This window comes from uncultured Thiocystis sp. (assembly GCF_903866365.1).
Classification (GTDB): domain Bacteria; phylum Pseudomonadota; class Gammaproteobacteria; order Chromatiales; family Chromatiaceae; genus Chromatium.
The window spans coordinates 1-57,671 of record NZ_CAIPNF010000267.1 but is presented as its reverse complement, the minus strand read 5'-3'; the positions used below and the strand labels follow the sequence as shown (position 1 = coordinate 57,671).

Annotated in this window: 50 protein-coding genes and 2 pseudogenes (1 of these 52 running past the window's edge); 25 read left to right on the top strand and 27 right to left on the bottom strand. The window is 61.5% G+C overall.

The genetic code is table 11. The features are described 5' to 3' along the window. The 11 genes from QZY07_RS14950 to QZY07_RS14900 form a co-directional block, all read right to left on the bottom strand. Positions 1–111: the 5' portion of a prepilin-type N-terminal cleavage/methylation domain-containing protein gene (locus QZY07_RS14950; protein WP_295404316.1), read on the bottom strand. The gene continues 597 nt to the left of window position 1, outside the view; 111 of the gene's 708 nt are visible here — the first part of the coding sequence; it begins with the start codon at positions 109–111; the stop codon falls past the left edge of the window. Between the two features lie 12 nt (positions 112–123). Next, positions 124–540 (bottom strand): type II secretion system protein, encoded by a 417-nt coding sequence (locus QZY07_RS14945; RefSeq protein ID WP_295404313.1) that lies wholly within the window; start codon positions 538–540, stop codon positions 124–126. After that, a complete protein-coding gene (locus tag QZY07_RS14940) occupies positions 537–1,019 on the bottom strand; it encodes a GspH/FimT family pseudopilin (protein WP_295404310.1) in 483 nt (160 codons plus the stop codon). Before QZY07_RS14940 ends, QZY07_RS14945 begins: the two co-directional genes overlap by 4 nt. A 63-nt stretch (positions 1,020–1,082) precedes the next feature. Next, on the bottom strand, positions 1,083–1,502 hold the full coding sequence (gene gspG / locus QZY07_RS14935) for a type II secretion system major pseudopilin GspG (RefSeq protein ID WP_295404307.1): 420 nt from the start codon (positions 1,500–1,502) through the stop codon (positions 1,083–1,085). A 93-nt stretch (positions 1,503–1,595) separates the two neighbouring features. Next, positions 1,596–2,804, bottom strand: coding sequence for a type II secretion system F family protein (locus QZY07_RS14930; RefSeq protein ID WP_295404305.1), 1,209 nt, complete (start codon positions 2,802–2,804; stop codon positions 1,596–1,598). A gap of 81 nt (positions 2,805–2,885) precedes the next feature. Then, positions 2,886–4,664, bottom strand: coding sequence for a type II secretion system ATPase GspE (gene gspE, locus QZY07_RS14925; protein ID WP_295404302.1), 1,779 nt, complete (start codon positions 4,662–4,664; stop codon positions 2,886–2,888). A 45-nt stretch (positions 4,665–4,709) separates the two neighbouring features. Next, positions 4,710–6,668 (bottom strand): nucleoside-diphosphate sugar epimerase/dehydratase, encoded by a 1,959-nt coding sequence (locus QZY07_RS14920; RefSeq protein WP_295404299.1) that lies wholly within the window; start codon positions 6,666–6,668, stop codon positions 4,710–4,712. Next, positions 6,665–7,819 carry a glycosyltransferase family 4 protein gene (locus tag QZY07_RS14915; RefSeq protein WP_295404296.1) on the bottom strand — a complete coding sequence of 385 codons (1,155 nt, stop codon included), beginning with the start codon at positions 7,817–7,819 and terminating at the stop codon, positions 6,665–6,667. Before QZY07_RS14915 ends, QZY07_RS14920 begins: the two co-directional genes overlap by 4 nt. A gap of 93 nt (positions 7,820–7,912) precedes the next feature. Continuing rightward, a complete protein-coding gene (locus QZY07_RS14910) occupies positions 7,913–8,470 on the bottom strand; it encodes a DJ-1 family glyoxalase III (RefSeq protein ID WP_295404294.1) in 558 nt (185 codons plus the stop codon). A gap of 20 nt (positions 8,471–8,490) precedes the next feature. Then, complete coding sequence (locus QZY07_RS14905; protein ID WP_295404291.1) at positions 8,491–9,819, bottom strand: S41 family peptidase; 1,329 nt, start codon at positions 9,817–9,819, stop codon at positions 8,491–8,493. A gap of 228 nt (positions 9,820–10,047) precedes the next feature. After that, complete coding sequence (locus QZY07_RS14900) at positions 10,048–11,196, bottom strand: peptidoglycan DD-metalloendopeptidase family protein (RefSeq protein WP_295404288.1); 1,149 nt, start codon at positions 11,194–11,196, stop codon at positions 10,048–10,050. A gap of 258 nt (positions 11,197–11,454) precedes the next feature. On the opposite strand from QZY07_RS14900, the gene QZY07_RS14895 reads away from it, so the two are divergent. From QZY07_RS14895 to QZY07_RS14880, 4 genes are all read left to right on the top strand, one after another. Next, positions 11,455–11,823: a metalloregulator ArsR/SmtB family transcription factor gene (locus QZY07_RS14895; RefSeq protein WP_295404286.1), complete on the top strand. Its 369-nt coding sequence runs from the start codon at positions 11,455–11,457 to the stop codon at positions 11,821–11,823. 191 nt (positions 11,824–12,014) lie between these two features. After that, the gene (locus QZY07_RS14890; protein WP_295404283.1) at positions 12,015–12,446 is read left to right on the top strand and encodes a rhodanese-like domain-containing protein; all 432 of its coding nucleotides are present in this window, start codon (positions 12,015–12,017) and stop codon (positions 12,444–12,446) included. Between the two features lie 56 nt (positions 12,447–12,502). After that, positions 12,503–12,985: a protein-export chaperone SecB gene (gene secB / locus QZY07_RS14885; RefSeq protein ID WP_295404280.1), complete on the top strand. Its 483-nt coding sequence runs from the start codon at positions 12,503–12,505 to the stop codon at positions 12,983–12,985. After that, positions 12,982–13,992, top strand: a complete 1,011-nt coding sequence (locus tag QZY07_RS14880) for an NAD(P)H-dependent glycerol-3-phosphate dehydrogenase (protein WP_295404277.1) — start codon at positions 12,982–12,984, stop codon at positions 13,990–13,992. Before secB ends, QZY07_RS14880 begins: the two co-directional genes overlap by 4 nt. A gap of 38 nt (positions 13,993–14,030) precedes the next feature. Here QZY07_RS14880 and QZY07_RS14875 read toward each other — a convergent pair whose 3' ends face one another. Next, positions 14,031–14,495, bottom strand: a complete 465-nt coding sequence (locus tag QZY07_RS14875) for a tRNA (cytidine(34)-2'-O)-methyltransferase (RefSeq protein WP_295404275.1) — start codon at positions 14,493–14,495, stop codon at positions 14,031–14,033. Positions 14,496–14,629: 134 nt separating this feature from the next. Here QZY07_RS14875 and QZY07_RS14870 point away from each other — a divergent pair, with 134 nt between their 5' ends. Continuing rightward, complete coding sequence (locus tag QZY07_RS14870; RefSeq protein WP_201098459.1) at positions 14,630–14,851, top strand: hypothetical protein; 222 nt, start codon at positions 14,630–14,632, stop codon at positions 14,849–14,851. A gap of 160 nt (positions 14,852–15,011) precedes the next feature. Here the strand turns inward: QZY07_RS14870 and QZY07_RS14865 are convergent, their stop codons facing one another. The 5 genes and pseudogenes from QZY07_RS14865 to glnA form a co-directional block, all read right to left on the bottom strand. After that, a complete protein-coding gene (locus QZY07_RS14865; RefSeq protein ID WP_363184290.1) occupies positions 15,012–15,335 on the bottom strand; it encodes a hypothetical protein in 324 nt (107 codons plus the stop codon). 149 nt (positions 15,336–15,484) lie between these two features. Further along, complete coding sequence (ntrC, locus tag QZY07_RS14860) at positions 15,485–16,909, bottom strand: nitrogen regulation protein NR(I) (RefSeq protein ID WP_295404268.1); 1,425 nt, start codon at positions 16,907–16,909, stop codon at positions 15,485–15,487. Beyond that, positions 16,902–17,981: a nitrogen regulation protein NR(II) gene (gene glnL, locus QZY07_RS14855; RefSeq protein WP_295404265.1), complete on the bottom strand. Its 1,080-nt coding sequence runs from the start codon at positions 17,979–17,981 to the stop codon at positions 16,902–16,904. Before glnL ends, ntrC begins: the two co-directional genes overlap by 8 nt. A 246-nt stretch (positions 17,982–18,227) precedes the next feature. Further along, positions 18,228–18,746, bottom strand: a complete 519-nt coding sequence (locus tag QZY07_RS14850) for a DUF4124 domain-containing protein (RefSeq protein ID WP_295404263.1) — start codon at positions 18,744–18,746, stop codon at positions 18,228–18,230. 105 nt (positions 18,747–18,851) lie between these two features. Then, a pseudogene (gene glnA, locus QZY07_RS14845) lies at positions 18,852–20,260 on the bottom strand (glutamate--ammonia ligase). A gap of 935 nt (positions 20,261–21,195) precedes the next feature. Between glnA and glyQ the strand changes: the two are divergent. The 5 genes from glyQ (at position 21,196) to rsmA (ending at position 26,440) form a co-directional block, all read left to right on the top strand. Further along, positions 21,196–22,101 (top strand): glycine--tRNA ligase subunit alpha, encoded by a 906-nt coding sequence (gene glyQ, locus QZY07_RS14840; RefSeq protein WP_295404260.1) that lies wholly within the window; start codon positions 21,196–21,198, stop codon positions 22,099–22,101. Between the two features lie 6 nt (positions 22,102–22,107). Next, positions 22,108–24,198 (top strand): glycine--tRNA ligase subunit beta, encoded by a 2,091-nt coding sequence (gene glyS, locus QZY07_RS14835; RefSeq protein ID WP_295404257.1) that lies wholly within the window; start codon positions 22,108–22,110, stop codon positions 24,196–24,198. 8 nt (positions 24,199–24,206) lie between these two features. Then, complete coding sequence (gene gmhB, locus QZY07_RS14830; RefSeq protein ID WP_295404255.1) at positions 24,207–24,773, top strand: D-glycero-beta-D-manno-heptose 1,7-bisphosphate 7-phosphatase; 567 nt, start codon at positions 24,207–24,209, stop codon at positions 24,771–24,773. Positions 24,774–24,775: 2 nt separating this feature from the next. Further along, positions 24,776–25,522 (top strand): lysophospholipid acyltransferase family protein, encoded by a 747-nt coding sequence (locus tag QZY07_RS14825; protein ID WP_295404252.1) that lies wholly within the window; start codon positions 24,776–24,778, stop codon positions 25,520–25,522. An 84-nt stretch (positions 25,523–25,606) separates the two neighbouring features. Continuing rightward, a complete protein-coding gene (gene rsmA, locus QZY07_RS14820; protein ID WP_295404249.1) occupies positions 25,607–26,440 on the top strand; it encodes a 16S rRNA (adenine(1518)-N(6)/adenine(1519)-N(6))-dimethyltransferase RsmA in 834 nt (277 codons plus the stop codon). Positions 26,441–26,636: 196 nt separating this feature from the next. On the opposite strand, the gene QZY07_RS14815 is transcribed toward rsmA, so the two are convergent. The 4 genes from QZY07_RS14815 to QZY07_RS14800 are packed head-to-tail and all read right to left on the bottom strand — an operon-like array spanning position 26,637 to position 30,083. Further along, positions 26,637–26,876, bottom strand: a complete 240-nt coding sequence (locus QZY07_RS14815) for a hypothetical protein (RefSeq protein WP_295404246.1) — start codon at positions 26,874–26,876, stop codon at positions 26,637–26,639. A 39-nt stretch (positions 26,877–26,915) separates the two neighbouring features. Continuing rightward, positions 26,916–29,039: a DNA methyltransferase gene (locus tag QZY07_RS14810; RefSeq protein ID WP_295404243.1), complete on the bottom strand. Its 2,124-nt coding sequence runs from the start codon at positions 29,037–29,039 to the stop codon at positions 26,916–26,918. Next, positions 29,036–29,851: a hypothetical protein gene (locus QZY07_RS14805; RefSeq protein WP_295404240.1), complete on the bottom strand. Its 816-nt coding sequence runs from the start codon at positions 29,849–29,851 to the stop codon at positions 29,036–29,038. The genes QZY07_RS14810 and QZY07_RS14805 overlap by 4 nt, the downstream gene beginning before the upstream one ends. Then, positions 29,829–30,083: a hypothetical protein gene (locus QZY07_RS14800; RefSeq protein ID WP_295404237.1), complete on the bottom strand. Its 255-nt coding sequence runs from the start codon at positions 30,081–30,083 to the stop codon at positions 29,829–29,831. Before QZY07_RS14800 ends, QZY07_RS14805 begins: the two co-directional genes overlap by 23 nt. A 296-nt stretch (positions 30,084–30,379) precedes the next feature. Here QZY07_RS14800 and lon point away from each other — a divergent pair, with 296 nt between their 5' ends. Together lon and QZY07_RS14790 are read left to right on the top strand one after the other, a co-directional pair. Beyond that, complete coding sequence (gene lon, locus QZY07_RS14795; protein WP_295404234.1) at positions 30,380–32,785, top strand: endopeptidase La; 2,406 nt, start codon at positions 30,380–30,382, stop codon at positions 32,783–32,785. A gap of 164 nt (positions 32,786–32,949) precedes the next feature. After that, the gene (locus QZY07_RS14790) at positions 32,950–33,903 is read left to right on the top strand and encodes a DHH family phosphoesterase (RefSeq protein ID WP_295404231.1); all 954 of its coding nucleotides are present in this window, start codon (positions 32,950–32,952) and stop codon (positions 33,901–33,903) included. A gap of 126 nt (positions 33,904–34,029) precedes the next feature. Here the strand turns inward: QZY07_RS14790 and QZY07_RS14785 are convergent, their stop codons facing one another. The 5 genes from QZY07_RS14785 to QZY07_RS14765 all read right to left on the bottom strand — a co-directional run bounded on the left by QZY07_RS14785 (position 34,030) and on the right by QZY07_RS14765 (position 41,087). Further along, positions 34,030–34,686 (bottom strand): L,D-transpeptidase, encoded by a 657-nt coding sequence (locus QZY07_RS14785; RefSeq protein ID WP_295404229.1) that lies wholly within the window; start codon positions 34,684–34,686, stop codon positions 34,030–34,032. 65 nt (positions 34,687–34,751) lie between these two features. Further along, complete coding sequence (locus QZY07_RS14780; protein ID WP_295404227.1) at positions 34,752–36,062, bottom strand: alpha-amylase family glycosyl hydrolase; 1,311 nt, start codon at positions 36,060–36,062, stop codon at positions 34,752–34,754. A 130-nt stretch (positions 36,063–36,192) separates the two neighbouring features. Continuing rightward, positions 36,193–38,433, bottom strand: a complete 2,241-nt coding sequence (gene glgA, locus QZY07_RS14775) for a glycogen synthase GlgA (RefSeq protein WP_295404225.1) — start codon at positions 38,431–38,433, stop codon at positions 36,193–36,195. 258 nt (positions 38,434–38,691) lie between these two features. Then, complete coding sequence (locus tag QZY07_RS14770) at positions 38,692–40,539, bottom strand: Hsp70 family protein (protein WP_295404222.1); 1,848 nt, start codon at positions 40,537–40,539, stop codon at positions 38,692–38,694. Continuing rightward, positions 40,536–41,087 (bottom strand): DUF2760 domain-containing protein, encoded by a 552-nt coding sequence (locus tag QZY07_RS14765; protein ID WP_295404219.1) that lies wholly within the window; start codon positions 41,085–41,087, stop codon positions 40,536–40,538. Before QZY07_RS14765 ends, QZY07_RS14770 begins: the two co-directional genes overlap by 4 nt. A gap of 241 nt (positions 41,088–41,328) precedes the next feature. Between QZY07_RS14765 and QZY07_RS14760 the strand changes: the two genes are divergently transcribed. Both QZY07_RS14760 and lnt read left to right on the top strand, forming a co-directional pair. Next, a complete protein-coding gene (locus tag QZY07_RS14760; protein WP_295404217.1) occupies positions 41,329–41,559 on the top strand; it encodes a DUF2934 domain-containing protein in 231 nt (76 codons plus the stop codon). 252 nt (positions 41,560–41,811) lie between these two features. After that, complete coding sequence (lnt, locus tag QZY07_RS14755; protein ID WP_295404214.1) at positions 41,812–43,617, top strand: apolipoprotein N-acyltransferase; 1,806 nt, start codon at positions 41,812–41,814, stop codon at positions 43,615–43,617. On the opposite strand, the pseudogene QZY07_RS14750 reads toward lnt, so the two are convergent. Continuing rightward, a pseudogene (locus QZY07_RS14750) lies at positions 43,590–44,006 on the bottom strand (GGDEF domain-containing protein); the annotation flags it as partial. The gene lnt and the pseudogene QZY07_RS14750 sit on opposite strands and share 28 nt — an antisense overlap. A gap of 1,174 nt (positions 44,007–45,180) precedes the next feature. On the opposite strand from QZY07_RS14750, the gene QZY07_RS14745 reads away from it, so the two are divergent. The 11 genes from QZY07_RS14745 to QZY07_RS14695 all read left to right on the top strand — a co-directional run bounded on the left by QZY07_RS14745 (position 45,181) and on the right by QZY07_RS14695 (position 57,535). After that, positions 45,181–48,636, top strand: coding sequence for an EAL domain-containing protein (locus tag QZY07_RS14745; protein ID WP_295404211.1), 3,456 nt, complete (start codon positions 45,181–45,183; stop codon positions 48,634–48,636). Between the two features lie 347 nt (positions 48,637–48,983). Continuing rightward, positions 48,984–49,571 (top strand): DUF3365 domain-containing protein, encoded by a 588-nt coding sequence (locus QZY07_RS14740; RefSeq protein ID WP_295404209.1) that lies wholly within the window; start codon positions 48,984–48,986, stop codon positions 49,569–49,571. A gap of 46 nt (positions 49,572–49,617) precedes the next feature. Beyond that, the gene (locus QZY07_RS14735; protein WP_295404207.1) at positions 49,618–50,166 is read left to right on the top strand and encodes a hypothetical protein; all 549 of its coding nucleotides are present in this window, start codon (positions 49,618–49,620) and stop codon (positions 50,164–50,166) included. Positions 50,167–50,176: 10 nt separating this feature from the next. After that, positions 50,177–51,373 (top strand): FAD-dependent oxidoreductase, encoded by a 1,197-nt coding sequence (locus QZY07_RS14730; protein WP_295404204.1) that lies wholly within the window; start codon positions 50,177–50,179, stop codon positions 51,371–51,373. 27 nt (positions 51,374–51,400) lie between these two features. Further along, on the top strand, positions 51,401–51,886 hold the full coding sequence (locus tag QZY07_RS14725) for a CreA family protein (RefSeq protein WP_295404202.1): 486 nt from the start codon (positions 51,401–51,403) through the stop codon (positions 51,884–51,886). A 236-nt stretch (positions 51,887–52,122) separates the two neighbouring features. Beyond that, entirely contained in the window at positions 52,123–52,983 is an 861-nt protein-coding gene (gene menB / locus QZY07_RS14720; RefSeq protein ID WP_295404199.1) for a 1,4-dihydroxy-2-naphthoyl-CoA synthase, read from the top strand. Positions 52,984–53,054: 71 nt separating this feature from the next. Further along, positions 53,055–53,309, top strand: a complete 255-nt coding sequence (locus QZY07_RS14715) for a type II toxin-antitoxin system Phd/YefM family antitoxin (protein WP_295404196.1) — start codon at positions 53,055–53,057, stop codon at positions 53,307–53,309. Then, a complete protein-coding gene (locus QZY07_RS14710) occupies positions 53,309–53,725 on the top strand; it encodes a type II toxin-antitoxin system VapC family toxin (RefSeq protein WP_295404193.1) in 417 nt (138 codons plus the stop codon). The genes QZY07_RS14715 and QZY07_RS14710 overlap by 1 nt, the downstream gene beginning before the upstream one ends. 257 nt (positions 53,726–53,982) lie before the next feature. After that, entirely contained in the window at positions 53,983–54,912 is a 930-nt protein-coding gene (locus tag QZY07_RS14705; protein WP_295404190.1) for a 1,4-dihydroxy-2-naphthoate polyprenyltransferase, read from the top strand. Then, positions 54,909–55,955 carry an o-succinylbenzoate synthase gene (menC, locus tag QZY07_RS14700; RefSeq protein ID WP_295404187.1) on the top strand — a complete coding sequence of 349 codons (1,047 nt, stop codon included), beginning with the start codon at positions 54,909–54,911 and terminating at the stop codon, positions 55,953–55,955. Before QZY07_RS14705 ends, menC begins: the two co-directional genes overlap by 4 nt. Then, complete coding sequence (locus QZY07_RS14695) at positions 55,952–57,535, top strand: penicillin-binding transpeptidase domain-containing protein (RefSeq protein ID WP_295404184.1); 1,584 nt, start codon at positions 55,952–55,954, stop codon at positions 57,533–57,535. Before menC ends, QZY07_RS14695 begins: the two co-directional genes overlap by 4 nt. Positions 57,536–57,671: the final 136 nt, after the last annotated feature.

Genomic DNA, 57,671 nt, shown 5'->3' with positions numbered 1-57,671 from the left:
GAGTCCTGAAAACAGCAGTAGCGTAATCAGGCTGATCATGGCTAGGGCAATCAGGAGCTCGACCAGGGTAAAGCCGCGAATCTGTTCCGCTTGTCGCGCAGAATGAAGCATTTGACACTTCACCTAGCGACGTTCGCCGAGACGCAGGGTCGACACGGTCAAGCGGCGAACTTGACCGGTATCCTGCCAGAGGGCGGTCGCATTCACGCGGTATGGAGTGGACGGCAACTCCAGTTGTCCTGAGCGAAGTCCGGCGGACATGGTTTCATCCGCGATCTCGAAGGGCGCCATGGTCACCTCCCAAGCGAAGCCATCCTCGGTCTCGCCCGCGAAAGAGCCCTCCTCCAATGGCACCTCGACACCGGCAGCGGCGAGCTTTGACTCGACGAGCGATGCCGCTTGACTGTACCGGGACGAGACGATGGCGGCCAGACTCGCGCGGGAAAAGATTTCCATGAGCACGCCCAGCGTGATGGCCAGGATCGCGAAGGCCACCAAGACCTCCAGCAGCGAGAAGCCACGCTGACAGTGGATGTTCAAGGCGCCTCCCAGGGTGCCAGCTCGATGCGTCCAGTCAGCCAGATCACCCCGATCTGGTAGCCATGCCCCTGATTTTCCACGATGATGCGCCCGCCGGTCGAGCTTCCATCCGGGAAAAAGCGGATGACACCCCGCCGATCATCCAGCATCTCGCGACTGGCCGTCTCCAATTGGATCGTCAGCCGCGTCGGAAACCTGAAGCTGCGATAGCCCTGGAGATCGAGTCGGTGCGCATCCACGTCGATCAGCAACTCGGTATCGGTTCCCCGGCGAATGGCGGATTCCCTTGCCAGTCGCAGGGTCGCGGCGGTGCGGCGTGCCGCCGACTTCATTTCAAGCCCTGGAAACGAGGCGGAAAACAGCGAGGGAACCGCCGTCATCATGAGCGCGGCGATGGCGAGCACCACCAGCAGTTCGACGAGAGTGAAACCAGCATGCCGGGTGCGTGAAAACGCGATGGCAGGTCGTGTGATTAACATGGCATTGATGGGTTGCGCGGCACCCTTTGACTTCGCTCTGGATAGATCTAGCGATGCGACACACTATTCCCAGTTGCGGATATCGGCGTTCTCGCCTTCGCCGCCATCTCGATTGTCGGCGCCGAGCGACCAGATGTCGAAACTGCCGTTTTCTCCTGGATAGCGGTATTGGTATTCGAAGCCCCAGGGGTCTTTCGGGATATCGCCTTTTTTCAGATAAGGTCCATTCCAGTTCGGCACATCGCCGGGCTTTTCGACCAGCGCCTTGATGTCACTGGGATAATAGCCAAGCTCCAGCCGGTACAGATCGAGCGTGGCCGCAAGGTCTTCGATCTGGAGCTTGGCCGTCTTGGTCTTGGAACTGCCGAGAAACTTCATCACCTGTGGGCCAACCAGCCCGGCGAGCAGCCCGAGGATGGCAAGAACGACGAGCAGTTCGACCAGCGTGAAGCCGCGGCGATGTCTGGAGTTGATTGAATGCATCTGGATACCTCGATTCCCGTGCTTGGTCTGATTGATTGCGCGCGGGTATTTTAGGACGCAAGGGTGGAGTGGCCAAGTGTGGAAGCGGGCCGGTCAAAAGACCAGATCGTTGGCTCCCAATATGGCCATCAGAATGGACATGATGATGCCGGCCACGATCACGCCAAGTCCAATGATCAGCATCGGTTCCAACATGGTGAGCATACTCTGAACGCTGTTTCGAGTCTCCCGATCATAGATGTTTGCCACCTTGGCCAGCATGGCGTCCAGGCTACCCGACTCCTCGCCGACCCGGATCATCTGGAGCGCCAGATCCGGTAGGGCCTGAAGTCGAACCAGTGGCCCGGCGAGCCCCCGGCCATGTTTGAGGTCGTCGCCCGCTTCATTCAGCAGACCGGACAGTTTGCGATTGGACACCACCTCCCGGGCCAGCGTCAGGGCGTTCAGTAGCGGCAGGCCGTTTTTCAGCAGTGTCGACAATGTGTGGCAAAGTCGGGCGGTCTCCATTTTCCAGATCAGATCGCCGAACAGGGGTAGGTCGAGCACCTTGTGATCGAACCGCTCACGCACCACGGGATTTTGCATCCAGCGTTCGAGAGCCACCGCAATCAAGGCGATCGCACACAGCATGGCCCACCAATAGTTCCGGAACAGATCCCCCGCCGCGACCACAATTTGTGTTGGCAATGGCAGGGCCGCGCCCATATCTTCGAACAGAGCAGAGAACTGCGGAACCACGAACACCAGCAGCATGATGACCGAGAGCGCGGCGACGAAGAGCAGGATGGCGGGGTAAACCAGGGCGGAGGTGACGGTCTGGCGCAGTTCGGCGACCCGCTCCAGATAATCGGCCAGACGATCGAGCACCTGATCCAGAGCGCCGCTGGCCTCGCCGGCCTTGACCATGTTGACATAGAGCCGCGGAAACTGACCGTCCTGGACATCCAGCGCGCTGGAAAAGGTGGCCCCTCCACGCACCCGCTCCTGAAGGTCCGAAAGGACGTGGACCAGATGATCAGGTTCGGTGAGATCGACCAGAATCTGCAACGAGCGGTCCAGGGTCATGCCTGCTTCCAGGAGTGTTGCCAGCTCACGGGTCAGGATACCGATCTCTTTTTGGCTGAGTCGCCGCCGCCGCGCGCGTCTTAGTTGGGCGAACAGGCTTTTGGACGTGCGGGCCTGGATCAGAATCAGCCCATCCTTTTGCAGCTGACGCATCACGGCCGCTTCGTCCGCGGCCTCAAGCTCGCCCTCGACAGACTCGCCATCGAGTTTGACGGCCTTGTAGAAAAATTTTGGCATTGAAAACGTGTCCGGAGCGATCTGTGAGATGTCAAATGCGTCCCGCCCCATCGTGACCGACGGCGATCGGCGAGCCGAGGTTTAATTGTCCTCGGCCACGCGCAGGACTTCTTCGATGGTCGTGCGGCCATCGAGCGCTTTACGCAGTCCATCCTGGTACATGGTTTCCATCCCCTCGTCGACGGCAATCCGCCGGATCTCGGTTGCGGTGGCGTGGCCGAGCACCGCCTTGCGGATCTGATCCGTCATCATCAAGACCTCGGTGATGACCAGACGGCCACGATAACCGGTGCCGTTGCAGGCCTCGCAGCCAACCGCTCGATGCAGATCGATGTCATTGGAGACGCCGGCCATATGGGCGAAGCGCTCGGCCAGCTCGGGGAGTGCGCGATAGGACGCCCGACAGTGCGGACAGAGCCGGCGCACCAGACGCTGGGCGAGGATGCCATTGATGGTGGAGGTGAGCAGGTAATCCTCGACGCCCATGTCCAGTAGACGGGTCACGCCGCTGGCGGCATCGTTGGTGTGCAGGGTGGAGAGCACGACATGTCCGGTCAACGCCGACTGCACCGCGATCCGCGCGGTCTCCAGGTCGCGCATTTCGCCGACCATGATGATGTCGGGATCCTGCCGGACGATGGCGCGCAACGCGCCGGAAAAGGTCATGCCGATCGCCGCCTTGACCTGGATCTGGTTGATGCCGGGCAACTGGTACTCGACCGGATCCTCGACCGTGATGATCTTGCGTTCCTCGGTGTTGAGACGGCTGAGCGCGGTATAGAGGGTGGTGCTTTTGCCCGAGCCGGTCGGCCCGGTCACCAGCAGGATACCGTAAGGTTGCTCCAGAATCACCCGGAGACGTTCGCGCGGCGAGCCATCGAACCCGAGCGCGTCGAGATCGAAGCGCACGCTTTCCTTGTCGAGCAGACGCATCACCACGCTCTCGCCAAACATGGTCGGCACCGTCGAGACGCGCAGATCGAGCTCCTTGCCCTGGATGCGGATCGGGATGCGACCGTCCTGGGGCAGACGGCGTTCGGCGATATTGAGCTTGGCCATGATCTTGATCCGCGAGATGACGGCGGCGGTCGAGCGCACGGGCGGCGCGTCGACCTCTTTCAGGATGCCGTCAACTCGATAGCGTACCTTTAATTCGTCGGCGAAAGGTTCGATGTGGATGTCCGAGGCGCGCGATTCGACGGCCTTCTGGATGAGCTGATTGACCATGCGGATGACTGGCGCCTCGCTGGCCAGATCCTTGAGATGCTCGATGTCTTCTTCATCGAAATCGCCGAAGTCGGCATCGGGATCCGTGGGCGTCTCCTCGACTTTTTCATAGAGACGCTCGATGGCGGCCTCGATCTCGGTCGGCGGGGCGACCGATGCGTGCACCGCTTTGCCCGCCGCCATCTGGATTGCCGCAATGACAAAGCCGTCGATGGGGTTGGCTAGCGCGACCTCGATGTGTTGCTCATCGTCGGCCAGTGGCAGCACGCGGGAGTCCTTGAGGAAGCGTAATGAAAAGAGGTCTTCCCGCACTGGCTCGCTCGGAAAGGCCGTGGCGTCCGCGAGTGGCAGTCCCAAGACCTCGGACATTGACCGGGCCATGTCACGCTCCGAGATCAAACCCAGACGCACCAGCATCGGCAGCAATTGATCGCCGCCATCCTCGGCCAGGCGACGCGCGCGCGCGAGATCGCCAGGGGTCAGTTTACCCTGCGCTTGCAGCGAGGCGACCACGCCCGATTCAGGTGTGATGTCCGGGGTATCAAGTACAGTTTCGCCGAGTGGGGCATCGTTCGGATCGTCGCGTAATGCACGAATGACGGGTGCCTTGTCGAGAATCGTGTCGTCTTGCATCAGGGGCTTCCCTTGGCGCGCTCAGGATCGGGCGGCTTGAGTGGATCATTGCAAACGTGCCTCACCGATCGCCGCGGCTGGACACGTCGCTAGAGTGTCGGTCGAAACAACGCAATGCACTGGATGCGGTTTGGTCGGGTCGCACGTTGTTGAGTGGGCGCAGTCCGGTATCCCGCGCCATTCCGGCACCAGGTCTGCGAACGCCGCGATCATTCCGGACTGGTCGGCCGTCTCGGCGGACTGACGGAGTGCCTCCAGGCCCTGTGCGATCGCCATGCGGTTCAGTCCGGCGCCGCGCCGCGCCACCCGAATCTTGGGGTGTTGCGTTGCAACGAGTTCTTCAGAGGCATAAAACAACTCTTCGAACAGTTTTTCGCCCGGACGCAGGCCGATATAGTCGATGGCAATGCCTTCGCCAGCTTCATGTCCGGACAGGCGGATCATCTGTTCGGCAAGATAGCGGATCTTGATGGGCTCGCCCATGTCGAGGACAAAGATTTCTCCGCCAGCACCGATCGTGGCGGCCTGCATGATGAGCTGACAGGCCTCGGGAATGGTCATGAAAAACCGCTCGATCTCCGGGTGGGTGACGGTGACTGGGCCGCCGCGCGCGATCTGACGCTGAAACAGGGGCACCACGCTGCCCGCCGATCCCAGCACATTGCCGAAGCGCACGGTGATGAAGCGGCACGCGGACTGTCCGTCCAGAATCTGACAGATCGACTCGGCGATCCGCTTGGTCGCGCCCATCACGTTCGACGGGTTCACCGCTTTGTCGGTGGAGATCAGGACGAAGCGCTCGCAGCCGCTGGCCGCCGCCGCCTCGGCGACGATGCGGGTGCCCATGACATTGTTGCGGACCGCCGCGCGGAGCTGGTTTTCAAGTAGTGGAACATGCTTGTAGGCGGCGGCGTGAAAGACGATCCCGGGACGCTCGTCCCGAAACAACGCCGCGACCGCGCTGGCGTCGGCGACATCGAGCAGATGACGCGAAAAACAGAGTGTCGGATAGGTCTCCAGCAATTCCATCTCGATGCGGTAAAGATTGAATTCGCTGTGATCGAGCAGGATCAGGCGGGCCGGGCCGGCGCCGGCAATCTGGCGGACCAGTTCGGAGCCGATGGAACCGCCGGCGCCGGTGATCAGGATATCGCGACCCGCGAGCCCGTCGTGAATCGCGTTCCAATCGAGCTGAATCGGCTCGCGGCCAAGCAGGTCTTCGATCGACACCGGCCGCAACTGACTGAGATTGACCTGGCCCGACATCAGGCTGCGCAGCTCGGGGACGGTCCGGAATGCCACGCCGGTGTGTTCGCAGAGCTCGACCAGACGACGCATCTCCCGCGCCGTCGCGCTCGGTATGGCCAGCATCAGCAGGTCGATGCCCAGGCGCTCGACGAGTTCGGGGATGGACTCGGTCGGTCCCAGCACGGGGACACCATGGACCTCGGAGCCCTGGCGTCGCAGTTTGTCGTCGACGAAGCCCAGCGGAAAATAGGCGCGATGCGGATCGCGGAGCATGTCGCGGGCGAGCATCTCGCCAGCGCGACCGGCTCCGACGATCAGCACCCGCTGGCCGGACGACAGATTGAGCCGATGATCCTTGAGCCAGCGGTAAATCAAGCGTGGACCCGCCAGAAGCACGAGCTGCAGCCCGAGATAGAGGACTGGGACCGAGCGCGGGACTAAGGCCGAGCGGTTGACGATGAACAGCAGGACGACAATCGCTGCGGTTCCGGTGAGCACCGCCTTGGTGATCCGCACCAGGTCCGGAACGGAGGCAAAGCGCCAGACGCCGCGATACAGACCAAAGAGCCAATAGACCGCTCCCTGGATCAGGATGACCCAGGGCAGCGACTGCAGCGCGCCGGTGACGAAATCCGGCGGAATCCGATCGAGATTGAAGCGCAGCCAATAGGCCAGGAACCAGCTTGCCGGGATGGTCAGCAGATCATGGGCAAAGGCCGCGGTGCGCGACCGCAGCCGGTCGATCATCGGATTCATGGGCGATTCGATGTCGACCTTGGGTTGTGCCGAGTCGAGTCACAGGGACCGCGGGAAGTCACGGCGCTTGCGCTGAACGGAGTCGAGGCGCGCTCGATTAGCCCCACCTTGATGTGAATCAGGATATAGAGGGTCGTCCAGGCGCCGAGCAGTAACCATTGTTCGTGCGCCGGCAGTCGGGGCGATGCGACCGCGCAGACGGCCGCGGCCGCCATGAGCAGATAGCCACGCAGCAGGGTTTTGCGATGACCCCAGCCAGCGAGAACCAGGCGCTGGTAGTGATGGGAGCGGTGCGGCTCCCAGACACGTTCGTGCCGCAGCAGTCTGGTCAGGAGTGTCCAGGTCGCATCGACGATAAAAGGCGAGAAGGCAAGCCAAGCGGTCCAGAGCGGAAACAGGCCGAGCTGGACGCCCCAGAGCGATAGACCGGCGGCCAGCAAGCCGAGGCCTGAGGAGCCTGCGTCGCCAAGAAAAATGCGTGCTGGCGGATAGTTTCCGCGCAGAAATCCTGCCGCGGCCGCGACGATACAGGTGGCGATGAGACCGAACAGCGGCTCGCCGCCCGACCAGCCCAGAATCGCCAGTGCCGCGAAACCGAAGACCGCCATGCCGCTGGCGAAACCATCCATGCCGTCCATGAAATTATACAGATTGATCATCCAGACGATGTAGAGGAGGGTCAGGCCGCCGCCCACCAGCGCGGGCAGGGTCAGCATGATTCCTGGCAAGTCGAGAACCGACCAGTGCAAGCCGCCGGCGATCAAGAGCAGTGCCCCCGCCAGGTGGGCCAGGAGTCTTGTCCAGGGCGATACGTCGCCCAAATCGTCAAGAAACGAAATAGTGGCGACGAGTGCCAGTGCTGCGCACAGCCATGCGTATTCCAGCGCGAAAACGCCCAGTCCAGCCAGTATGAGCAGTGGCGCGAGCACACTCGTCAAGACCGCCAGGCCGCCGGTGCGGGGCACCGGGATACTGTGGAGCGAGCGATGATTCGGCAGATCCATGGGGCCGCGCCCAGCCCTCGCGTTCGACGAGAGCCAGCCTGTGACGAACGCACTCAAGAACAACGAGACAACGGGCGCGGCGGCCAGAATCGGTAGCGCCATGCCGTGGAGGTTGCCGGGGACAAGCATTGGCGGTTCAGGATTCATCGCGCCTGTCCTGAGCGAAGCCGAGGGATGAAGCGAAAAGCGCAACGGGTTCGCAGCAGGCGGTTCGGGTGACAAAAGCACCGCCGTATCGGTTCATACGGCGGCTCTGACCAGGGCGTTTTCCACTTGATCGCGACGGTCGCGGCCTTGCAGCAACTCGATCAGTTGTAGCGCAAAATCCATGGCGGTTCCCGGACCGCGACTCGTCACCACCAGCCCGTCCGCCACCACGGGTGTCGCGACGAACTTGACGCGCGGATAAGCGTTTGCGTTCACCGATCCCGGATAGCAGGTCGCCGTCTTGTCATCGAGCAGACCGGCGCGCGCCAGTACCTTGGGGGCGGCGCAGATCGCGGCCGCATAGCGCCCGGCGGACTGCTGACGACGCAGCAGGGCGATGACCCGCTCATCCGTTTCCAGATGGTCGGCGCCGGGCAGTCCGCCGGGCAGCACGATCATGTCGAAGTCCTCCTCCAGGACGGCGTCAAGCACGGTATCGGCCAGCAGCACCGTACCGCGACTGGCGGTCACGGGGCCCTCCTCCAGACTTGCCGTGACCACGTCGATGTCGGCGCGACGCAGCAGGTCAATGATGGTCACGGCCTCCAGTTCTTCACAACCTGGCGCGAGGGGAACGAGTACCCGGGGCATGTTTTGTCTCCGTCAAGAGTTTACTGATTGACAGGGTGCCCGAGGATATTCAATCCCTTGAGTACATTCAGCGCCTCAGCCAGTTGGAAATCCTCGGCGACAAGCGGCGAATTTGCGGTTTTTTCCTTGGATTGATCGGTGGGTGTTTCCTGACCGAGGTGACGAATCAGATCCGCTTCTTTCAGGGAGCTCATATCCTGCTCGGTGAGCGGTTTGAATTCGCCGCGTTCGAGCTTGATGTCCGGCGCGATGCCTTGGGCTTGAATCGAACGCCCCGATGGCGTGTAGTAGCGCGCTGTCGTCAGTTTGAGCGCGCTGGTGTCGTCGATCGGAACGATCGTCTGGACCGAGCCCTTACCGAAAGTTTGGGTGCCCATAATGACGGCGCGCTTGTGATCCTGCAAGGCGCCGGCGACGATCTCGGAGGCCGATGCGCTGCCGCCGTTGACGAGTACGATGATGGGCGCGCCAGCCAAGACATCGTCTGGCCCCGCCTTGAACTGCATTTTGCTGTCTTTCACGCGACCTTGGGTATAGACGATCAGACCGCCCGTCAAAAAGGCATCGCTGACCCCTACCGCGCCGTTCAGGACTCCGCCAGGATTGTTGCGTAGATCCAGCACCAGTCCATTGAGGACACCGTCGTTCGCGCGCTTCAATTCCTCGATGGCCTTCAGCATGTCCTCGGTCGTGGGGCCTTGGAAATTCGCGAGTCGCACGTAGCCAAAACCTGGTTCGAGCGTTCGGCTCTTGACGCTCGCGACCTGGATCACCGCGCGCTCGATGGTCAGATCGAAGGGTTTTTGATCGGTTCCGCGCAAAATCGTGAGCTGGATTTTGGTTCCGGGCTCGCCGCGCATCAATTTAACCGCATCGTTCAGACTCAAACCTTTCACTGGCTTGTCATCGATACGGATGATCGTGTCTCCGGCCTGAACGCCAGCCCGCTGAGCGGGCGTATCGTCAATGGGAGCGATCACCTTCACGAAGCCGTCTTCCAGGCCAACCTCAATGCCGAGGCCGCCGAATTCTCCGCGAGTTCCGACTTGCAAGTCGCGGTATTCTTGCTCGTTCAGATAGGCGGAGTGAGGATCGAGTCCAGAGAGCATTCCGCGGATGGCATTTTCGATCAAAGACTTGTCTTGTGCCTCTTCGACATAGTCCGCTTTGATCCGACCGAAGACATCGGCAAATGTCCGCAGCTCATCGAGGGGGAGCTTCCGCTCTTGCGATGGGGGGCTCGCCGGAGCGGGCAGCGCCTCCTCGGCGTGTGCCATCCCGCTGTAACGGGCGACCGCGCCGGCCAGGATTCCAACGCTAAACAGCAATGCAAACTGAGGGCGCATCATGGTGTCGATAAATTCTTAATCAGTGTTTAGAGTGTGTGCCATTCGGATCAGACACACTTCCTTGGGGGTGGTGCGGGGGACGTGGGCCGAGACTGTTGTTAGGATCGCATGTTTTCCGGCCGATCAAAAGATCGGCTCGGACCAAAATAGCGCGGGTTCAGGTGATTCGGAACGCGCCGGTCACAAATTCCAATGTTTGATCGATCGAGACGGCAGGGCGGCGAACGATCACGGTTGCGCCACGGCTTCCTGCCTGCCTGGACCGTCGCACCAAGCGGCCGGATCCTGTGGGTGTCCCTGATGTCGAATCGCAAAGTACAGCACTGGCGTGGCGCGTCCGCCACTGTTCCCGCTGAGGGCAATCTCCTCGCCGGTCGCGACCCACTCGCCAAGTTCCCGGAGCAAGGCTTGATTGTGGCCATACAGCGTCATGAAGCCATCGCCGTGATCGATCACCAGCAGCAACCCGAAGCCGCGCAGCCAGTCGGCATAGACGACTCGTCCGTCGTTCACCGCCCGTACCTCCTCGCCTTCGCGCGCCGCCAGCAATACGCCATCCCAACGCAGTTCCGAGTCTTCCTTCCGGTCGCCGAAACTCGTCACAATGCGGCCCTCCAGGAGGGGCCAGGTAAGTTTCCCCTTGCGCTCACGAAAGGGTTCGCGATCGATATTCAGTTCAGCGCGTATTTGCGCCCGCTGCCGCAAATGTTCAACCAACAGGCGGAGCGAGTCGGCATCTTTGCGCAGGGTTTGCAGATTTTCCGCCCGGCTTGCAATGGTTTCCTCCAGTTGCTTCAAGACCAGAGTGCGTTGTTGCTTGGCCTGTTCCAGCCGCAGACGGGTTGCCTCCTGACTCCGGGCCAGCTCGGCGAGACGCGTCGCCTCCAGTTCGGCATCGCGCGCCAGATCGGCAAGCCGTTCCGCGCGCTGTTGGACCGCTAGAATCCGCCGGACCCGCTCCCGATTGAAATACGCGAAATAGGACATGACCCGGCTGGCCTGGGTTGGATCCTCCTGATTGAGGAGCAGCCGCAACCGATCCGCGCGCCCCATGACATAGGCCGTGCGTACCAGTTCGGTCAAGAGCTCCCGTTCCTTGTGCAAGGCTTGACGTTCCTCCTCCCGGCGTGTCCTGAGCGCATTGGCCACGCGCGTTTGTTCTCGCACAAGACGTTCGAGTTCGCGATTGGCCAGGCTTAATTCGGCAACATTCCGCTCACGCGCTTCCAACTCGGCGACAAGCGCCCTCCGCTCGGCTTCGCGCCCGATCAGTTCCGCGCCGATCGTCTCGCGCTGCCGCTCCATATCGACCAACTCCTGCTCGCGTCGTTCGAGACTGGGAACGTCCGCGGCGCTTGAGGGAGAGGGCCCGGCCAACAAGGCGCATACCAACCACAGAGATCGATGGCGCTTGACGCGTCGGCGCAGCGGCATCGAGTATATGGTTGATGGCGTGGTTACGCATCCCGCGCGAAAAAAAGCGAGGCGGCGAGTAGAAAAATTGAGCATCGGAGAGACCAAGGTGATCGGAACCCGAACTTTCGTGAACCATGTGTTAATGGTGCGCGCTCTTCGCAGTCGGCAAGAAAGCGTTTATTATTGTATGGTGATAAATAAATCAGATACGCTTTCCTAATGGTGACGAACCTGAGCCATCTTTCCCGACCGATTCTGAACCGACCGGAGAACGACCGGGAGGACATCGATCTTTTCGCGGATGACGACGATATCGAACGCGCTTCCCGTTCCCTGAAAGCCATGTCTCATCCGCTGCGACTCAAGATTCTGTGCACGCTTGGAGATCGGGAGATCAGCGTGCAGGAAATTGTCGATCATGTCGGAACCTCCCAGAGCAACATTTCTCAGCATCTGGCCATTCTCCGCGACAAAGGGATTCTGGCCTCCCGCAAGGACGCTAATCGTGTCTATTATCGGGTCAGCGACGTACGAACCCTGCGCTTGATTGGGATGATGCGCGAGGTTTTTTGCCATCACGTCGGCTAGTGCCCTCCTCCGATCCAGGATGACGCGCTCGGGCGCGTTCTTTATACTTCAAAAATTCGCAGCAAGCTGATTTAGCGGTGTCCGCGAGCGCGTGATGCGTGCGCGGATATCGGGTCGATCACGCGACTTTCCCGTCGCTTTATCTCAAAGTGGCGCTTCAACCCTAAATGCTAAAATGAGACAGCAGACCGATGCCGCTATTAGACCAACTCGTCGAGTTTGTAGGGAATCACTGGTACCTGTTTTTGGCGTTGGCCGTGATTGTCGGGCTGCTGACCCATAATTTGATCGTTGGCGGCCAGGGCAGCGTCGATCCTCTGCAGGCAACCGAGATGATGAACCACCGCGATGCCGTGGTCATCGACGTTCGACCGGCGGCCGATTTCGCCAAGGGTCATATCATCAATGCCCTGAACATCCCAATGAATGGATTCAAAAATCAGCTGGCTACCCTAACGAAGTATAAAGGCAAACCGATGGTCGTCAGTTGTCGATCCGGTTCTCAGTCGTCCATGGCGTGCAGCCAGTTGCGCAAGGAAGGTTACGAGGAGATCTACAATCTGCGCGGCGGTCTCATGGCCTGGGAGTCCGCCAATCTGCCGCTTACCCGCAAAAAACGCTGATCCTGGGTTGGCATCGTTAACGCTTCATCTTTCACTTATCGAATCAGGAACCCAGTATGGCCGAGCACGAGCAACACCCCCCCGAGCGTCAATTCTCCGTTCAGCGCGTTTACACCAAGGATGTCTCCTTCGAATCGCCAAATGCGCCCGCGATCTTCCGTGGGGAATGGAAACCGAAACACGACCTCAACATCACGACCAAGATCAATCGTCTCGATGAGCATCTCTACGAAGTGGTTCTCTCGGTCACCGTGTCCGCCCTGATGGAAGAAAAGACGGCCTTCATCGTGGAAGTCCAGCAAGCCGGCATCTTCAGCATGAGTGGCTTTGCGGAGTCGGAGCTTGGTCCCATGCTCGGCGCCTACTGTCCGACATTGCTCTTCCCTTATGCGCGGGAAGTGGTGTCCGATCTCGTCGTCAAGGGCAGTTTTCCGCAGCTTGTACTCCAGCACGTCAATTTCGATGCGCTCTTTGCTCAGCATCAACAGCAGGCCATGGATCAGGCACCGGACAGCGGCGCCAAGCCGAGCCAGCATTGAGCGACTCCGCCGTCGCGACCATTGCGCTCCTCGGCTCGGGTTCCTGGGGGACCGCGCTGGGCATCCTGCTGTGTCGTCATGGTCATCGGGTGCGTCTCTGGGGACATGAGAGCGCTCAGATCGAGGCGCTTCGTCGGGATGGCGAGAACCGCCAGTTTCTTCCCGGCTTTCCCTTGCCGGCGGGTCTGACGCCGACCGCGTCGCTGGACGAAGCGCTCGCGGGAGCGACAGACTGTCTGATTGCGGTTCCAAGTCACGCCTTCGGACAGGTAATCAAAGACGTGGCCGCGCGGTTGTCGGATGACATCGGCATCGCCTGGGCCACCAAAGGTCTTGATCCAATCACTGGGCAACTCCTTCACATGGCGGCCCAAGCCGTGGTCGGAGCGCGACCGCTTGCCGTGATCTCCGGTCCCAGCTTTGCTCAAGAGGTGGCGCGGGATCTTCCGACCGCGGTCACGGTCGCATCCAACCAGGCTGACTTTGCCGAACGGATCGCCAGCCTCCTGCGCGGCGAACGTTTCCGTGCCTATACCAGCGAGGATATCGTGGGAGTCGAAGTCTGTGGCGCCGCGAAGAATGTGCTCGCGATCGCCACCGGCATTGCCGATGGTCTGGGCTTCGGCGCGAACACCCGTGCCGCCCTGATCACTCGTGGCCTGGCGGAGCTTATCCGCATCGGTACCGCGCTGGGCGGGCGCGCCGAAACGTTTACCGGACTTGCCGGGGTGGGCGATCTGGTGCTGACCTGCACGGACAATCAGTCGCGTAATCGTCGGATGGGTCTGGCCCTCGCGCGCGGACTGGGCGTTTCCGAGGCATTGGCTGAAATTGGCCAGGAGGTCGAAGGGGTGGTGACGGCGTTATCGATTCACGCCATGTCCGAGAAGCTCGGCGTTGAGATGCCCATCAGCGAGCAGGTTTACCGCGTTCTCTACGAGCAGGTTTCGCCGGAACAGGCCACGCGCGCATTGCTGGAGCGAGAGCCCAGGCCGGAGATCGGTTGACTGACACGCCGGTTCGATGATTTCCGGCGGCCTGGCCGCTAGCGTGCGCCAGCGAATCCTTGTTGTCGCCAGGCTTCGAACAGAACCACGGCAACCGCATTCGACAGATTCATGCTGCGGTTACCGGGATACATCGGGATATGGATGCGTCGTTCGCTTGGTAAAGCGGCCAGTATGGTGTCTGGAAGTCCACGTGTTTCGGGGCCGAAAAGCAGCGCATCGCCCGCCTGATACCAGGGTCGCGTATAAGAAACGTTGCCCTTGGTGCTAACGCCGAATACGCGCGGCCGGGAGAGGCTGGCAAGGCAGTCGTCCAGTGATGCGTGGACACGGACATCCGCCCATTCGCGGTAGTCGAGTCCTGCCCGTCGCAGCAAACGATCGTCCAGGGAGAATCCGAGCGGTTGAATCAAATTCAAACGGGCTCCCGCGTTGACGCTCAGGCGCATGACGTTGCCTGTATTGGGCGGAATCTCGGGTTCGTAGAGAATGACATCAAACACGTGACTGATCCGAGGGGTAAACCTAGACGTTTTGTCGGATTGACTTATGTTCAATCGCGCATGCTATATTACAGCTTCGGTATCTACTGAATTCTATTTCCATAACAGACCCACAACCGATGGGGGACACATCCATGAGCGACATCGCCGCGCTGAAATCAGAAAAACAGGAACTGATCGATAAGATGCTTGAAATGCAAAAGCAGTTTATCGATTATGAGCACCAACACGGTGTGTCCGGAAAGGATTACTGGGCTTCCACTGAAGGGTTGCTGGCGGACTATCGCCAAGAGTATCTCGACATGGCCAATCGTGTCGTGGATATTGCTCACGAAATCGTCGGCTCCGTACGTTAAGCCGCCTTCATCATGTCAGATGCGGTTGCGAGCGTCCGACCGGGTTTGGCATGAAGGTGCGAGTTTCGGAGTAGACGCGGTCTAAGTGACCGAGAGACGGCTCTCCATCGGTAAAGCGATCTTGACGTCACCATGAAACCCGCGCCATCGCGCGGGTTTTTTATGTCCGTAGATGCTCAAGGTATTTGGGAGTGCCCTGCATCTCAAGTTCCACCGTGGATGCGGTGACGACGAAAGGCGAGGCTTCGCCCTCGAAGTGCAATTCGCAGCGGATGTGACCTCGACTGGCGAGTGGGATGGGGATCATATCCCGATACGTGTAAATGTTTTCGTCAAGATCTCCGCCAGTGCAGACCAAGGGACCGAGCGGAAGTGGCGACGACAAGACCGCGTCATCCATGCGCAAGATTCCAGCCTGCCACCAGCGGGTTCTCTCGTTCGATCCCGTCAAGGTTTTGATCAGAGAGGCGCGTGCGATATGCATGCGGAGACATCCTTGCTTGAAGTCGATCGAGGAAATCTCGGCGCCTTTGAGTTCAATGCTGGTGCTGTCCAAATCGATCTCCTGGTCCGCACATGTAGAATGAATGAGTGTGGTTTGTCACAAACGACACAGGCGATGCCTGAAGCCGTTTATTTGTCTTCGTTGGCGAGCGGATCTCCGGCATCGACACATAACTCCTTGATTTTTCTTGTCAAGGTGTTTCTGCCCCAGCCGAGAAGACGGGCCGCTTCCTGACGCCGGCCACCAGTATGTTCCAGGGCCGATTGAATCATGATTTTCTCGAAGGCCGGTAATGCCGTATCAAGTAGCGATTCCTGGCCCTGATTCAATTTCTGGCGAGACCAGCGGCGCAGAACCAGTTCCCAGGAGTCATCGTTCGATGGCTCCACGAAGGTGGCATTCAACTCGGGCGGCAGGTCTTCGGCCTGAATGTGCTTGCTCGACGCCATGACGGTTAGCCAGCGCGCCGTGTTTTCCAGTTGTCGTACATTACCCGGCCAATCGAGTCGTTTCAGGTGGTCGATCGCGCCCTGAAGCAGACTCTTTGGTTCGCAGCTTAATTCCAAGGCGGCATGGGCCAGAAAGTGACGCATCAGTAATGGAATATCCTCGCGTCGATCGCGCAGGGCCGGCAGGTGGATGCGAATGACATTGAGTCGGTGGAAGAGATCTTCCCGAAAGCGGCCTTGGCGAACAAGGTCTTCGAGATTCTGATGGGTGGCGGCAATGATGCGGACATCGACCCGGATTGGCGCCATGCCGCCAACCCGATAGAACTCGCCGTCGGCCAGCACGCGCAACAGGCGGGTCTGCATTTCGGCGGGCATGTCGCCGATTTCATCCAGGAACAGCGTGCCGCCATTGGCTTGCTCGAAGCGCCCCTCGCGTCGTGCCTGCGCCCCGGTAAAGGAGCCGCGTTCATGACCGAACAGTTCCGATTCCAGGAGGTCGCGAGGAATCGCCGCCATGTTCAGCGCGATGAACGGCCGATCGCTTCTTGGGCTGTGCCGATGCAAGGCGTGCGCGACCAGTTCCTTGCCGGTTCCGGATTCGCCATTGATGAGGACGGTAATATTGGACCGGGCAAGACGACCAATGGCGCGAAACACCTCCTGCATGGCAGGAGCCTCGCCGATGATGTCCGGTGCCTTGACCTCCGCAACCTCTTCGATGCGTTCATCGCGCCCGCGGCGACAGGCACGACTGATCTGGGAGACGGCTTCGTCAAGGTCGAAGGGCTTGGGGAGATATTCGAACGCACCGCTGTGAAAGGCCGAGACCGCGCTGTCCAGATCCGAATGCGCGGTCATGATAATAACGGGCAGACCCGGATAGCGGGCCGTCACCTGACGGAGCAGGTCAAGGCCATCGATACCCGGCATGCGGATATCGGTGAGGATGACATCGGGCTGTTCCCGTTGCAGCGCCTCGATGATCCCCACTCCGTTCGAGAAACAGGTGACATGCATTTCCGCCTTGCGGAGTGCGCGATCCAGTACCCAGCGAATCGAGCGGTCATCATCGATGACCCATACCTTGGGTTCTCTAGTCATGGTCTGACTCCAGCGGCAGATAAACGATAAACGCCGTGTCGCCTGGACGACTATTGCACTCGATCAGTCCAGCGTGCTGACTGACCAGTTCCTGGGCGATGGGCAGTCCCAGTCCACTGCCTCCGGGATGACCGGAGACCATGGGAAAGAAAATCTGATCGCGAATTTCGTCAGGGATGCCAGGGCCGTCGTCACGTATCTGAGCCAATAGAATCAGTCGATGGCGGCGGTTTCCGATCGTGAATTGTCTTAATACCCGGGTTTTGAGTTCAACATGGCCATGCACGCCAGCGGCCGCGGCGGCATTGCGGGCAAGATTCAGAAACGCCTGGATCAGACGATCCTGGTCGGCCATAAAGTCTGGAATACTGGGATCGTAATCGCGTCGAATTTCAGGACCGAGCGGCGATTCCGCGAGGATTAGCCCACGGACATGTTCCAGCACGTCGTGAATGTTGACCATTGCGCGCCGCGGCATTCGATTCGGGCCGAGCATCCGGTTCATCAGGGCCTGCAAGCGATCGGCTTCGTCGATAATGATTCGCGTATATTCACGCAATCCGGGGTCGGGGAGTTCCCGCTCCAGTAGCTGCGCCGCGCCGCGTAGACCGCCAAGCGGATTTTTGATTTCATGCGCCAGGCCTCTGATCAGTGTCTGAGTGGCCTGATGCTGCGAGAGCAGATGCTCTTCGCGTGTAATGCGTAACTGACGGTCCACCTGGTTCAGTTCCACCAGCACTTCGTCTTCCGCGTCAAAATGGAATAGGGGCAGAACGGTGCAGTTCACTGTTTTGGTGCGGTCGGCGACAGTGATATTGATCTCGCGTTCAGTAAATGGATGACGCGAAGAGAGCGCGGCGGCTAAACGTTGCTCGACATTGCTGTCGGGGCAAGGAAGCAGATGTGCCGCATGCTGACCAACCAAATGTCTCGAACTCACTTCGAACAGGATTTCGGCTGCCGGATTGAGATACGTTAGGCACAACTGTTTGTCGAATAACATGACCGCGGTATTCAGATGGTCAAGAATCATCCGTTCGAGAGTCGTTTTGCCCAATTGTCGAATTGTCATTGGATGGATCCGTGTGGCTGTCTGCTTCGCCTCCGACCGGGACCAAGGAAAGCACCGATGGTCCGGATCTTCGGTCATGTTTAGGGTTTCGATAACGGAATCCAACGGAGTGGGCCATTCGGGCGCATTGATGGCGCTCCATTGTAAAAAGCATAATTCATGCCAATTTAAGGATCCAGAGGATCGATTTCCTGATGGAACCGGCGACTCGTCCGTGATCGCATGGCATCGACTGCGCGTCGATCCTTAGGGTAATTGCCCCGGTTGTTCGGGTTTGCGAAGATGGAAAATCTGGAGGGGCGTCTGGGCGACGGTGAAGCCTTCGGTATTGCGTATCCGTACTTGTAAACGATGGCTACCAAAGGCGGCGCCGGTAAGTTTAAATTGAGTCGCCGGTTTGATCAGCGGGATAATGGTTTCATCGAGTTCGACATCGATCTGGTGACCCTCGACGAGCGGTGGATCGAGGATGAACGCGATGGAGATCTCGCCGGTTTCTTGAATGAGAACCTCGTTCGCGCTCGGTAAGACAATCGCAAATGCCGAATAAGGGCCGGGATACTGTGCATCGTCCGGTTTTGGTGTCAGATCGATCTTCGGTTCGGTCGGGATGGCGTCACGATCCAAAACGTTGGCAGGCAAGGCCTCCCGCGGCTGACGGTCGGAGAAGTGCAGGTTTCCATTTGCGTCAATCCAGCGGTAAACCTCTGCGTTGAGGCGGGTGAAAATCAGTAGCGACGCGATGCCAAATGCGATTGTACTCATCCGCATGGGATAGCCTAGCATCAGGAAATGTACATCGGTCCAAGTGCATGTTTGCTGTTGAGTGCGTCCCTGCACTAAGAGATCGAATGTCTCCGCCGAAGTCCTTTACAGGCTGTAATACATGTCGAATTCGACCGGATGCGTGGTCATGCGCAACCGTGTCACTTCAGCCATTTTCAAGGTGATGTAACTGTCGATCAAATCGTCGCTGAAGACACCGCCGGCGGTCAGAAAATCGCGATCCTGATCCAGCGCGTCCAGCGCCATATCCAGCGAATAGCAGACGGTCGGAATCGACTTCGCCTCCTCGGGCGGCAGGTCGTAAAGATCCTTGTCCATGGCGTCGCCGGGATGGATCTTGTTTTGAATACCGTCCAGACCGGCCAGCATCATGGCCGAGAATGCCAGGTAGGGATTGCCGGTGGAGTCCGGGAAACGTACCTCGATACGGCGGCCCTTGGGGCTGGCGCTGAAGGGGATGCGGATGGAGGCGGAGCGGTTGCGTGCCGAGTAGGCCAGCATGACCGGGGCCTCGAATCCAGGGACCAGACGCTTATAGGAATTGGTCGAGGCATTGGTCAGTGCATTCAGCGCGCGAGCGTGCTTGATGATGCCGCCGATGTAATACAGCGCCGTGTCGGACAGCCCACCGTATTTGTCGCCGGCGAACAGGTTCTGGCCGTCCTTGCTCAGCGATTGATGGACGTGCATGCCGGTGCCGTTGTCGCCGACGATCGGCTTGGGCATGAAGGTTGCCGTCTTGCCATAGGCGTGCGCGACATTCTGGATCACGTACTTGGTGATTTGATTTTTGTCGGCGCGGCGGACAGCGTATCGAAGCGGGTGCCGATCTCGCACTGTCCCGCAGTGGCGACCTCGTGGTGATGGACCTCGACCGGAACGCCCATTTCCTCCAGGGTCAAGCACATGGCCGCGCGCAGATCGTTGAGTGAATCGACCGGCGGGACGGGGAAATAACCGCCCTTGGTTCCCGGTCGATGACCCATGTTGCCATCCGGGAAGACGCGCTCGGAGTTCCAGCCAGCCTCTTCCGAGTCGATCTTGTAGAAGCACCCGCTCATGTCGGAGCCCCAGCGGACGTCGTCCAGAATGAAAAACTCGGGTTCCGGTCCAAAATAGGCGGTATCGGCGATGCCGGTCGACTTCAGGTAGGCCTCGGCCCGCTTCGCCACCGAGCGAGGATCGCGCTCATAGCCGGTCATGGTCTCGGGTTCGAGAATATCGCAACGGATGATCAGCGTATTTTCGTCGGTGAAGGGATCCATCACAGCGGTATCGGGCTCTGGCATGAGAACCATGTCGGAGGCCTCGATGCCTTTCCATCCGGCGATCGACGAGCCATCGAACATCTTGCCGTCCCTGAACATGTCTTCGTCGATCACGCTGGCTGGCATGGAGACGTGCTGCTCCTTCCCGCGGGTATCCGTGAAGCGAAGATCGACGAACTTCACTTCGTTGTCTTTGATCATTTTAATGACGTCTGTCATTGGGATTGTCTCCGATGCTGTGTACTGAGAAAATATGACCGGCTGGTACGATGCGCGACGCTAGCGATGGAGTCAATCCATGAGGATCCTGCCTCTGTTGGCGCCGACGCATAACAGGTGATGGATGCGTTGCGCGATGCTCACGAACCTCGCGATTACAGCGAACCCTGGCGGCGCAAATCACAGGAAACCGGGACATAAATCCCCAGTATTCTCCCGCTTCGCAACCCGCATGCAATGATAGAGCCAAAACCGAAGGGATTCTGCTCCGGATGGATTGAATGTCGCTCTTTGCGTGGCATTTTCATGGTCGTAAGCTTCTCTAAAGCCTTGTCGTATAAGCAACGCATCCATCAATGTTTGGTTCGAAAGAGGTTCGGCGTCCTCTGAAAATCGGTTTTCATCATCTTGGCGCTGTTTGACGACGAACTCGGTTTTTCCCCTCGCGGCATCTCGGGGAGTGTCTCGACCCCCTGACACGCACTCAAATAGTAAGTCATCATGATTCGGGGCACCAGAATAGTGCGAGCATTGATCCAATGATCCGAGCCCGGACCTTGGACTGCCTGACGGCCGGCAACAAGCACCAGGTTATCGGTCAGGAGATCCGAGAGCGAATGCAGACCGTCGGCCACCAGCGCCTGGGAATGCCCTCGATTCCGGCAAGCACCTTGATGAGAGATCACACGAAATTGACGAGCGCCCCGATGATCGCGGCGCGAGACACGGCGTGGCTGCCTTCGGCGGAAAGCCGTTGTAAGGGGTCGCGGGGATTTCATCGCACAAGAGGCGGCGGATGCGTCTGTCTGTGAGTATACGTTAGGTGATGCACGGCAATCCAAAAACCTCCCGATTTGTAAATAGCGCTGCATTGGCGTTGACTTGGCTCTAACCGATATACTTCGGATCTTTCTTCGCCGCCTCGCTTCAAGGAGCCAGTTTTGAGTCTCGAATCCGAGGATCTATCGACCTTTCAAGGTCTTGTATTTGCCCTGCAACGCTATTGGGCGGATCTTGGTTGCGTCGTCGTTCAGCCCTACGACATGGAGGTTGGCGCTGGCACCTTCCATCCTTCGACCTTCCTTCGCTCAATCGGCCCCGAACCCTGGCGCAGTGCCTATGTTCAACCCTCGCGACGCCCGACCGATGGGCGTTACGGTGAAAATCCGAATCGTCTCCAGCATTATTATCAATTCCAGGTCGTTCTCAAACCGTCGCCACTCGACATTCAGGAACTCTATCTGAATTCTTTGCGACGTCTTGGCATCGATCCGCTGGTGCATGATATTCGATTTGTCGAAGACAACTGGGAGTCGCCGACCCTGGGTGCCTGGGGCCTTGGCTGGGAGATCTGGCTCAATGGGATGGAAGTGACCCAGTTTACCTATTTTCAGCAGGTCGGCGGCCTGGATTGTCGTCCCGTGACTGGCGAAATTACTTATGGACTCGAACGCATCGCCATGTATCTGCAAGAAGTCGAGAGCGTTTACGACCTGGTGTGGAGCCGTTCGCAGGCGGGGGTCGTGACCTATGGCGACGTCTTCCATCAGAATGAAGTCGAGCAGTCAGCCTACAATTTCGAAGTCGCGGATACCGCCTCGCTGTTGACCCAATTCGACACCTGCGAAAGGCTCAGTGCGGGACTGGTCGAAAAAGGGTTGCCCCTGCCTGCCTACGAGCAAGTCCTGCGGGCGTCCCATACCTTTAACCTCCTTGACGCCAGGGGTGCAATTTCGGTCACGGAGCGTCAGCGATTCATCCTGCGCGTGCGCGCATTGTCGCGCGCGGTGGCTCAAGCCTATTACGAAAGCCGGGAGGCGCTTGCCTTTCCGATGCTTTCACATTAGCGGGAGATGACGTTGGATACATTTGCTGATCTGCTGATCGAGATCGGAACCGAGGAACTCCCGCCGAAAGCCTTGCTGACGCTCTCGAAGGCATTTGCCGAGGGTTTTCTGCGCCAGCTCAGGGAGCATGGGATCGCGCACGCAACGATCGAACGATTCGCGACGCCGAGACGACTCGCGCTGCTGGTGCGCGAGACCCGCACGCACCAGCCCGACCAGACGACGATTCGGCGTGGACCTGCCGTGCAGGCGGCATTCAAGGCCGACGGTCTGCCAACGCCCGCCGCGCTTGGGTTTGCGCGTTCATGCGGTGTCGAGGTCGACGCACTGGGACGCGAAGAGACCGATAAAGGTGCCTGGCTCACCTTCCGCAATCTTCAGCCTGGTTTGGAGACCGCGCACTTGGTCCCTGCCATGACCGAGGCCGCGCTTGCGGAATTGCCCATTCCGAAACGGATGCGTTGGGGAGATCGGGAAGAAGAATTTGTCCGACCCGTGCAATGGGTGTGTCTGATGCTGGGCGCGAATCCCATTCCCGGCGTGGTGCTCGGCGTCGAGGCGGGCGGATTTACCCGCGGGCATCGCTTCCATCACCCGGATCGCATCTCCCTCGGCTCGGCTGCCGATTACCCCGAGTCGCTGCGTGCGACCGGATCTGTGGAGGCATCCTTCGAGCGCCGACGCGACCTGATTCTGGAGCAGGCCAATGCCTTGGCGGCCGCGCAGGGGTTAAAAGCGCGCATCGACCCTGGCTTACTCGATGAGGTGACCGCCCTGGTGGAGTGGCCCCAGGCGCTGCTGTGTCGCTTCGACAGCAGTTATCTGGAGATGCCGCCTGAAGTTCTGATCGAAACCATGCAAAATCACCAGAAATATTTTCCGGTGGAAGACGCGCACGGCGTCCTTCAAGCCTTGTTCATCGCCGTCGCCAATGTGGTCAGCCGCGATCCCGGGCAGGTGCGCGCGGGGAACGAACGGGTGATTCGGCCCCGTTTCTCGGATGCGGCATTCTTTTGGTCAAAGGATCTCAAACAGCCGCTCAGCGCCTTCGCCGAGCGTTTGGAAACGGTTGTCTTCCAGGACAAGCTGGGAACCCTGGCGGATAAAAGCCGTCGCGTTGGCCGTCTCGGTCGTGATCTGGCGCCGCTGCTCGGAAGCGATCCACGGCAGATCGAGCGATGTGCTCAGCTCGCCAAGTGCGATCTCGTGACCTCGATGGTCTTCGAATTCCCGGGGCTGCAGGGCATTATGGGGCGCTATTACGCTGAACGTTCCCATGAAGATCCCTGTATCAGCGCCGCCATGGAGGAGCAGTATCTCCCCCGGTTTGCGGGCGATGCCTTGCCGTCGAGCGCTTGCGGAATGGCGTTGGCCATCGCCGATCGTATCGATACGCTTGTCGGCATCTTCGGAATCGGCCTGCGTCCGACCGGAACCCGAGATCCCTATGGTCTGCGGCGCGCATCCATCGCGGTTTTGCGTCTTCTGATCGAAACGCCCCTGGATCTCGATCTGCGCGACCTGCTGAACAACGCCTTCCAGGGTTTCACGCCCGGCACCCTGAGCGATGACGTGGTTGAAGCGGTGCTCGCCTATATGCTGGAGCGCCTGCATGGGTATTACGGCGAGCGCGGGGTTGAGGGCGATACGATCGAGGCCGTGATCCAGAGTGGTGTCACAAACCCCTGGGATTTGGATCGACGGATCTCTGCGGTCGCTGCCTTCCGAATGCTGCCAGCCGCGGCTGCGCTCGCCGCGGCCAATAAACGCATCCGTAACATCCTGAGCAAAAACGAGGCCGCTGCCGACGGTATCGGAACGGTCGATGTGACGCTGCTGACGGATCCAGCGGAGATTCGGTTAGCGGCCAGGGTTGCCGAATTGAGCGATTTGGTCGTGCCCTATGCCGAACAACGGGACTACATCGGTATTCTGGAAGCATTGGCTGACCTCAGAGATGATGTCGACGCCTTCTTCGCGGATGTCATGGTGATGTCGGAAGATCGTCCGATACGCCAGAACCGACTGCGCCTGCTTGGTTCCGTCGCAGGACTGTTCATGCTCGTCGCCGATATTGCACGTCTGCAGTCACCGTGATCCGAGCAATGCCCGAACGTGTCTTGATACTGGATCGCGATGGGGTCATCAACGAAGACTCTGACGCCTACATCAAGTCACTGAACGAATGGATTCCGCTCCCGGGGAGCATCGAAGCCATTGCTCGCTTGTCTCATGCGGGCTTTCGTATTGCCGTCGCGACCAATCAATCCGGCCTCGGACGAGGGCTCTTCAGCCTCGGCGATTTGAACGCCATGCATCAACAGTTGAGGAATCTAGTCGCGGCGCAGGGTGGCCGCATCGAGATGATTGCCTTCTGTCCCCATGGCCCCGATGAAAACTGTCCGTGCCGTAAGCCAAAAGCTGGTTTGCTTGAAGAAATCGCACGTCGTATGAATGTCGATCTGACAGCGGTTCCCGTGGTTGGCGATTCGATCGGCGATCTGATCGCCGCGCGTCTTGTGGGAGCCGAGCCCTGGCTTGTCATGACGGGCAAGGGTCGGCGCACGCTCGCAAGCATCGAGAAAAGCGATCATGACGGTCTGTTGCGCGATGTTCCCGTTTGTCACGATCTCGTTGCTGTCGCCAATCGTTTGATTCGCAATCAAGGCTGACCATGATCTTGTTTCGTTCTTTGATTTATCAAGTTTTTTTCATTGGTACCAGCATTCTCTTTTCAAGTGCGATCCTTCTCATTGGCTGGATGAAACCGGCGTCAGCCGTGTCACGACTCAGCAGGGCATGGGCGCGGTCGAATCTTGTCGCCTTGCGAGTGATTTGCCGTCTCGACTATCGACTGCACGATGTCGACAGATTACCGCGCGACCCAGCGATCGTTCTGTGCAAACATCAGTCTGCGTGGGAGATAATCGCATTACGCGCACTTCTGCCTCTTGAGCAAACCTGGGTGTTGAAACAGGAGTTGATGCATCTTCCTTTTTTTGGATGGGCCTTGCGCTACCTTCAGCCCATCGCCATTGACCGCTCGGCGGGACGGCGCGCGGTGACGAAGGTGATTCGCGAAGGAGAAAGGCTGCTGGGGCAGGGGCGCTGGGTGATCGTGTTTCCTGAAGGGACGCGTGTTGCGCCTGGCACCCGTCGCCCTTATGCCATCGGTGGCGCCCTGCTTGCCGAGCGTACTCGCTGTCCTGTGCTTCCGGTCGCTCACAATGCGGGATATTTCTGGGGGCGTCGAAGTTTGATCAAGCGTCCCGGAACGATTGATCTTGTCATCGGCCCCCTGCTGTCGGTGCAAGGCATGAAGGCCACCGAGATCAACGCCATTGCGGAACGATGGATTGAGTCAACGGTTGAAAAGCTACCAAACCCGGATGACGTTCAGGAGTTTATGCAACCGGATTGAGCGAAGACCGACGTGCCTTGCGGGAGCCGAGGCATCATCCTTCAATCGTCAGCGCCCGCCCGTGCTTTCGAGTACCCTAGCCGGATGGAACACCATCCCCGCAAACGCTTCGGCCAGAATTTTCTCCACGACCCCGCGATCATCGCGCGGATCCACTCCGTCATTGACGCCAAACCCGGCGAGCGACTGCTGGAGATCGGCCCCGGACAGGGCGCCATCACCAAAGGCTTGCTGACCGCCGCCGGCGCGCTCGATGTGGTCGAACTCGACCGCGATCTCATTGAACCGCTGCGCCAGCGTCTGGGTCCGCTCGGGGATCTGCGCATCCACAATGTCGACGCGCTCAAGTTCGATCTGCGTGATCTGGCCGGCGCTGGCGACCGCCTGCGCATCGTTGGCAACCTGCCCTACAACATCTCCACCCCCATCCTGTTTCATTTCCTGGAACAATCCGACGGCATCCTCGATCTGCATCTGATGCTGCAAAAGGAAGTCGTGGATCGGATCGTCGCCGACCCAGGCGACAAGATCTATGGGCGTCTCTCGGTCATGGTGCAGAGCCTGTGCAGCGCAAGCTGTCTGTTTCGGATCGGACCCGGCGCCTTCACGCCCGCCCCCAAGGTCGAATCCGCCTTTGTGCGTCTGCGCCCGCTGCGCCCCCAGCCCCATCCGATCGACGATCCGGCGCTTCATGCCCGCATCGTCGCGGCCGCCTTCGGACAGCGGCGCAAGACCCTGCGCAACAGCCTTTCCAAACTGATCGATCAGAGCCTGTTCGAGGAAACCGGAATCGATCAGACGCTGCGGGCGGAAAACCTGGATGTCGCGAGTTACGCCCGGCTCGCGAATGCGGCTTGCAAATCGCTGACTTGCAGCACCGCGCTTGATGGAGCGAAAACCCCAGACAAATCAAACTGATCGGACGCGCCCTGCGCCAGTTGCAGCCAGGGACCGACCAGCGAAAGATTGATCTGCTCCGGCGGGATGGCAGTGAAGATCCAGCCCTTTGAAAGCGCGAAACCGGCAGCGGAGGTCAGCGCGAGCGAGACAGCCGGCGTAGCAGGCACAAAAAAGCCCGCGCAAAGCGGGCTGGGCGGAGACGAGCCGGTTGAGATCAATCGTCGCTCGCGAACGCCCCCGCGTAGAGATTGGCCGCGTCCTGCGCCTCGGCCACCGCCTGACGGACGTCGGCGTCCGTTAGATCCAGCAGGCGCAGCGTCCCCCCGACCTTGGCGACCGCCTCGATGCGCCGGTACGCCGCCGGGTGGGTCTCGCCGTAGCGCGCCAGGCCCTGGAGCTTCGGCTGCGCATCCGCGACCGGCTTGACATCGAAGAACGGCGGCAGGCAATCCATATGATCGGGATTTTTGTGAACTGAGTGCCTGCCTCTCCGTCAGAAGCGAGTGGCTAGCCGTAGGCGCAGGCATTCCAATCTATCCCTGAAGTCCTCAAATGCAAGCCGTTCATCCGATACGGCGATGAGCAGCTGCGAGGCCCCAATCACGAAGCGATCCGCCCCTGAAATGGTCAGACCGGCGTTCTCCAGCTTCCGCGCTTGTGCTTTGACATGGCGTGTGACGTCATCTTCGTCAAATGGGCGTTCCGCGATGCGTGGCCACTTCCGGCAGACCAGGATTGCATCCAGGCTGATGGGGTCGCTAGCCGCGCTCTTAGGGCTGGCCGTGCGTAGTTCGGCATGTACCGGGTGAGCTGCGACCACGCAGAAGCCCGCATTGGTTAACGCCTCATGGATCGCCGCCCAACCTTCGGAACGTGAATGATGAAAGCTGAATGCCAACACGCCATCATCTTTTAATACGCGATGGCTCTCAGCGAACACATGGGTAAGCTGACGTGCAAAAGTGCGGGGGTCTTTCTGCTGTACTTCGCCTCGGTTCGATGAGTCGGCCTTGTCGAACCATGGGTAACGGTCTTTCAGTGCTGGCGCTAGCCAAGCGAAGAAAAAGTCGCTCAGTTCGCTGTAGTGCACAAAATCAAAGTAAGGTGGATCAGTCACGACCGCATCCACCGACCCGCGAGGAAGCGGCAGCCGCGCGCTGTCGCCGTTCAGGATCAGCACACCATTGGCGCTGCTGGCAAGATCATGCCATGACGCGGCGCATGGCACATCAATCGGCGCACTGGCTACGATTTTTGCACTTCCAGTGCGTTTCCCGAACAAGTCGCTCTCAAACCCGACCTCGAACGGCTCGTCAAGGTAGCGTTTCGCCCGTAGCAGACGCGACTCAAACAAGGTGCTGAACGTGCCGCTACTCTTGTCCGTTCCCCACACCGAGTTCTCCAGCGGGGCACGTTCCGGCTTCAGGATGTGGTGCGAAAACATATGCCGCACCGCCCCCGTTCCCTCGCCCTTGTAGCTACAGAACAGATTGTTGAACTCCAGCGTGCTAGAGAACAGACAAAGCATCTGCTCCCGCACGGCATCGTCTTCGATTCTCATAATGGCTTGCAGCAGCAAGCCGAGGCACAGTAACTGCCGCGCGTTGAAGAAATCGCGCCAGTGCGAATAATTGTAGCCTCGCGCCTGATTGGTGTTGTGACCAGGCCTGACTGCCAAGGTGGGCAGCGGCAGGGCTTCTGTCCGCAACCTCGCTTCCGCTTCGGCAAACAGCGCGTGATCGACGGCTCGCGCGGGAAAATACGCTTTCTCTCCACTCGGACGTAGCGCGAGCATGGCGTAGAGCCGATGCCGTGGCGGAGTGCCGTCGGCGGGCATAAGCTCCTTGATGCGATAGCGGTTTCCTGCTTTCGTCGTCACATACTGACCGGCGGCCGGACCTTCCTGCGGATTAAAGTCATGGGCGCAGTGCGGACAGGTGAGCGCGATCGCGTCGTAGCGGTCTTCAATCAGCCCCCAGCATTCGGGGCAGACGATCTGTGCCCGTGGTTTTTTTTTCGGGTAGGCATCCTGGGCGAATACATAGCGCGACATGAGCGGTACGGTGTCCCCGTCCGGCGCTTCGAGTATCTTGACCCAAAAGAAATAGAGCACCGAAATTGCTTCGCCGGTCAGCGGGTCCCGGGTTCGATAGTAATGGCGAATCTTCGGCGCAACCTCGTTTTCCAGACGGGCGAACGCGGCGCGCAACGTTGCCTCGGGTACTCGCGTGAAGGCCTGCCGCACCAGGAAGCTACTGACCGGATTGATGTCGCAGCCGATGGCCTTCGCGCCCAGCTTTAGCGCTTCGCCAAGCGTGGTGCCACTCCCCATGAAGGGGTCGAGCACGACCTTGCCCGACAGCCGATGACGCTCATAAAAGGCCTGCCAGATATTGAAGCCAGGAGGGCTTAAGGCCGCTAGGACGATCGCGCGGAACACCGAGCCGAGGCGCGTCGCCCACCACTTATGGATGTGATAAATGGGGCGGTTAATTTCCTTGCGCCAGCTTTCTTGTTCGGCGACTTCGCTCACCTCCACGATCGGAAAATCGTCTTCGAGTGCTGTCGCCGCGCCGGTTTTGGCTGGCGTTGCAATAGATTCGACGACGATGTTCATTCTCCATCCGTCGTGTTCGTTTCACCTAGGACGGGTGATCGCTCGACCATGGCGACAAGCCTCGCCGTTTGGTCTTTGAGGCGGTAGGCGACAAAGCGATGCTCTGTCCCGCCACTCGGATTCGCAATCCGTTCCGCAGTCAGCTCGTTCGTGCGAAGGTCGAAGGTGTAGCCAACGACCAGCGTGTCCGCCTCGACGCGACTCAAACGTCCCACTTTTCGATAACGCCGGTCTGCCGGGAAGACCTCGGGCAGAATCAGCGTCATGAGACCGGTCGTGCCTTCGGTCAGCGCGAAGGGCGTCGGCGCGACATACATCTTTCGGTCACGAATCATGATGTCGCCGTAGGTGCCGAAGCCTTTCACGCTCTTGTTCTTGTGAACGTAGTGATGATCTGCGTTCAGAAAATCGCCGTGGCACAGCACCAGGTCGACCACGGGGTATTGCCGCTGTCCGTTGCCTTGGTCAGCGTAGAGCGTCAGATCAGCCGGATAGCGCCCGAACACATAAAAGATTTGCCGCCCGTTGTGGTTGCCGGTTGGTACTTGGCTGTTCGAGTCATAGTCACGTTCGCGGCCGGGCCACGCCAATCCTTTGATTTCGAAGCCTTCGGTGTACTCGACTAGGCAGAAATCGGGGTAGGTGTTGCGCCCCGACCCCTCGAAGTGCAATGCAAGGCTTTGCAGGCGCTTCTGAAACCAGTTCTGAAAGTGAAATTCCTTGTCTTTCGCACTGACGGATTCGATCAGATCCCCGTCTTGCACCGCCCGGACGCACTGCTCGAAGATGTCAAAGCACGTTGTTTTTGCCATCAAACGTTTCCTTCTCCAGTGGCTTCAGGATCTGAGTCAGTACCTTCAATGCGAGGTGATTCGCGGCTTTGATGACGCCGTGAAAAGGCGTGTCGTCGCCGCGCGCAACGCGCCCGGTGCTGCCCAGGCCGGGATAGAGGGTGTCGCGGAACTCGGCGACCACCGCCAAGTCGGCGCCGAGTTGCGGGTCTTTGGCCTTGGCCTGGGCGATCAGGTCCGTGAGACTGGACACAGCGGTTCCTTGTGGTGACGGACGGAAGGCGTCTAGCCTAAGTCACCCGCGCCGAAATGCCTACTGCCTGACGATGCGGAAGATTCCGAAGCAAGCGTCCACCGCCGCGTTCAAGGAGCAGGCGAGCAAGCGGGTCATGGACGGCAAGACCGTTGCGTCGTGGCCAAGGATGGTGTCGAGCAGACGTTGCGCAACTGGGTGAGCGAGTCTTCATTCACCCCGCTGGCTTGCAAATCCACGCCAAAGACCTGAAATTCACTACCCCGGATCAGGGTTTTTCAAGCGAGGTACATGGCATGTCGGATGAGGAACGCGGGGATCATGTGAACGAGGACAGCGTCAGCGAGAATCTGGAGCCGATCCAGCTCGCGCGCGCCAACGATGTGCTGCCCACCGAAATTCATATCCTGCCCGTTGCCTCCCGGCCCTTCTTCCCCGGGCAGGCGGTTCCGTTGATGATGGATGCCGATCATTGGGCCTCGACCATGAAGGCGGTGGCCGACACCGATCACAAAATGCTCGGTGTCCTCCTGGTGGACAGCGAAACCTCGGAGGAAGCCAACACCGGGAATTTCCACGCCATCGGCACCGCCTGCCGGGTGCATCGCATTCATCAACAGGACGGTCATCTGCAGGTGCTGGTGGAATGTCTACAGCGCTTCCGCATTGCCGATTGGGCAAACCCCGCGGTGCCCTTCCGCGCCCGCGTCACCTATCTGCCCGAACCCTCCGGCCCGCCGAGCAGCGAAATCAAGGCGTATGCCATGGCGGTCATCAACACCATCAAGGAGTTGCTGCCGCTCAATCCGCTGTACGTGGAAGAACTGCGGATGTTCCTGGACCGCTTCGGACCGGACGACCCCTCGCACCTCGCCGACTTCGCGGCCAGTCTGACGACCTCCACCAAGGAACAGTTGCAGGACGTGCTGGAGATTCTGCCGCTCCTCCAGCGCATGGAAAAGGTGCTGGTCCTGCTGAACAACGAACTTGAACTGGCCCGCGCCCAACAGAAGATCCGGCGCACGGTCGAGGAGAAGATGCAGAAGCAGCAGCGCGAATTTTTTCTGCGCGAGCAGCTCAAGGCCATCCAGAAAGAGCTGGGCATCGCCAAGGATGACCGCACCGCCGAGATCGACAAGTTCCGGTCGCGGATCAAGGAATTGACCCTGACCGAACAGGCGAAAAAACAGGTCGAGGAGGAGCTGGAGAAGATGGGCATCCTGGAGACCGGATCGCCCGAGTATTCGGTCACCCGCAACTATCTCGACTGGATTACCCTGCTGCCCTGGGGCAAGCACTCGGCGGACAAGCTGGATCTGAAGCGTGCCCGCCGTGTCCTCGACCGCGACCACTACGGGCTGGAGGATGTCAAAAAGCGCATCCTCGAATTCCTCGCGGTCGGTATCCATAAGGGCGAGATCGCCGGCTCCATCATCCTGCTGGTCGGCCCGCCCGGCGTGGGCAAAACCTCCATCGGCCACTCCATCGCCGATGCGCTCGGGCGACGGTTCTTCCGTTTCTCGGTCGGCGGCATCCGCGACGAGGCCGAGATCAAGGGCCACCGGCGCACCTATATCGGCGCCATGCCCGGCAAGTTTCTACAGGCCATGAAGGACGCCGGGACCGCCAACCCCGTGATCATGCTCGACGAGATCGACAAGATCGGCGCTTCCTATCACGGCGACCCAGCCTCGGCGCTGCTCGAAGTGCTCGACCCGGAACAGAACTCGGATTTTCTCGACCACTATCTGGATCTGCGCTTCGATCTGTCCAAGGTGCTGTTCGTCTGCACCGCCAACCAGTTGGACAGCATTCCCGGCCCGCTGCTCGACCGCATGGAGGTCATTCAGCTCTCCGGCTACATTGCGGAGGAAAAGCTCCAGATCGCCAAAAAATATCTCCTGCCGCGCCAGATCGACCGGGCGGGACTACCCAAGGGCGCGGTCAAGCTGGACACCAAAACCCTGCGCGCGCTGATCGAGGGCTACGCGCGCGATGCCGGCGTGCGTCGGCTGGAAAAACAACTCGGCAAGATCGTGCGCAAGGTCGCGGTACGGATGCTGGAGGGCGAGGAAACGCCGATCGACATCGCCGAAACGGACCTCAAGGGCTATCTTGGCAGCCCGGTCTTTCGCGACGAGCGTAAGTTGAGCGGCCCCGGCGTCGTCACCGGGCTGGCCTGGACCGCGATGGGCGGCGCGACCCTCTCGATCGAGGCCGCGCGCACCCACAGCTTCGCGCGCGGTTTCAAGCTGACCGGGCAGTTGGGCGATGTCATGAAGGAATCCGCCGAGATCGCCTACGGCTATCTGGTCAGCCATGCCAAGGAATTCGGAGCCGATCCTGGCTTTTTCGAGAAATCATTCATTCACGTCCACGTTCCCGCCGGCGCCACGCCCAAGGACGGCCCCTCCGCCGGCGTCACCCTGACCTCCGCCCTGCTCTCGTTGGCCCGCAACGAGCCGGTTCGGCGCATCGCCATGACCGGCGAGATCACTCTCACCGGCGAAGTCTTCCCGGTTGGCGGCATCCGCGAGAAGCTCATCGCCGCGCGTCGGGCAGGGATCAAGGAAATCATCCTGCCGGAGGATAATCGGGGGGACTTCGAGGAAGTACCGGAGCATGTCCGCAAGGGGCTGAAGGTGCACTTCGCCTCCCGTTACGAAGATCTGCTGCCGTTGTTGTTCAAGGTGGCGGGGTAATTTTTGGGTCGCCAGTGCCTCCAGCACTGGAGCGCGATGGAATCCAGCGGTTGTGATCGGTGTGTAAGCCCTGGTGTTGCTCAAGCCGATGAGATTTGTTTCGTTCCATGGCGCGGGCGATAATCCGCGCACTTATCGATTCGTCCGCCCATTGCAGGTACAGAATGAATCATTATGATGTTTTCAATGGTGACGCAGACGGTCTGTGCGCCTTGCAACAATTGCGGTTAGCCGAACCCATCGATAGCATTCTTGTAACCGGGCCGAAACGCGAGATCAATCTTTTGGATCGGGTTCCCAATGGGGTGGCCAAGAGCGTGACCGTGCTCGACATTTCGATGGATAAAAACCGGACCGCCTTGGATCGATTACTGGCCGAGGGCGTTTCCGTGCGCTATTTCGACCATCATTTTCCTGGCGAGATCCCCTCGCATCCCGCGCTCGATCTCCATGTGGAAACACTGCCGGACAAGGGAACGAGCCTTTTGGTGGACGAGTTCCTGGAGGGTCGGCAGCGCGCCTGGGCCGTGGTCGGAACCTTCGGCGACAACTTCGACGCATCGGCCCGACGGGCGGCGGCATCGCTGGGACTGTCTGAGTCCGACCTCGGCTTGCTGCGGGATCTCGGAATCTACTTGAATTACAACGGATACGGAGAGACGGTCGAGGATCTGCACTTTGCGCCCGAAGATCTGTTTCGGCGTTTGCAGCCCTATGCGGATCCGCTCGCCTTCATTGCGGAAGACGCGACGTTCGTCGCGCTGCGTGACGGTTATGAAAATGATATGGCGCGCGCGCGCGCCATCCTTCCGGAGTTTCAGGACGACGCCCATCGATTGTTCGTCCTGCCCGCCGAATCTTGGGCGCGTCGTGCCAGCGGCGTGTTCGCGAACGAATTGGCTCAACAAGCGCCCGAGCAGGCGCATGCCATCCTGACCCGGCTTTCCGGCGGACGCTACCTGGTGAGCGTGCGGGCGCCGCTGTCGCGACCGGATGGAGCGGACGCACTCTGCCGACGTTTTGCAACCGGGGGTGGACGCAAGGCGGCCGCTGGTATCAACGTGCTTCCCGATGAAGATTTCAGTCGGTTTCTCGACGCCTTTCGGGAGGCGTTTTAAACGACGTCGAACGGCAAGGCGTGCTGGCTTGGACGCGTCCGGAATGGATCCGTAAACCACTCAAGGCGTGCCGTCGAGGTCGCTGGACACTGTCCGAATAGAGAGAAAACGCGGCCTCCGGTTTGTCTAGTCGACAACGTCGACCGGGTCGCCGAGCTGCATCTGTTCGAACAGAAAGCGCGCATCTTTTTCGCCCAGACGCACGCAGCCATGGGAGTCTGGATAACCGGGCAACCAGCCCTCATGCAAGAAGTAATGGCCGTGGAATTGAATGGCATACGGCATCCATGCCTGCATTCCGAGCTGGTTGGTGTAGCGGGAGGAAACCTTGTCTTTCTCCTTTCCGAGGACCGCGAATTTCCCCGTTGGCGTCGGATAGCCCACGGCCCCGGATGAAATGGGGCCGGTCCTGGCGATCTCGCCATTGACCGAATAGATGAACTGCTGAGTACCGAGTTTGATTGTCAACGAACGGGGTTTGTTATCTCGACCCGACGCCTCAGGTTGCGCTGCCGGGCTTTCCGTGCGCGATGACTCCGATTGGGGCTCGAACTCCTGCTGGCCGACTGCGCCGAACGTCGTTTCAGCGCTTTCTGGCGCGGGCCGCGAAGGCGTTTGCGCGCAACCGATCAGGAAGATGACGGTCAGTAGAGGTGGCCATTTGCATAAGAGTGAAGGCATCGTTTTTTGTCTATCGAAGGTTCGACCGCGCTCGCCTTGTTCGTCGCGAAGAGCCTGGGCGACTCTGATGGTCGGTGATGAGGCGTTTCGGATAAACGACATTTCCCAAGGTTCCCGATGCCAGCCAACCGCAGCGGGTTGCCGGCACCAGGCAGCGGCGCTTTTCCTCAGCGATCATGCGCCACACGTGACTTCAGACCCGTTGCCTGCTTGTTTGGGGTCACCAGAATCCGTCCCATGCCAGGCGCCAGATCGAACTCGAAGGGCGTCGGCAGATACTCCATCGGCCATTCGGGCGAGACATCCAGCAGCGGAGCCGGCGCGCTCAAGTAGCGATACAGGTCCTCGACATGGAGAGACTGGCGATTCCAGGGATCTTTGTTGAGCACCAGCAGCGCCTCGCCATTGCCGTCTGGCGCACGCTTATGCAGCATCAGAATCGCGTCATTGGAGGTCTCCAGACGCTCGATCGGCCCCTCGCTCCGAAACACCGGATAGTCGTCTTTGATGCGATTGATGTGAGCGATGAAATGGGTCAGGTCGACGTTCGGCGACTCCCATTGTTCAGGTCGGGTGTTCACGACATCGAGACGACTGCGGAAACCGTATTCGAAGCCGATCGGGATCATGACGCCGGCGGAAAAGAGCGCGGAGAACAGATAGCGCTGTTTCATCGCGTGCGGATTGTCGCAGGATTCGCTGAACAGCCGTTCGGTGTCGTGGCTCTCGGGAAAGCTGATCGAGGGGACGACCTCTCGGGTCAGATTGTATTGATCGAGCAGCCAGGCGCCGTTGAAGTCCCACCATTTGGAACTGTTGAAGATGGCGTCGAAACCGGCGGAGGCCGTCGCCTTGGTCTGCTCCGGCGAACAGCCCAGGGTCTCGGCGACGAAGATCGTCTCCGGGTGCTCCCGCCGGACGCGGGTAATGAGTTGTTTCCAGACCTCATTGGGGAGTTGATAGGCGGCATCGCAGCGGAAACCCCGGAACCCGAGACTGACCAGGTGCAGCACCAGCTTGACGCAGTAATCCAGCAGCTTGGCGCGCTCCGGCGAATGCTCGTGATCGAACTGAGCCAGGTCATACCAGACCACTCGGGTGCCATCGGCCTCGACACAGAAAGGGTTGGCGATCTTTTTCCCCTCGTGCAGAAACCACTCGGGATGCTCCTTCAGCAGGCTTGAGTCGACCGCGCAATGGTTGATGACCAGATCGATCATCATCGACAGCCCATGGCGCTCGGCCTTCGCGACCATGGCCAGCACCTGCTCCTTGGGCGAGACAGGCGCGTTCGGATTGAGGAAGTCTTTGTTGATCGCGAAATAATCGGCGATGGAATAGAGACTGCCCGAGCGGCCGGTTTTCTGGATCGGGTTGACGAACACCCAGTCGAAGCCCATCGCTGCGGCACGCTCCAGATGCGGCTCCCAATCCTCGAAATGCCCGGCGAGCCGCGGAAACAGATTGTAGATCTTCATGAAGCAGTCAAGTCCTTGCCGCGCTCAGCGGCGGCGTGCCGGGGTCAAACACGAGCACTTGTCACGAACGTCCAGCCGGCTCGCGCGAAACCCCGATAAAAGAACAAAAAATTCCGTACCCGGAATTTTTTTAGGCATCGCGGATGTAATCGTAGATGTTTAGATAGTCCTGACCGGGAACGTTCCAGGAGTAATCCGAACGCATGGCGTTCTTCATCAGCTCGCGGAAATGCTCCGGGTGGTTGCGATAGCAGGCGATGGCGCGCCCGAGCGCGGATTCGAGTCCGGGATTGTCGTAATCCTGGAAGACATAGCCGTTGCGCGCATGCAGCGGCCGATCCGAAAAGTCCTTGTCGAACACCGTATCCGCCAGTCCGCCGATCGCGCGCACCACCGGAATGGTGCCGTAGCGCAGCGAGATCAGCTGAGTCAGTCCGCAGGGCTCGAAGCGGCTTGGCACCAGCATCATATCCGCGCCGGCATAGATGAGATGCGACAAATCCTCGTCGAAGCCGATCTCTAGATGACAGTCCGGACTCTCGTTGAGCATCCGCTTGAGGTTCCAGAAATCGCCATTGATCCGCTCATCTGGACTTGACCCGAGCAGCACGAACTGCGCGCCGCGCTCCAGGGCGTAGAAGATGGCGTGACGCACCAGATCCAGACCCTTTTGCGGATCCAGCCGGCCGATGAAGGCGACGATCGGCTTGTCGTTGTCGGCGAGCATCAGGCGGTGACGAAGCGCGCGTTTGTTGTCGTATTTGCCGTCGATCGAGTCGATCCCGTAATGCACCGGAATGTGGCGGTCGACCTCGGGGTTCCAGATATCGTAATCGATCCCGTTGACCACGCCGCCATACTTGATGTGATGGGTGTGCAGCGTCGGTTCCAGGCCGAAGCCCTGGCCCTGATCCTTGGTCTCGAAGGCATAGCGCGGCGAGACGGTGGTCACGAAATTGGCGTAGACGATGCCGCCCTTGAGCAGGTTCAGTGCCTTGGGGTGACGGTTGTCGGCCATCCGGGTCGGATCGAAAAAGCGCTCGGGCCGATGCAGCCCGGTGGCGTGCAGCAGTTCGACGCCGGTCACGCCCTGATGGGCGAAGTTATGAATGGTCAGGCAGACGCGCGGATGCTTCATGCCGAGCGTTTGATAGAACTCGTAGAGAAACACCGGCACCAGCGCGGTCTGCCAGTCGTGACAGTGGATGATGTCCGGGTGCTTGCCCGATTTCCAGAGGAACTCCGTCGCGGCACGCGAGAAGAAGGCATAGCGCAGCACATCGTCCTTGAAACCGTAGATGCTGCCGCGGTTGAAAAAATTATCCGGCGAGTGCGGCTCGATGAAGAAGCACTTGCGGTCATGCACGAAGCCGAAGAAAACCGTGCAGTGAACGGCCCCGTCGTACCAGGGCACCCAAAGATCCTTGTAGACCTCCTGGAGCTCAAAGATCTGGTCATAGCGCATCGAGGCATACTTGGGCAGGATGATCTCGACATGGTTACCGCGAATCGCCAGCTCGCGGCTGAGACCGAAGACCACGTCGGCCAGACCGCCAACCTTCGCCACCGCCGCCAGTTCGGGCGTGATTTGAACCACATACAGGCTGGGGCGACTGGGCGCCGGTGGCGAGGCGGGCGGCGGCGCCGGGACGACCTCGGGCATCGGCTCGGACGGCGGTGCGTGTGCCTGCTCGGATGCCGGCGGACGTTCCGGTTGCGGTTCCGGCGCGGATTCGCGGCTGACGACTGGCGCGGGTTGCGGCTCCTCGGCGGGTTCCGGTGTCGCCGCCGCCAACGGCGACGATATCGTCCCTTGCTCAAGGCTGCCCTGGGTTGGCTCAATGGGCTTGGGCTTGGGTGCGGCGGATGGCCGTGGCGGCGGCGATGGCTTGGTCGCTTGGCGACGGTCACCCGCGATGAGCGGAGCGCTCGCGTCGGTTGTCGGGGCGGTAGCCGGTACCGTCCTGCTCACGGCCTCGGTCGTTTTCGGTGACGCGCTCGCCGAGGCCGAGGAACCGGAGTCGGGCTTCGCTGGGTGCGCGGTCTTTTCGACCGGATTCGCTGTGGCGCGAGGTTCTGGTTTCGACACCGGTTTCGTCGCTGCTGGCCCAGGCTTCTCCTTCGCTGCCGGCGCCTGCAAAACCGTCCCCGGCTTTGGTTCGGTGCCGACGGATGTGTTCACAGAGCGCGGTTGCTTGCCCCCAGCGGTCGCGTCAGCCGGCGCCTGGGGTGGCTTGGCCGAAGCGTCGCCGGATGCCTCTGGGGCGGCTTCGCTCGTTGGCAGCTTGCTCGCAGCGGTGGTTGCAGTTTTATCGGCCGCGCTCGGGCGCGCGGTCGGTCCCTGTTTCGATCCAGTCGGCTTTTTCGCCATTCGCTCGGTTCCTACAGCGGTGTCGTCTCTGGGAGAACGCTTAACTCTATTAAGGGGGGTATCCATCTGAGTGCGGTAGCGCCGATGAGTTGGATCTCGACACACCATCCAAAGGACGCTTCGAGTGCCAATATCACAATATCTGGTATCCACCGCACTGAGCTGGACACCCCCCTTCTCTATTATTAGTGTACTGCGGTCGCACTTGTCAAAAGCGGCGAATCCGCGCCGATACGCTGCCGCGCGGATTCGTCTGACTCAGTCCCCGCGATTGCCTCGGGTATTGAAGGCGACATTCCAGCGTTCCTCGGTCGCATCGACCGGGATCGCCGTCAGTTCCAGGGTGCCGACCTCCGTGACCGCCGCCTGCAGTCGCACGGCCACCACTTCGCCTTTCTTCCGGTGTTCGGCCGGCAGCGTGGTCTGTATCTCATCCAGTTCGTCGAGCTCGTCCTCGCCCCATTCGTCCAGGAGGTCGCCGACCTGGTCCTCGCGGCGCACGCTGGAGCCGAAGAAGCGGAAACGCACCGGCTCGCCAACTACCAGGCCAAATTCCTGGGGCGGCGCGACCGGCGCGGAGCCTTCCTCCAGCCCGAAGGGAACCAGACAAAGCGCCTGAAGCTCGGGCTCCATACCGGGGATGGCGGGCATCGCGCTCTCCACGCCAACATAGTAGGTATGCGAGGTGCCGCCGCGAATCCGCACCCCACCATGACGGCGCACATGGGCATAGAAGGCGGCCCCGCGCGCCACCGCCAGATCCAGATCGCGTGACTCCAGCAGGCGCGCGGCTGGCGCGTCCTCGGCCGCCAGCCACTGGTTGAGCACCTCCAGGACACGCGCCTGGAGTGGCGTGGCCTTGAACACGCCGCCGTTGAAGAGCACGGCGGTCGGGCGCAGAAAACTCGCGTCCGGGTGCTGGGCGACGAAGCCGGCCAGATCCTCGGTCGCGCCGCTCTGTCGACCCAAAAACGCGGCGAGATGCCGGGTCACGGCCGGATCCTGCGCGTAGGGCAGACCGACCTTGGTCAGGGCGCCGCGCGCGCGGCTGGCCGGTCGGCTGCTGGACTCGATCGCCGGGAAAAAGCCCTCGATCAGGCTGGTCTGGACCTCCTCGCGCGTGAGTTCGGTGCGGATACTGCCGCCGATCAGGCGCGATCCGCGACTGGGCACCACCACCGGCAGGCGTTCAAGCTCGGGATTGGCCAGGAGCGATTCCTTGGCCTGACGGCAGCCGTGGGTAAGCGCCTGCAACTGCCAGCGATCCAGTTCGACGCCGGATTGCGCCAGCTTGTTCTTGAGCAGATAGGCCAGCGCCAGATCCATGTTGTCGCCGCCGAGCAGGATGTGCTCGCCGACCGCCACCCGGGTCAGTTCCAGCGCGCCCGCGTTCTCGGTGACCGCGATCAGCGACAGATCGGTGGTCCCGCCGCCGACATCGACCACCAGAATGACATCGCCCACCCGCACCTGATTGCGCCAATCGCCCTGGCTGTCGCTGACCCAGCTATAGAGCGCCGCCTGCGGCTCTTCCAGGAGCACCAGATGCTCGATGCCGATCGCCTTGGCCGCCTCGGCGGTCAACTCGCGCGCCGCCGGATCGAAGGAGGCGGGCACCGTGACCGTCACCTCCTGGAGGTCCAGCGGCTCGTAGGGATGCAGTCCGTTCCAGGCATTGCGCAGATGCGCGAGGAAATGGATGCTCGCCTCGAAGGGCGAGACCTTCGCGATCTCGTCCGGCGCGCCCGCCGGCAAAATGGGCGCCTTGCGATCGATATCCGGGTGACAGAGCCAGCTCTTGGCGCTGGACACCAGACGAATCGGCGTCATAGCGCCCTGATTGCGCGCCAGTTCGCCGCCGATGCGGGTGGAATCGCTCTGCCAGGGCAGCCCCAGGTCGCCGGTCCTGAACTCGTCCTGGTGCGGCAGATAGAGGAAGGAGGGCAGCAGCGGCCGCGCCTCCACCGCGCCCGGCGAGACAAGCTGGGGGATGGGCAGCAGCGCCTGAACGACGTTCTCCCCCTCGCTCTTTTCCGAGTCCACGTAGGACAGCGCGCAATGGGTCGTCCCGAGATCGATGCCGACGGCATAACGTCCCACGCTCACAGCTCTACCTCCGCCGCCGCGAGGATCTTCAGGTTATGCCCGCTCGTGACCGCCGGAAGACGGGTCTCCACCACGCGCCAGCCGCGATGCGCCAGCGAACCCGTAAAGGGAGGATCGCCGACCACCTGACCCGTGGGCCGCAGGGCTGAGGCGTCGAAACCCCGCTCCAGGGTGATCCGGCTACCTTCCGGCTCGTCGCGCACCGGGATGATCGTCAGATGCTGTTGCAGCACCCGCTGACAGCCCTGATGGACGATCCGCGCGGCGGAACCGACCTCCTGATCGGAGTAACTCTGGATGTCCTCGTGGAGAAAATCCACCAGACGCCCCTCTTTCTGCAACAGTCCGAGCAGCAGCAGCGCGGAATCCGGTGCGGCCGTTGCCGGCGGCGCCGCGGCGGGACGCGCCTGCCGCGCCGCCGGATGTGCGGATTCGCCGGCCGGCAGGGTCGCGACGGCGTGCGCAAAATCAGGGTCTTTCAGGATGCGTCGGAAACTGCCGAACGCAATGAATGCCCTCCGGAAAAAGGACGGCGCCGATGATGCCATGAAGGATTCCTCTTCGCTGTGAAGGTCGCTAAAGTTGGTGGAGGCGCCGAGACGCCGATCAAGAGCGTATCGAGATGCGTCAAGTCACGCGCCCGCGCTGAAGTCGCGATTATACGGCTCTTTCGGGAACCAAGGGGGGTGGGCGGGATCGTGGCATAATTCGCCTGCGCTTCACTGCTATTCCGTGTCGGCCCTGCCGCGCGGCCAGACGACGTTCAGACCGACAGAGACGCTCCTCGCCATGAAGACCGAGACCGACAGGATACCGACCGCCCAACAACGTCAGGAGATGATTGCGATCGCCGCCTATTATCTGGCGGAGCAGCGGGATTTCGCGCCCGGCGGAGCGGATGCGGACTGGTTCCGCGCCGAGCAGCTGATCGACGCCATGATCGCCGATCGACGAATCAGCCGCACGACCGAAGCGGATGCCAGACGCGCCAGCATTCGCAACGCGCTTCAATTGACCTGAACGCTTGCCGTGGCGGCACGGGTGGCGCGAAGCCCCATAAAAAAAGCGCGACAGGTGTCGCGCTTAAAAATACCACCAAAGGAGGATGGAGGAATGCACTGAAACGCGAAGTTTCAGTACATCATCAGTTTCTTATTTGCCGGCCGATTTGTCAACCCAACCGAACGATTTGTCAACCCCACCGAAATGCTGGTCGCGATATCCACGGCCTGCATGACGCCGGTTTCTTTTAGCTTCCAAGCGGTGTCCCCGATGTCCTTACTCTCCTCGCGCGGCGCTCCAATACTGCCGACGCTGCTCGCCCTGGCGAGCGGGTCATTGACCGTATTGGGTTTTGCGCCGTTCTCCTGGTTTCCCCTCGCCGCGATTACGCTTGCGGTTTTCCATCAGAGCTTGACGAACATCTCGCCACGCGCCGGCTTCTGGCGAGGCTGGTGGTTCGGCGTGGGTTTGTTGGGCTTCGGAGTCTTCTGGATTCGGATCAGCCTGAACGAGTTCGGAAACATGGGCGCCTGGGCGGCTAACCTTCTGATGGCGCTCTTCATTGCCGCCATGGCACTGTATTACGGTCTCGCGGGCTGGCTGTTCTGCAAACTCGACAAAGGGCCTTACTGGGCTGGACCGCTCCTGTTGTTTCCCGGCATCTATGTCTTTTTCGAATGGCTGCGTGGCTGGCTGTTCACCGGCTTTCCCTGGCTGAATCTCGGTTACACCCAAATTGACGGACCACTGGCTGGCTATGCGCCGATCGCTGGGGTCTATGGTGTCAGCCTGCTGGTCGCGTTGTCCGGCGGGCTTCTTTGGGGGCTGTTCCAATGGCCGGTCCGCCCCCGGATGGCCGCCGGGCTCGGGCTGGGCGCGATCTGGCTGGCGGGAGTCGGCCTGCAACAGATTGACTGGACCCATCCCGCGGGAGCTTCCTTTCGGGCGAGCGTGCTGCAGGCGAATATTCCTCAGTCCGCCAAGTGGGTGCCGGATGCCGGTGTGACGATCGCGCAGGCCTATCTGGAACTGACCAAGGATCATCTTGAATCCGATCTGATCGTCTGGCCGGAGACGGCTCTGCCCGATTTTCTGGACCAGGTTCGAGATCCGCTGATAACGCCTCTCGCGGAGCGGGCGCAGGCGGAAGGCATCGAGATCGTGCTCGGCATTCCGGTGATGGACAGGGCGACGGGACGCTACTACAACGGCCTGTTGAGCATCGGCGGCCGCGAGGATCTTTACGCGAAGCGTCATCTCGTGCCCTTCGGCGAATTCATGCCATTCAAGCAATGGTTGGGACCGCTCGTCGAGATGTTCGAGGTTCCCATGTCCGATTTCAGTCACGGCACGAACCAGCGTCCGCTGCTTGAGGTTGGTCCGCGTCTGGCCGGCGTCTCCATCTGCTACGAGGACGCCTTTCCGAACGAAGTGGCGCAGGCGCTTCCGGAGGCGCAATTTCTGATCAATGTCAGCAATGACGCTTGGTTTGGCGACTCGCTCGCGCCGCATCAACATCTGGAGATTGCCCGCATGCGGGCACTGGAAAATGGACGCTTCATGGTGCGCGCCACCAATACGGGAATCTCGGCCATCATCGACGACCGCGGTCGGGTTATTGCCGCGGTGCCCTCATTCGTGCGCGGAGGGGTTGCCGCGGAGGTGCGGCCACTCCAGGGCTTGACGCCCTACGCCATCGTTCGTCACTGGCTGGCGATCGGGTTGGCCCTAGCGATAGTCGTGGCCGGGTTGTTCGCTGGAATGCTCCGCCCGGCCTTCAGGGACGGCGAACGCATGCACGCGTCGTTTTCAAGGTGCTGGATCCTAGACGCCGCAGCGTACAGGTTGTCGGCCATCTTCTCGGTGCGTGCATTGCCATGGTCTGTGGCCGCCGTTCTCCACCGCATGATGTACCGGAGTGACACCGCGGAGCCGTGTCACGAGACCTCGATGCTGGATTGCAAGACCTGCCCCAGCGGCTTCGCCGCCAGGGTCACGCGATTCTTGCCGGCTTTTTTCGAGCTATACATGGCGGCATCGGCCAGGCGGATCAGCTCCGGCAGGCTATCGGCGTGATCGGGGAAGCCAGCAATGCCGATGCTGGCGCTGACTGCTCGGCCGTTCCAGCGCAGCGCTACGATGCGCTCCCGAACCTTCTCGGCAATCGCCTTCGCCTGAGCGATCTCCGGCAGTTCGGAGAGCAGGAGGACGAACTCGTCGCCGCCGAAGCGAGCTGCCAGGTCGACGCTCCGGCAGTTGCTCGTGAGGGTGTCCGCCACGTCGCGGAGCACCCGGTCGCCAGCCTGGTGCCCCTGGGTGTCGTTGATTGCCTTGAATCCGTCCAGATCGAGATAGAGCAGGGCGAAGCGCCGATCATGACGCCGCGACCGCTCGAACTCCTCGTCCAGCCGATCCTCGAAGGCGGCGCGGTTGGCGATCCCGGTCAGCGCATCCACGCGGGCCATGCGTTCCAGTCGGTCATGGTGCCGCTGGCGTTCCAGCCGGACGACGCTCACCGCCCGGACGCCCACGGCGATCAGGATCAGCAAGATCGCGCCCACGAGACTCAATCGGGCCAGAATCTCCGTTCGGCTCCGGTCGATGCGCGCCCGGGCCACATGGGAGATCACAAACCAGCGATAGGCAGCGGCGGCATCGCCCCCAGCGACCGCCTCGCCAACCGACCGCTCCAGTTCCGCCAGGGGATGGACGACGCGAAAGGTGAACAGACCTGCCTCCGTGTTGACCTGTCCGGACGGCGCCTGGTTCATGGCGGCCCAGGCCGGCGGCGAGAAGCTCTGCATGCGGATCTCCTCCTGCCCAGGGAACATGAAGCCCCAACTCGGGGGTGGATTGGGCGAGAGGAGCCAGTAGCCCTCGCCATTCAGGAGCATGGGGTCGCCCGGCGAGGCGAGTCCGGCCTTCGCCACGGCGTCCAGCATCGTCTGGGCCAGAAAATTGACCAGAACGACGCCGCGCTTGCGTCCGCGCGCATCGAAGACGGGGGCGCCGATGCGGATCATGGATTTGTAGGGAATTTCGATGGCCCCGTTCTCGATGTTGAGATCCAGGGGCGAGACATAGACGCCGCCTGCGTCCAGGGCCATGGCGTCGGTAAAATAGTAACGCCCGCGTTTATCCTGGAGCGCCGTGTCGGGCACGACGGCGGGTTGTCCGGCGTTGAAGTTCACGCGCACCACTTCCCTTCCCCGCTCGTCCAGATAGCGCAACTGGTCGTAGACCTCCCGGTTGCGGCACACCGCCAGATATTCGCGGGCGATCCGAGGCAACAGGCTCCGGTCGCCGGTGTCCAGAAAATCGCTCAGCTCGTTCTGCGCGGTCAGAATGAGGACATCGGCGACCGCCTCGTGCAGCCACTGAGTCACGACCTCGGTTTGGGCGTCGACGGCCAGCGCCTCGTCCCGGCCCAGGTTCTGATAAAAAGCGGCCATTTCCCAGCGATAGATCAGCACGAGAATCACGACCGGAACTGCGGCGAGCCAAGGAAAAAACGTCCAGAAGGGTTTCCAGGTGGTCTTCAGCATGAGGTCGCCTTCGCATCGAATCTGCCCAGCGACTAGAATACCCCGATTCAGTGCACGCCAGTACAGACCACTTCGGCAGTCTCCAGCCATCCACATGCCAACCGTTCCCTCGCTCGTCACCACCCTGTCTCACAAGACTTTGGCCGTGGCGCTCGCCGCCATCTGCATGAGCCTGATGGTGGTTGCCCTGTTCGAGCATCTGGAAATGCGGCAGGAGACGGCCAGTCTGCGGGCGGAGTCCCTGGCGCAAGAGCAGGACCGTCTGCGCCAGACGGTGCGCCAGGCGATGGCCTTCGCGCGCCACCAGCAAGCCCTCGTCGCTTCGGGCCAGGGTGAGGAGAACGCCTCGGCCGATCGGCGCGCCGAGTCGCAGCGCGCGACCCTGGACTGGCTCGAACGGCTGTCCTTCGAGGACGGCACCTATGTCTTCGCTGGACAATGGGACGGTCTGTCGCTAGCGGGACCGGCCAAGGGAGAAAACATGCTGGAGACGATCGACGAGAACGGCAAGCCGATCGTGCGCGCGCTGATCGAGCAGGCGCGCGCCGGCGGCGGCTTCGTCGAGTATGTCCTGCCACTGTTCCCAGGCCAACGCTCGGCGCCCAAACTCAGTTATGTCGAGGCGCTCGACGAGTGGGGCTGGTATGTCGGAGCCGGCGCCTATCTCGACGAGATCGAACAAGGCGTCAGCGCCATGCGTCAGTCCGTCCGCCAGCGCTTTCAAATGGAGATCCTTTCCATCGGCGGGCTGTTCGCGCTCATCGTCGCCTACTTCTACCTCCTGATCCGCAGGCTGACACGCCGGGCGCGCGCCAATATCGAATCCTTCCTGGAATACTTCGAGCAGTCGGCCAATTCGCAACTGGAGATTGCGCCGCCGTCGATGGCTTTCAGCGAGTTCCAGACGATCGCCCGCTCCGCGACGACCATGATCGCGAAGCACCGGCGGGCCGAACGCGCACTGCGATCGAGCGAACGACGGTTTCGCACCCTGATCGAGGTCAGCCAGTATGCCATTCAGGAAATCGATACCGTCGGCGTCATTCAGTACGCCAATCCCGCCTGTCACGGGCTGCTAGGTTATCGCTCCGAGGAACTGATCGGGCGCAGCGTCGCCGATCTGGTGCCTGAGGACGAACGCACGGCCCTGCTGCGCGATCTCCAGTCGTTCGCGCTCCGCCAGCCGCCGCCCGAGACCTACTACAACCGCAATCTGACTCGCGACGGTCGCCTGATCGACGTACAGGTGGACTGGAACTACAAGCGCGACGAGCGCGGGCGGGTCGTCGGTTTCGTCAGCGTCGCCAAGGACATCACCGACTACCGCCGCGCCCGTCGGCTGCTCGACGGCCGCAACCGGGTGCTGGAGATGCTGGCGCGCGGTCGGCCCATGACCGACATGCTGGAGGCTATCGTCGCCTATCTCGAACAGATCGCCCCGCACGCCATCTGCTCGATCCATCGACTTGACCCCGAGTCCCAGACCCTGCACACGCTCGCAAGCCTGCGCTTGCCCGAGTCCTATACCCGCGCCGTCGAGGGCGTGCGGGTCGGGCTCGGCGTGGGTTCCTGCGGGACCGCGGCCGTCACCGGCCAGCGCGTGATCGTCGCGGACATCCTGGCGCATCCCGACTGGGCCGACTATCGGGAGCTGATGCTCCAGACACCGCTGCGCGCCTGCTGGTCGCAACCCATCCTGGACCACGCCGGACAGGTACTCGGCACCTTCGCCGTGTATGCCACCCAGACGATGGAGCCGACGGTGGCGGATCTGGAACTGATCGAATCGGCGGCCGAACTGGCGGCGATCGTCATTGAACACGAGCAGGCCGAGGCCGCGATCCGCAAGGCGGAGGAGCAGTCGCGGCTGCTGCTGGAATCCAGCACCGAGGGGATTTTCGGTCTGGATCTCGCGGGCCGGATCACCTTCATCAATCCGGCCGCCGCCAGTCTGGTCGGTTTCGACCCCGACGAGTTGATCGGCGGCGTCGTTCACGAACGGATTCATCACTCCCGCGCCGATGGTACGCCGCTGCTTAACAACGACTGCGCCATGCTGGCCGCTGCGCGCGAAGGCGGCAATCACCATGTCGCCCATGAAGTCCTGTGGCGCAAGGACGGCAGTTGTTTTCCGGCCGAATACTGGGCGACCCCGCTGCGACGCGACCAGCGGATCGAAGGGGCGGTGGTGACCTTCCACGACATCAGCGCCCGGCGGCGCGCCGAGGCGGAGATCCAGCATCTCGCCTTCCACGACGCCCTGACCGGCCTGCCCAACCGGCTGCTGTTCAAGGAAGAGCTGCAACAGGCGCTCACCGCGCTGCGGCGTGAGCGCAAGCGCTTCGCTCTGCACCTGCTGGATCTGGACCACTTCAAGGATGTCAACGACAGTCTCGGTCATCCAGTCGGCGACGAGCTGCTGCGCGCCGTGGCCGATCGGCTCACCGCGATCACCCGCGGCACCGACCTGCTGGCACGTCTCGGCGGCGACGAGTTCGCCCTGCTGCAGGGCGACATCCAGGAGATTGCCGACGCCGCCATGCTGGCCGGGGAGATCGTCGAGCAGCTCGGTCAGGACTTCGACCTGAACGGCGTCCGACTCAACATCAATACCAGCATCGGGATCGTCATCGCCAATCAACAGAGCCGCGACGTGGACGAGCTGATCGCCCAGGCGGACGTGGCGCTCTACAAGGCCAAGGAGGCCGGACGCGGCACCCATGCCTTTTTCGAGGACGCCATGACCCTGCAACTGAAGCAGGACATGGAGATCGCCCGCGAACTCTCCCAGGCCATCAAGCACGACGAGTTGCTGATCCACTATCAGCCGCAGTTCGACCTCAACGAGGGCGGTCTGGTGGGCATGGAGGCGCTGGTGCGCTGGCATCACCCCAGCCGCGGCCTGCTCCATCCAGGCGACTTCATCGCGGTGGCGGAGAAGCGCGGACTGATCCGGGGTCTGTCGGACTGGGTGCTGACCGAGGCCTGCCGGCAAAGCCGCGCGTGGGCCGAACAGGGTCTCGACTTCGGACGGATCGCGGTCAATCTGTGCGCCCAGCAGGTCGGCGATCTCGCCTTCGGCGACCGTATTCTGGAGATCCTGCACGACACCGGCGCGCTCCCCCGGCACCTGGAACTCGAATTCACCGAGACCGTGCTGATCGAGGCCACCGCGCAGACCCAGGCGGACATCGTGCGTCTGTCCGAACTGGGGGTTCATTTCGCCATCGACGACTTCGGCACCGGTTTTTCCTCGCTCCAGTACCTGCGCAAATTCCGCACCGACAAGATCAAGATCGACCGCGAATTCGTCCAGGATGTCATCCTGGACGCGGGCGACGCCGAGATCGTCAAGGCCACCATCGCGCTGGGCGCCGCGCTGGGCCTGATTACCATCGCCGAGGGGGTGGAAACCGAGGAGCAGGCAGCGTTTCTCCGACGCCATGGCTGTCGGCAGGCGCAGGGTTATCTCTATGCCCGCCCGATTCCGGCCAGCGAAATCGAACGACACTGGCTGCGACCGGCGCCGACCGCGGCGGCCATTGGCTGAGGCGAGTTCCGAAAACAACATCCCATGAACGTGTCCCGAGCGACATCGCGTCTAACTTGTAAACGGACAGGATTCACAGGATTTCGCAAGATTGACAGGATTAAAAACAATGGCTTCTATCCTGTTCATCCTGCGAAATCCTGTGAATCCTGTCCATTAACAGCCTCTCCATGGGTAGATTGTTTTCAGGAAATCACCTAAGCCCACGTCTCAAACGTCTGATCGGCGGGGCCGGGGAACTCTCGGGATGCGATCCATCAAAGGCAACGGGGCCCGAACCCGTCACACTGTCCGGGCATCCCACTCAACCTTTCAACCGATCCATCAACAGAAGAGATTGACCTCCAATGAAAACACTTGTCCGTCTGACCGCCGCCTCCGCCTTTCTGACCGTCGGCCTGGCCATCGCCGAAACGCCTGCCGCAAAGGCGCCGGTCAACCCCAATGTCGAGGAGGCCAAGGGCATCGTCAAGGCGTTCGCGACCCAACTGCAGGGCGAACTCAAGGCCGCGATCGATGAAGGCGGCCCAGTCCAGGCCATCGGCGTCTGCAAGGAGCGCGCGCCGGCCATCGCCGCCGAACTGGGCGAAAAGACCGGCTGGCAGGTCAAGCGAACCAGTCTCAAGACTCGCAACGCCGAACTCGATACCCCCGATGCCTGGGAACAGGACGTGCTGACCGCGTTCGAGCAACGCAAGGCGGCGGGCGAGGATGTGCAGACCATGGCACAAGCCACGGTGGTCGAGACCGAGGCCGGCAAGGCGTTTCGCTTCATGAAGGCCATCCCCACCGGCGAGGTTTGCCTGGCCTGTCACGGCAGCACGATCAACCCGGAGGTAGCCGCGGCGCTCGACGAGCATTATCCTAACGATCAGGCTCGCGGCTACAGCCTGGGCGACATTCGCGGCGCCTTCAGCCTGACCAAACCACTCTGATCGCAAACCGCCCCGGAACCCGGCCGGGGTCCGGAGGTGAAGATCCATGGCCGACGTTCAGTTCGACCTCAGCTTTGACGGCACGCTCGTGCCCGACGCCGACCCGAGTGCCGTGCGCCGGCAGTTGGGCGCGCTCTTCAAGCTCGACGACGCGGGCGTCGCCCGGCTGTTCACGGGCAAGCCGGTGTTTGTCAGACACGCGGTCGACGTTGCCACGGCGGCCAAGTTCGAGCGGGTTTTCGCCCAGGCCGGAGCGGTTCTGACCATCGCTCCCTGTGAGGAGGCCCGCGTTCAGTCCGAGGTTGCGGAGCACGGCGACGCCGATCCGAACGAAGCCTCCCCGGTGCGCGCCGAGGCGTCGCCCGCGCCCAGTGCGCCATCCGGTCTCGCGCTCGCACCCCAGGACGGCTTTCTCGAACCGACCGGCCCGGTTAAGATTCCGGACCTCGATACCAGTTATCTAAGCCTCGTCTCCAGTCCCGACTGGAGCCTTGAGGACTGCGAACCGACCGTCGCGCCTGCCCCGGCGGCGGACCTCAGCCATCTTTCGCTGGCGGCCATCGACACCCCCGACCCCAGGGACAACACGGATTGACGCCCACTCAATGAGCACAGACTTCGACCACATCGTGATTGGCGCCGGCATCAGCGGACTCGGCGCCGCCCATTTCTCCGCCCGCCGGGGTCTTTCCACACTGGTTCTCGAATCCAGCGAGCGGATCGGTGGCTGTCTCAACAGCCAGCATTTCGATGCGCTCGACGGTTACTGGACCGAGGCCGGCGGACACACCTGCTTCAACAGCTACGGCAACCTGCTGTCGATCCTGGACGATCTCGGTTTGACCGACCGGGTACAGCCCAAGGTCAAGGTCGGCTATTCGCTCTGGAAGGACGGTAAGCGGCGCTCCATTACGTCCGCGCTGCATTTCCTGGAGGCTGCCCGTTCCATCCCGCGCATCTTTCGGGCACCCAAGGCCGGGCGCGGCGTCGCCGATTATTATGGAACCGTGCTTGGTCATCGGAACTATCGGGATCTGCTGCGCCATGCCTTCCAGGCCGTCATCTGTCAACCCGCCGACGACTATCCGGCCGAGGCGCTGTTTCGCCGTAAACCGCGCCGTAAGGAGGTCATCAAAGCGTTCACCTTCGCCGAAGGGCTCTCGACCATCCCGGACGCCATCGCCGCCCAGTCGTCCATCGCGGTCCGCACCGGACAGCGCGTCTCGGCCATCGAACCGGATGGCGAGGGTTTTCGGATACTCGTCGAGAAGGCCGACGAAATCCGTTGTGCCGCCCTGACTCTGGCGGTTCCGCCCGACGCCGCCACCGCCCTGATGCCCAAGGCGTTCGAGACGGCGCGCGCGACCATCGCCGGGATCGGCATGGCCGAGATCGAAACCCTGGTTCTGACCTTCCGCAACCGTGATTTGGATCTCAAGCCCCTGGCGGGGCTGATCGCCGTGGACGATGCTTTCTATTCGGCGGTCTCGCGCGACTTCCTGCCGGACGCGAATTATCGCGGCTTCGCCTTCCACTTCCGTCCGGGCGAACTCTGTCAGGAAGCTCAGGCCGCCCATGCCTGCGCCGTGCTCGGCGTCAAACCCGAGCGCATCGCCGCCCGCGCCTATGTCCACAATCGTTTGCCAGCCTTGCGTCACGGCCACACCGATCTGGTGCAACGGCTCGACGCGGCGCTATCCGGTCAACGGCTTGGCGTCACCGGCAACTGGTTCCTCGGGGTTTCGATCGAGGACGCGCTGACCCGCAGCCGCGCCGAGTCGGATCGTCTGTTCGGCGCTTAGGCGAACACCCCAAAGGAGCAATGCACCATGCGCAAAACCCTCCTCGCCCTGATCCTCGTCGCTCTCGCCGCGCCGATCGCCGCCGAAGAAATCGGCAGCGTCGCCACCAAGTTCAAATGGATGGGCCCCAACGACAAGATCGTCATCGAGGTCTTTCAGGACGAACTCATCCCCGGTGTCGCCTGTTATCTCAGCCGTGCCAAGACTGGCGGCGTCTCGGGCGCGGTCGGCATCGCCGAGGACACCTCCGATGCCTCGCTCGACTGCGTCCAGATTGGACCGATCGACCTGTCGGACGATGTGCGTTCGGGCAAACGCGACGGCGAGGATGTGTTCAAGAAGCGTACCTCGATCCTGTTCAAGACGCTTCAGGTCGTCCGCTTCTACGATGCGCCGCGCCATGCGCTGGTCTATCTGAGCTATAGCGACCGGATCATCGAGGGTTCGCCGAAGAACAGCGTCACGGCGGTCGCCATCCAGCCCTGGACCAAGGCTGCCACGCCGACACAGTGAAGCGTTGCCCCAACCACGCCCCCCTGTCAGTGCGGGCCGATGTGTCGTGAGCCCTGGCTGAGAGTCCCACCGCCCGGATCGGCACCGACCCGGAACCGCCGGGCAAATCGACCGCGTCTGTCCCCGCGAACAACGGCGGATGCATCGGAAACCAATCCTCAATCCAGCCCCATTTGCGGATAAAATCCCCAGTCTGGTTTCTATCCCAATGAGGTTTACCGGTGGCGTCAGACAACATGCAGCAACCCGAAGGCCGGCCAGGCGCCGGGCGCGCGCCGATCGTCTGGGAGACGCCCACCGATGACCGCTACCGGGATATCCTCTATCAACAGGCCGAGCGGATCGCGAAGATCACCATCAACCGTCCGGAGGTGCGCAATGCCTTTCGCCCCCAGACGGTGCGCGAGCTGATCGACGCCTTTCATCGCGCCCACTTGGATCCGGAGATCGGGGTCATCGTCCTGACCGGCGCCGGCGACCTGGCCTTCTGCTCGGGCGGCGATCAGCGCATCCGTGGCGACGCGGGCTATCAGGACGAGTCTGGCGTGGAGCATCTGAACGTGCTGGAACTGCAACGCCAGATCCGCACCCTGCCCAAGCCGGTGGTCGCCATGGTCGCGGGCTATGCGATCGGCGGCGGACATGTGCTGCATCTGATCTGCGACCTGACCATTGCCGCCGACAACGCGCGCTTCGGTCAGACCGGCCCACGGGTCGGCAGTTTTGACGGCGGTTTCGGGGCCGGTCTCATGGCCCGCACCGTGGGGCTCAAAAAGGCCAAGGAGATCTGGTTTCTGTGCCGTCAGTACGATGCTCGGGCGGCACTCGACATGGGCCTGGTCAACACCGTCGTGCCCCTGCGCGAACTGGAGTCCGAGACGGTCGACTGGTGCCGCCAGATGAACCGGCTCTCGCCGACCGCCCTGCGCGTGCTCAAGTCGTCCTTCAATGCCGACACCGACGGGTTGGCCGGGATTCAGGAACTCGCGGGCAATGCCACCGCGCTCTTCTATACCACCGAGGAGGGGCAGGAGGGACGCAATGCCTTCCTCGAAAAACGCGAGCCGGATTTTCACCGGTTTCCGCGGCGGCCTTGAGACTCGCGGCCCGCTGGCGGCGATCATCTCTCTGTAGTAACGTCGCTACTCACTCAGAATGGGGTGCTCACATGACGATCACGACCATCTCAAGCCGGGAATTCAATCAGCACGCCAGCGATGCCAAGAAGGCCGCCAACCAGGGTCCGGTCTTCATCACCGACCGTGGCCGACCGGCGCATGTGCTCATGAGCATCGACGACTATCGAAAACTGTCGGGCGGCCGAATGACCTTGCTGGATGCGCTGGCCCAGACTGCGGCCCCGGATGTCGATTTCGAGCCGCCGCGTGTCATGGGGCTTTTGCGTCCGGCGGATCTGTCCTGATGTTCGTTCTGGATACCAATGTCGTTTCCGAGATGCGCCGACCGGAGAAGGCTGACCCCAGGGTCAGGGCCTGGGCCGCCGCGACCCCGCTTGCCAGCTTTTTTCTGTCGTCCATCACCGTGCTGGAACTCGAGATTGGCGTGTTATCGCGGGAGCGGAAAGATGCCGCTCAAGGGGCGATCTTGCGCGCCTGGCTCGACAGCCAGGTCTTGCCGGGGTTTTCCGAGCGCATTCTCGCGGTCGATCTCGCCGTTGCGCAATGCTGCGCACGTCTGCACGTGCCAGATCCGCGCGCGGAGCGGGACGCGCTCATTGCGGCGACCGCGCTGGTTCATGGCATGACCGTGGTCACCCGAAATGTTCCCGACTTCGCGCCCACTGGCGTGCGGATCCTGAATCCCTGGGCGGATGTCTGAGGTGATTTTTTGAAACCAATCTACCCAACAGAAAGGCGGTTAATGGACAGGATTAACAGGATTTCTCAGGATGGACAGGATTTCGTCAAAAGCTGTTTTTGAATCCTGTGAATCTTGAAACATCCTGTTAATCCTGTCCATTTTGAAGCCTTGGGCATGGGTATGAACTTTCCCGGAAATCGCCTGAAACCCGGAGCGGCGCCGATCCTAGCCAGGCCCCTTTCGGCCTCACTCACTCACCGACCTTCGACTCCATCATGACCCACACCTCGCAGGTTTGCCTACCTGGAAAGGCCCCGCAAACGCCCTCGCGCCTGACGCGCTGGATCGCGGCCGCGCGCCCCAAGACCTTGCCGCTGACGCTGTCCCCCGTGATCGCGGGCATCGCGCTCGCGCTCGCCGAAACGGGACAACTGGCCCCACTGGCGGCGCTCTGCACCCTGCTCGCGGCCATGCTGATCCAGATCGGAACCAATCTGCATAACGACGCGGCGGACTTCGAGCGCGGTGCGGACACCGCCGCGCGTCTCGGTCCCGCGCGCGCGACGGCCCAGGGCTGGTTCAGCGCGCGGCAGGTCAAGACCGCCGCGCACCTGACGTTCGCGCTCGCCTTTCTGCTGGGGCTGGCCCTGATCGCGCGCGGCGGCTGGCCGATTCTGCTCGTCGGACTCGCCTCGCTCGCCGCCGGCTATGCCTATACCAGCGGTCCGCGACCCATCGCCTATGGCCCTTTCGGCGAGGTCTTTGTCCTGCTCTTTTTCGGGATGGCGGCAGTGGGCGGCAGCTATTATCTCCAGACCCTGACCTTCGGCTGGCGGCCGCTGTGGCTGGGTTTCGCGCTCGGACTGCCCGCCGCCGCCGTGCTGCTGGTGAACAATTACCGCGACCTGGAGACTGATCGCGCGGCCGGGCGCCGGACCCTCTGTCATTACCTCGACCGTCCGCGCGCCCGGATCCTCTATACCCTGCTGCTGCTGGCGCCGGTCCTTGTCCTGCTGGCGGCGGATCTCCCCGGCGGCGCCTGGCCGCTGCTCGCCGCCCTGCCGCTGGCCGCGTTTTTGAGTCTCCGGCTCTTTCGCGGCGCCCGTGGCGAGGCGCTCAATACCCAACTCGCCCGCACGGCGCTCTTTCAGTCCCTGCTCGTCGTGCTGTTGATCGTCGGCTTTCTGCTCCCCGGATTGCCGTGATCGAGCGACTTCAGGTCAGACCCTATGAACTGCCGCTACGCCGTGCCTGGGCAAGCGCCCGCGGCGGTTTCGCGCGGCGTCGGGGCTGGCTGATCCAGGCGAGCGCCGAGGGACTGCATGGCTATGGCGATTGCGCGCCGCTGCCGGCCGCCGGCACCGAAACGTCCGAGGCGGCCTGGGAGGCGCTGTGCCAGGCGCGGGCTTGCGCGCTGTCCCGGTCGGCGGACACCCTGCTGGAGTCGCTGGCGCGGGAGTTGGCGACCGCCCCCGCCGCCCGCTTCGCCCTCGAATGCGCCCTGCTCGATCTGGCCAGCCGTCGCCGGGGGCTCCCGTTGCGGCGCTGGCTCTCCGACAGCGCGCGCGACGAGGTGCCGGTGAACGCCCTGCTCGGCGCGCTTGGAACGCTCGTCCCAGCCGATCTCCAGACGGCCTGCGACGCGGGATTCCGGGTGCTGAAGATCAAGGTAGGCATCCATGACCCGACCGCCGAACTCAAACATCTGGTCGATCTTGCGCGCCATCTGCCGTCCGACATCGGATTACGGCTCGACGCCAATGGCGCCTGGGAACCGGACGTGGCCAGACGCCTGATCGACGGACTGAATTCGCTCCCCATCGAATCGCTCGAAGAGCCCCTGCGCAACCCCGACTCCGAGATGTTGACAAGGCTTCAAGCCGGCGCGGCCTTTCCATTGGCGCGCGACGAATCGCTGCACGGACTGGGCACGGACCTCGATCCCGCGACACTCGGCGTGCGGCGCATCGTCCTCAAACCGGCCGCGCTCGGCGGTCTGGCGCGCGCGCTCGCGCTGTCCGCGCGCGCCAGGGCGGCGGGGATCGAGGTCGTCGTCACCGGTCTGGTGGACAGCGCGGCGGGTCTGTGGCCGACCGCGCAACTGGCCGCCGCCATCGGCAGTCCCATCCCGCACGGACTCGCGACGGCGGACTGGCTGGCCGCCGATCTTGGCCCCGCCCCGCGCCCGCGACTCGGTCAGATCGATCTGCCCCGGACGGCGGGCTCGGGATTCGAGCCGTCCCCATGACCGCGAGCCTGGATCCCGAGGTCTGGTCGGTCCTGCGGCTGATCCTGCAGGTCGCCTTTTTCGTGTCCGTGTTCGCGCTTCTCAAATCCATGTATGAGGTTCGCGAATTCACCCAATTGCGGCATCTGGCCAAGCCGACGGGCGCCTTTCGTGTCCCGACGATTCTGCTGTCTCTGTTGTTTCTCGGTCTCTTGCTCTATCAGGCGACCTGGCAACTGACCGGTGTCTTCCGTCCCGAATTCATCGCCTTCATGCAGCTGCACGACCGACGCGAGTTCAATCCTGCCCACTGGATTGAACGCGGCCGGATTCTCGACCGCCGGGGCGAGGTGCTCGCCTACAGCGAGGAGATTCTTGGCAAGGTCTACCGGATCTATCCCGATGGGCCGGTGTTCTCGCCGGTGGTCGGCTACACGCAACCGATGTTCGGGGCGACCGGGATGGAGGCCGTGGCGACCGTTCATCTGAATGGCGGCACGGCCGCAAGTCTGAAAAACTGGAGCGAACTGGGCCGGCAGCTGGTGGTCCAGGAGAAGCGCCCGCGCGGACAGGATCTGACCCTGACGCTGGACGCCGACCTGCAACGCCTCGCGGTCGAACGGCTCGGCGAGTGCCGGGGCGCGGTGGTGCTGCTGAATACGATCGATGGCGCGATTCGCGTGCTGGCGAGCGTCCCTTCCTACGACCCCAACCAGATCACCCCGGCGCTCTTTCAGGGCGGCGATCCCGCCTCGCCCTTGCTGAACCGCGCGACCCAGGGACTCTATCCGCCGGGCTCCACCTTCAAGATCGCCCTGGCCAGTCTGGCGCTCGAACAGGGATTCGCGGGCACGCTCGACTGTCCGGCGGACGGTTTCACGACCTCGGCTCGCTATCGCAAGATTCGCGATCACGAATATTACGGCGCGCGCAACAATGGAACGGTCTGGAAGGGGTATGGACGGCTGGATCTGACGCGGGCGCTGGCGAAATCGTCCAACGTCTTTTTCGCGCAACTCGGGGTGCGGTACGGTCACGACGCCTTCGACGCCATGACCGACCGGTTCCAACTCAATCGTCAGATCCGGCTCCATGAGAGTCCCTATGGCGTCTGGGCGATGCGCACCGGTCAGGCGCCGCGTCTCGATCGCTCGGATCGCTATGGCCTGGCGCAGATGTCCATCGGGCAGGGGCGATTGCTGGTGACGCCGGCCTACATGGCCATCATGGCGGGCGCGGTGGCCAATCAGGGACTGGCGATGACGCCCCGGCTGATCGAAAACGAACCGCCCAGGCCGCTCGCCCGCTTCATGAGCGAGACAACGGCCGGGAAACTCGCGCCCATGCTGCGCAAGGTTGTCACGGAGGGCACGGGGCGCGGCATCGACCAACCGACCCTCGCCATCGCGGGCAAGACCGGCACCGCGCAGAATCCCCAGGGGGATTCGCACAGTTGGTTCGTCGGCTTCGCCCCCGCCGACCGCCCGGAGCTGGCGATCGCCGTGCTGGTCGAACAGGGCGGTTATGGCTCCGCGGTCGCGGCCCCGATCGCGCGGGATCTGCTGCTGCGCGCGCAGGCGTTGGGGCTGATTCGCGACTAGGAGCCTGTCCGACTTAGGTCGGACGTCGCGGCGAAGCCGCTCTGGAGGCTGAAAATCAAGGTGACTTTCTCATCAATGGGTCATTGAATGGCCATTTTTCACGACATCGACGCCACGTCACGCTGTTTTCATGGAT

Coding starts and splice junctions, on each gene's coding strand:
- QZY07_RS14745 (WP_295404211.1), top strand. CDS start 45,181: ATGCCAACCGTTCCCTCGCTCGTCACCACCCTGTCTCACAAGACTTTG.
- lon (WP_295404234.1), top strand. CDS start 30,380: ATGTCGGATGAGGAACGCGGGGATCATGTGAACGAGGACAGCGTCAGC.
- QZY07_RS14735 (WP_295404207.1), top strand. CDS start 49,618: ATGGCCGACGTTCAGTTCGACCTCAGCTTTGACGGCACGCTCGTGCCC.
- QZY07_RS14920 (WP_295404299.1), bottom strand. CDS start 6,668: ATGAATCCGATGATCGACCGGCTGCGGTCGCGCACCGCGGCCTTTGCC.
- glyS (WP_295404257.1), top strand. CDS start 22,108: ATGACGTTGGATACATTTGCTGATCTGCTGATCGAGATCGGAACCGAG.
- QZY07_RS14695 (WP_295404184.1), top strand. CDS start 55,952: ATGACCGCGAGCCTGGATCCCGAGGTCTGGTCGGTCCTGCGGCTGATC.
- QZY07_RS14730 (WP_295404204.1), top strand. CDS start 50,177: ATGAGCACAGACTTCGACCACATCGTGATTGGCGCCGGCATCAGCGGA.
- QZY07_RS14940 (WP_295404310.1), bottom strand. CDS start 1,019: ATGTTAATCACACGACCTGCCATCGCGTTTTCACGCACCCGGCATGCT.
- QZY07_RS14930 (WP_295404305.1), bottom strand. CDS start 2,804: ATGCCAAAATTTTTCTACAAGGCCGTCAAACTCGATGGCGAGTCTGTC.
- gspE (WP_295404302.1), bottom strand. CDS start 4,664: ATGCAAGACGACACGATTCTCGACAAGGCACCCGTCATTCGTGCATTA.
- QZY07_RS14815 (WP_295404246.1), bottom strand. CDS start 26,876: ATGGATTGCCTGCCGCCGTTCTTCGATGTCAAGCCGGTCGCGGATGCG.
- QZY07_RS14765 (WP_295404219.1), bottom strand. CDS start 41,087: ATGGCATCATCGGCGCCGTCCTTTTTCCGGAGGGCATTCATTGCGTTC.
- glgA (WP_295404225.1), bottom strand. CDS start 38,433: ATGGCGAAAAAGCCGACTGGATCGAAACAGGGACCGACCGCGCGCCCG.
- lnt (WP_295404214.1), top strand. CDS start 41,812: ATGTCCTTACTCTCCTCGCGCGGCGCTCCAATACTGCCGACGCTGCTC.
- gspG (WP_295404307.1), bottom strand. CDS start 1,502: ATGCATTCAATCAACTCCAGACATCGCCGCGGCTTCACGCTGGTCGAA.
- QZY07_RS14850 (WP_295404263.1), bottom strand. CDS start 18,746: ATGAGTACAATCGCATTTGGCATCGCGTCGCTACTGATTTTCACCCGC.
- QZY07_RS14760 (WP_295404217.1), top strand. CDS start 41,329: ATGAAGACCGAGACCGACAGGATACCGACCGCCCAACAACGTCAGGAG.
- QZY07_RS14780 (WP_295404227.1), bottom strand. CDS start 36,062: ATGAAGATCTACAATCTGTTTCCGCGGCTCGCCGGGCATTTCGAGGAT.
- menB (WP_295404199.1), top strand. CDS start 52,123: ATGCAGCAACCCGAAGGCCGGCCAGGCGCCGGGCGCGCGCCGATCGTC.
- QZY07_RS14805 (WP_295404240.1), bottom strand. CDS start 29,851: ATGGCAAAAACAACGTGCTTTGACATCTTCGAGCAGTGCGTCCGGGCG.
- QZY07_RS14710 (WP_295404193.1), top strand. CDS start 53,309: ATGTTCGTTCTGGATACCAATGTCGTTTCCGAGATGCGCCGACCGGAG.
- ntrC (WP_295404268.1), bottom strand. CDS start 16,909: ATGACTAGAGAACCCAAGGTATGGGTCATCGATGATGACCGCTCGATT.
- QZY07_RS14785 (WP_295404229.1), bottom strand. CDS start 34,686: ATGTCGTTTATCCGAAACGCCTCATCACCGACCATCAGAGTCGCCCAG.
- QZY07_RS14790 (WP_295404231.1), top strand. CDS start 32,950: ATGAATCATTATGATGTTTTCAATGGTGACGCAGACGGTCTGTGCGCC.
- QZY07_RS14910 (WP_295404294.1), bottom strand. CDS start 8,470: ATGCCCCGGGTACTCGTTCCCCTCGCGCCAGGTTGTGAAGAACTGGAG.
- secB (WP_295404280.1), top strand. CDS start 12,503: ATGGCCGAGCACGAGCAACACCCCCCCGAGCGTCAATTCTCCGTTCAG.
- QZY07_RS14740 (WP_295404209.1), top strand. CDS start 48,984: ATGAAAACACTTGTCCGTCTGACCGCCGCCTCCGCCTTTCTGACCGTC.
- QZY07_RS14915 (WP_295404296.1), bottom strand. CDS start 7,819: ATGAATCCTGAACCGCCAATGCTTGTCCCCGGCAACCTCCACGGCATG.
- QZY07_RS14890 (WP_295404283.1), top strand. CDS start 12,015: ATGCCGCTATTAGACCAACTCGTCGAGTTTGTAGGGAATCACTGGTAC.
- QZY07_RS14865 (WP_363184290.1), bottom strand. CDS start 15,335: ATGCATATCGCACGCGCCTCTCTGATCAAAACCTTGACGGGATCGAAC.
- QZY07_RS14870 (WP_201098459.1), top strand. CDS start 14,630: ATGAGCGACATCGCCGCGCTGAAATCAGAAAAACAGGAACTGATCGAT.
- rsmA (WP_295404249.1), top strand. CDS start 25,607: ATGGAACACCATCCCCGCAAACGCTTCGGCCAGAATTTTCTCCACGAC.
- QZY07_RS14905 (WP_295404291.1), bottom strand. CDS start 9,819: ATGATGCGCCCTCAGTTTGCATTGCTGTTTAGCGTTGGAATCCTGGCC.
- QZY07_RS14810 (WP_295404243.1), bottom strand. CDS start 29,039: ATGAACATCGTCGTCGAATCTATTGCAACGCCAGCCAAAACCGGCGCG.
- QZY07_RS14715 (WP_295404196.1), top strand. CDS start 53,055: ATGACGATCACGACCATCTCAAGCCGGGAATTCAATCAGCACGCCAGC.
- gmhB (WP_295404255.1), top strand. CDS start 24,207: ATGCCCGAACGTGTCTTGATACTGGATCGCGATGGGGTCATCAACGAA.
- QZY07_RS14725 (WP_295404202.1), top strand. CDS start 51,401: ATGCGCAAAACCCTCCTCGCCCTGATCCTCGTCGCTCTCGCCGCGCCG.
- QZY07_RS14825 (WP_295404252.1), top strand. CDS start 24,776: ATGATCTTGTTTCGTTCTTTGATTTATCAAGTTTTTTTCATTGGTACC.
- QZY07_RS14705 (WP_295404190.1), top strand. CDS start 53,983: ATGACCCACACCTCGCAGGTTTGCCTACCTGGAAAGGCCCCGCAAACG.
- glnL (WP_295404265.1), bottom strand. CDS start 17,981: ATGACAATTCGACAATTGGGCAAAACGACTCTCGAACGGATGATTCTT.
- QZY07_RS14895 (WP_295404286.1), top strand. CDS start 11,455: ATGGTGACGAACCTGAGCCATCTTTCCCGACCGATTCTGAACCGACCG.